We start from the raw sequence: 57,671 nt of genomic DNA, 5'->3' as shown, positions 1-57,671 counted from the left end.
GCAGCCAGCCGGCTTTCTCGCCGACGCATCGGCTGTCTTCGAGCGACGACAGAAAATCATGCGAGACGAAAGGGTTGGACGGCGTCTTTGCGATGTCGCCGGAAGTTTCGCCGGTCTCCGCGAGACTGTTCCAGAGGACGGGATCTACGCTCGCGATCCGGTCGACGACCCGGATCGCGAAGGAGGCCTCACCGGCGGGCTCACGCGCTGACTTCTTCCACATGGCCGCGAAGGTAAGCCACGGCGAGGCGAGCGCAAGCGCTCATTGCTGCGGTGCGAAGCCTTCAAACGTAATTTGATCGGCCTCGCGCCGGCTGATCGCTTCGTCCTCCGGCGACCTTGCGGTCCAGGTGATGACGGGGGCCTTGCAGGTCCCGCGCACCCAGCTGACGAAGGCGTTCGGCAGGTGATGGACGTTGTAGGACACGAAGTCGCAACCGCGCTCGAACACCTGCCGATGCGCGGCGAGGGTGTCCGCCTCGGTGCCTTCCGCCGTCAGGCCGATCGGACGGCCCTCCAGCCGGGCTGCCACCAGCTGGTCGATCAGCCAGCCGTCGAAGGACATCAGCGCCAGCTCGCCGGCATAGGCGGAGACGAGCGGGCGGAGCCGCTCGACATAGGCGCCGTCGCGGTTGGCGCCATCGCCCTTCAGCTCCATGACGATCGGAACACGGCCGCCGACGACGTCGAAAAACGCGGCAACGGTCGGGATGGGTTCGTCCGTGCCGACGAGACGAAGGCCGGCGATCTCCGCGTCGGACAGATCGGCGAAGGCCGCGTCGCGCCCGGTCATCCGGCCGAGCACCGCATCGTGGAAGATGTGCGGCGTGCCCTCGGCCGACAGCTGCACGTCGCATTCGATCGCGAAGCCTTCGGCGATCGCTGCCTTCGCAGCGGCGAGCGAGTTCTCCGGCACCGCCCGGTTGCCGTCATGCAGGCCGCGATGGGCGATCGGCCGCTTCACCAGCCAGCCGTACTTGCCGAAAGAGGCAGTCGTCATGTCAGCGGATCTCGAACAGGGCTTCGACCTCGACGGCGGCGTCCATCGGCAGCGCCGGAACGCCGACGGCCGAGCGGGCGTGCCGGCCGGCGTCGCCGAGGATCTCGACCAGGAAGTCCGAGGCGCCGTTCGCCACCTTGTGCTGCTCGGTGAAGCTCGCATCGCTCGCGACGAACACGGTCAGCTTGAGCAGCCGGCCGATGCGGGAGAGATCGCCGCCGAGGGCGGTCTTCGCCTGCGCAAGCACGTTGATGGCGCAGAAGCGCGCGGCCTTCTGCCCGTCCTCCAGCGAGACTCCGGCGCCGAGCTTGCCGGACACCGCGAGCTTGCCGCCGTCGAGCGGCAGCTGGCCGGAGGTCTGCAGCAGGTTGCCGAAGGTGATGGTGGGCACGTAGTTCGCGGCCGGGGCGGCGGCCTGGGGCAGGGTGACGCCGGCGGCGGCGAGGCGGGCTTCGATGGTATCGGCCATGATGTTGTCTTCCTGCTGGACGAGGGTTAGGAGCGACGGCTTACACGCGCCGTCTTGTCGCGAACCGGCGGGAACCGGCTGGGACTTCGCCGCGAGCGGTAGCCGATCCGCCGGCTGAGGGAAAGATCGTCCGTCGATGCAGGCCACCTCCGTCGTGCTCTTCGCTGTCGCGCTCCTCCTTCCGGCAGGGGCCGCGCTCGCCGTTCCGCTCGCCCCGCACCGGGCGTCCTACGACCTGAAGCTCCTCGGCGACGCGGACAGCCTGATCAACGCCGACGGGCGCATCGGCATCGAGCTGCGCCAGGACAAGTGCGCGGCCTACGACCTCGACTACCGCTTCGTCGCGCGCTTCCAGCAGGAGCAGGAGCTGGTCGTCACCGACCAGCAGACGCATACGCGCGAGAGCCTCGACGGACGGAATTTCTCGTTCCAGACGAAGACCTTCGTCGATTCCAGCCCGGACGGCACGGTCAAGGGCACGGCGAGGACGACCGACAGCGGCACGACCGTCTCGTTCAGCCAGCCGAGCGCGCACACCGTCGATCTGCCGACGTCGCTGTTCCCGATGGGGCATACCAGCGCCATCATCGAGCGCGCCAAGGCGGGCGAGCGGATCGTCGAGTACCCGGTCTTCGACGGGGATGCCGATGCCGAAAAGCACCTGACGAGCACGTCGGTCATCGCGCCGGTGACGCCCGGCGACCGTGCCGGCGAACCCGCACCGGCGGACGGTGCGCCGCCGCCGCAGGAGGGCAGCGCGTCCCCGGGCGGTTCCACGGCGAAGAAGGCGGCATCGCCGGCGGATCAGCTGAAGGGACTGAAGTCGTGGCGGATCAGCGAGTCCTACTACAATTCCGACAGCGATGCGGACGGCCTGCCGATCTTCCAGACGAGCTACACGCTCTATGAGAACGGCGTCTCGGACGACCTCGTCCTGACGTTCAACGGCTATACGCTGGCCGGCGGGCTGAAGAGCCTCGACCTTTTCGCGCAGCCGGACTGCCCACCGTCCGGCCGCTGATCGCCGCCGAAGGGCAGGGCGCGGCGGGGCTGGCGAAGCCGGTTTGCGGCACCTATCTGAAGGCGAGGATGCGGCCCCGGTTGCCAAACCGGCCGGTTTCATGTACGGCCGCGTCCATTCCACACACGGATATCGGGTTCTCCGGTCGAACGGATTCGATCGGCGCAATCCTCCGGTGGCGGTCATCCGGCCGCTTCGATCCGTGGAGGCATAACCGGTAAGGACGATAGACATGGCACTGCCCGAATACTCCATGCGCCAGCTGCTCGAAGCCGGCGTCCACTTCGGCCACCAGACGCATCGCTGGAACCCGAAGATGGCGCCCTATATCTTCGGCGCCCGCAACAACATCCACATCCTCGACCTCGCGCAGACGGTTCCGCTGCTGCACCAGGCGCTGCTCGCCGTGTCCGACACGGTCGCGCGCGGCGGCCGCGTGCTGTTCGTCGGCACCAAGCGCCAGGCGTCCGACATCGTCGCCGACGCGGCGCAGCGGTCGGCCCAGTACTACGTCAATTCCCGCTGGCTCGGCGGCATGCTGACCAACTGGAAGACGATTTCGAACTCGATCCAGCGGCTGCGCAAGCTCGACGAGCTGCTCGCCGGCGGCGAGGCCCAGGCCTTCACCAAGAAGGAGCGGCTGACCCTGCAGCGCGAGCGCGACAAGCTCGACCGCGCGCTCGGCGGCATCCGCGACATGGGCGGCGTGCCCGACATGATCTTCGTGATCGACACCAACAAGGAAGCGATCGCGATCGAGGAAGCCAAGCGGCTGCACATCCCGATCGTGGCGGTGGTCGATTCCAACTGCGATCCCGCGCCGGTCGACTATCCGATCCCGGGCAACGACGACGCCGCGCGCGCCATCGCGCTCTATTGCGATCTCGTCGCACGCGCTGCGGTCGACGGTATCGCGCGCCAGCAGGGCGACATGGGCATCGACATCGGCGCGATGGAAGAGGCTCCGGTCGAGGAACTGCCGGCCGAGGACGAGACGGCCGCTGCTGCGCCGGCCGAAGCTCCGGCCGAGGCCGAGGCTCAGACGTCCGCCGCCTGATCCGGCGTTCGCGGCGCCGAGCGGATATCCGCGCGGCGCCGTCGTCCACAGGACGGTCCGAACGCCGTTATGACGGGGTCACAATTCTGGCGCACCCGTTCACAGAGAGCCGGTGCGCCCAATCATTTGCAAAGAGGAAAAGATGGCTATCTCCGCTGCAATGGTCAAAGAACTGCGCGAGAAGACCGGCGCAGGCATGATGGACTGCAAGACGGCTCTCGCCGAGGCGAACGGCGACATGGAACAGGCCATCGACTGGCTGCGCACCAAGGGCATCGCCAAGGCCGACAAGAAGTCGGGCCGCACCGCGGCCGAGGGCCTCGTCGGCGCCGCTTCGGGTGAGGGCAAGGCCGTCGTGGTCGAGGTCAATTCCGAGACCGACTTCGTCGCCCGCAACGAGGCTTTCCAGACGCTGGTCAAGAACGTCGCCGAAGTCGCGCTGTCGACCGACGGTTCCGTCGACGCTGTCGCCGCAGCGGCCTATCCCGGCACGGGCAAGACCGTCGCCGACACGATCAAGGACGCCGTCGCCACCATCGGCGAGAACATGACGCTGCGCCGCTCGGCCATGCTGTCGGTCGAGAACGGTGTCGTCGCCACCTACATCCACAATCAGGTGACCGACGGCCTCGGCAAGCTCGGCGTCCTCGTCGCGATGGAATCGACCGGCGACAAGGCCGCACTGACGGCGTTCGGCCGCCAGGTGGCGATGCATGTCGCGGCGACCAATCCGCTGGCGCTGACCGCCGAGGAGATCGATCCGGCGACGGTCGAGCGCGAGAAGGCCATCTTCTCCGAGCAGGCGCGCGGCTCCGGCAAGCCGGACAACATCGTGGAGAAGATGGTCGAGGGACGGCTGCGCAAGTTCTACGAGGAGGTCGTCCTCCTGAAGCAGTCCTTCGTGATCAATCCCGACCTGACGGTCGAGAAGGCGCTCGAAGCGGCTCAGAAGGATTTCGGCGCGCCGGCGAAGATCACCGCCTTCGTGCGGTTCGCTCTTGGCGAGGGTGTCGAGCGCGAAGCCTCCGATTTCGCAGCCGAGGTCGCGGCGGCCGCCGGCAAGAAGTAAATCTTTCTAAGATCAAGGCGCAGGCAAGGGCGTTCGCTTCACAAGCGGGCGCCCTTATTGTATCGCATCCTGCGCACGGCTTCCGCTCCGGTGGCCGTCGAACCGCGGTGATGCCGCCTCGCGCGCGACGCCGCGCCAGGCATGTTCGAAGACTTCACGGCTCTGCCGGGCATCCCGTCCCGCTGCAGCGCCGCTCCGGTGCGGCCGGACGAAGGCAAGGTGTTTGATGACGTCCGAAATCCGCTATCGCCGCGTTCTTCTGAAGGTGTCCGGCGAGGCCCTGATGGGCAAGCAGGGTTTCGGCATCGACGTCGCCGTGGCCGACCGGATCGCCTCCGACATCGCCGAAGCCCGAGCGCTGGGCGTCGAGATCTCGGTGGTGATCGGCGGCGGCAACATCTTCCGCGGCGTCGCCGTGGCCTCGAAGGGCGGCGACCGGGTGACCGGCGACCACATGGGCATGCTCGGCACCGTCATCAACGCTCTGGCGTTGCGCACCTCTCTGACCAAGCTCGGCGTCGATACGGTGGTCCAGTCGGCGATCGCCATGCCGGAGATCTGCGAGAGCTTCTCCCAGCGCACCGCCCTGGCGCATCAGGCCGCCGGCCGCGTCGTTATCTTCGCCGGGGGCACCGGCAATCCATTCTTCACCACCGACACCGCCGGCGCGCTGCGGGCCGCGGAGATGGGCGCCACGGCGCTGTTCAAGGGCACCCAGGTCGACGGCATCTATTCGGCGGACCCCAAGCTTCACCCGGATGCCGAGCGCTACGACCGGCTGACGCATGACGAAGTCCTGCGGAAGGGGCTGGCCGTGATGGATGTCGCCGCGGTGGCGCTGGCGCGCGAGAATCAAATTCCGATCGTCGTCTTCTCCATCCATGATAAGGGCGAATTCGCCCGGATACTGTCCGGCAGCGGCTGGGCGACGACGGTCACCGACTGAGCAGCGCCCGGAGCCGTGAACAGCGAAGAGCGCCCCCCGCAAAACCTGGAACTCGAAGAGCGGCCCGGCCGCACATTCAGACGTCAAGAAAAGCAAAGAGGAACGTTCGAGATGGCCGAACTCGACATGCAGGAACTGAAGCGCCGGATGGACGGTGCCGTCTCGAGCCTGAAGAGCGATCTCGCGGGCCTGCGCACCGGCCGCGCCTCGCCGAACCTTCTCGATCCGATCACCGTCGAGGCCTACGGCTCGCAGATGCCGCTCAACCAGGTCGCCAATGTCACGGTTCCGGAGCCGCGGATGGTGGCGGTCACGGTCTGGGACAAGCAGATGGTGGGCAAGGTCGAGCGGGCGATCCGCGAGAGCAGCCTTGGCCTCAACCCGATCACCGACGGCACGACGCTGCGCATTCCGCTGCCGGAACTGAACGAGCAGCGCCGCAAGGAACTGGTCAAGGTCGCGCATCAATATGCCGAGAGCGCGAAGGTCGCCGCCCGGCATGTGCGCCGCGACGGCATGGACGAACTGAAGAAGATGGAGAAGGACGGCGAGATCGGTCAGGACGACAGCCGCCAGATGTCCGACCGCGTCCAGAAGATGACCGACGAGACGATCAGCGAGATCGACAAGCTGCTTGCCGTCAAGGAAGGCGAAATCATGCAGGTATAGCGTCGTCCCGTTCACGGCGTCGTCGGGCGCGGCCACTCCAGGAAAAGGCGGATCGAAAGTGCGGCACCCTCAACATGTCGCCATCATCATGGATGGCAACGGACGCTGGGCCCGTGCCCGTGGGCTTCCGCGCTCGATGGGACACCGGCGCGGGGTGGAGGCGGTGCGCCAGACCGTGCGGGCGGCGGGCGATCTCGGGATCGAATATCTGACCCTGTTCGCCTTTTCCTCGGAGAACTGGCGCCGCCCCAAGGACGAGGTCGAGGAACTGCTCGGGCTCCTCAAGCATTTCATCCGCCGGGATCTCGCCGACCTCCACAAGGAAGGTGTCCGGGTCCGCGTCATCGGCGGCCGCGACGACCTGAGCCACGACATCCGCTCGCTGCTGGAGGAGGCGGAGAACCTCACCCGTGACAATCGGCGCCAGACGCTGGTCATCGCCTTCAACTATGGCGGCCGTGACGAGGTCGCCCGCGCGATGCGCCGGATCGCGGAGAAGTTCGCGGCCGGCGAAGTGCCGCTCGAGATGCTGACCGCCGATCTTCTGGACGAGCATCTCGACACGGCCGGCATTCCCGATCCGGACCTGATCATCCGGACGAGCGGCGAATTGCGGCTGTCGAACTTCCTCCTGTGGCAGGCCGCCTATTCCGAGTTCATCTTTCTGCCGTGCCTTTGGCCGGACTTCGACCGGAAGGCCTTCCAGGACGCGATCGCCGAATATGCGAGCCGGGACCGCCGCTTCGGAGGACTGTCGCGCGAAATCGCCTCGTGAGGCGCGAGCCGATGGGATCGGGAATCGGACGGTTCTTTCGGACCGGCAGCTGGACCGACCTGAGGTCCCGGCTGATCTCCGCCGTCGTCCTCGGCCTCGTCGCCATCGGCCTGACCTTCGCCGGCGGTTGGCCCTTCCGGCTCCTGTGCTGCGCCGCCGGCCTGATCGTCTTCGACGAGTGGTCCCGCATCACCAGGGCCCGGCGCGTCCGGCCGATCTTTCCCTTCGCGCGGCGCTGCTTCTATCTCTCGCTGATCGCCTTCGTCTTCGGCTTCAATCTCGCGGCCGTGCTCATCGTCGCGGCGGGGGCGATCTTCATCGCGATCATCGACCGCTCGGAGCACAAGGCGGACTGGGTCCTCGGCGGCCTCGTCTATTCGGCCTTCGCGGCCATGACGCCGGGCTTCCTGCGCGGCGCCGACCTGTCGGGCCTTGTCACCATCGGCTTCATCATCGCGGTCGTCTGGTCGACCGACATCTTCGCCTATTTCACCGGCCGCGCCGTCGGCGGCCCGAAGCTGATGCCGCGGGTCTCGCCGAAGAAGACGCTCTCCGGCGCCCTCGGCGGCCTCGCCGCCGGCGTCCTCGTCGGCTCGCTCTTCGCCTGGTGGGCGAGCGGCAGCGTCGGCATCTTCATCGTCCTTCTCGCCGCCGTCCTGTCGGTGCTCGGCCAGGCCGGCGATCTTTACGAGTCCTGGATCAAGCGGCGCTTCGGCGTGAAGGACTCCGGCCGCATCATTCCCGGCCACGGCGGGCTGATGGACCGGATCGACGCGCTCATCGTGGCGATCGGCGCGGCCTGGATCATCGGGGTGGTCCTGTCGGGCTTCGCCTATCCCGCTCACGGAATCTTTCCTCTCTAGGCGGATCGCCAGGGGAGGCGGACGCGGTCATCATTGCGTCGCGGTTGGCGGCTGCTATGAATACAGGCTGCGGTGCGTGAGCGGTCGCCCGACCGCCACGCCGGATCGAGCACGAGGATACGCGAATGGACCTGACGGCGAATCTCGCCGGGATCTGGAACAACGGCCTGATCTACGTCGTGCCGTTCCTGTTCGTCCTCACGATCATCGTGTTCTTCCACGAACTCGGGCATTTCCTCGTCGGCCGCTGGTGCGGCATCAAGGCGCTGGCCTTTTCCGTCGGCTTCGGTCCGGAGCTTCTCGGCTTCACCGATCGCCACGGCACGCGCTGGAAGCTGGCGGCGATCCCGCTCGGCGGCTACGTCAAGTTCCTCGGCGACGAGAACGCCGCCTCGATGCCCGATCGCTCCGCCCTCGCGACGATGGACGAAGCGGAGCGGGAAGGGGCCTTTCCGGCCAAGAGCGTCGGGCGGCGCGCGGCGACGGTCGCGGCCGGACCGATCGCCAACTTCATCCTGGCGATCGTCATCTTCGCGGCGGTCGCCTATGTCGACGGCCGGGTCGTCGGCGATCCCGTCGTCGCGAAGGTCGAGGCGAATTCGCCGGCTGCGGCCGCGGGCTTTGAGCCGGGCGACCGCGTCGTCTCCGTCGACGGCGAGAAGATCGCGTATTTCTCCGACCTGCAGAAGGCGGTGTCCGGCAATGACGGCACGCCGATCCACGTCGTTGTCGCCCGCAAGGGCGGCACCGAGGAGCTGACGGTCACGCCGCGGATCGAGACGCGGACGGACGGCTTCGGCAACAGCTTCACCATGCCGATCATCGGCCTCGTCGCCGACAGCGAGGCGGCTGCCTTCCATGTCGAGCATCTGACGCCCGTCCAGGCGATCCAGTACGGCGCGTCGCAGACCTGGTTCGTCACCACGCGCACCGTCGAGTTCATGGGGCAGGTGATCACCGGCCGCCAGAGCGCGGGGCAGATCGGCGGGCCGATCCGCATCGCCCAGGTCTCCGGCCAGGTATCGACCATCGGTATGGGCGCGCTGATGAATCTCGTCGCCCTCCTGTCCGTCTCGATCGGCCTTCTGAACCTTTTGCCGGTGCCGATGCTCGACGGCGGCCATCTCCTCTATTATGCCTTCGAGGCCGTTCGCGGCAGGCCGCTGAGCGAGCGGGTCCAGGAGATCGGTTTCCGAATTGGTCTCGCGCTCGTCATGCTGCTTATGATATTCGCATTTTGGAATGACATATCCGGCCTCGTCTGAGGGCCGGCCGAGTCGGGGGACTTGGGGGTTGCAAATCATTAACCATCGCGATGCCGTTCGTGGCCGCGCTGCAACGGCGTTTCCGATTCCTAAAGGGACTCGGGCGAGTTTGCTTGAACGCACTCGCAAAGCCGGTACAACGCTGCCAGGCGGCTTTTTCCCCGGCGCTTCGAGACAAGAACGAGAAGGTGGTTGAGCCTATGAAGGCTGGAACGAACATCGTGCGCACGGCAGCCGCCATCGCGCTGTCCTCGACCGTTCTCGCTGCGACGACCCTTGGCGTTCAGTTGGCGACCGCCGGCGTCGCCATGGCGGCGGTGGTGAACCGGATCGAGGTCGTCGGCAACAAGCGCGTCGAGGCCGACACGATCCGCAGCTTCTCGCAGGTGAAGCCCGGCCAGAACGTCAGCGAATCCGAGCAGGACGCGATCGTCCGGCGGCTGTTCTCCACCGGCCTGTTCTCCGATGTGAGCGTCAATCAGTCGGGCGGCACGCTGGTCATCAAGGTGGCCGAGAACGAGATCGTCAACCAGGTCCTGTTCCAGGGCAATTCCAAGATCAAGGACGTGCAGCTCGCGTCGCTGGTCCAGACGCAGCCGCGCGCCGCCTACTCCAAGGCGACCGCGCAGGCGGACGTCGAGGCGATCAAGAAGGCCTACACCAAGATCGGCCGCAGCGACGCGGTCGTGAACGTCCAGACCCAGGAGATCGGCCAGGGTCGCGTCAACGTCATCTTCAATATCCAGGAGGGCGATCGCACCAAGATCGCCTCGATCAGCTTCGTCGGCAACAACGCCTTCAGCGACAGTCGGCTGAAGGGCGTGATCTCGCTGAAGGAGAGCGGCCTCCTCAGCTTCATCCAGCGCGACGACGTCTACGATCCGGACAAGCTGCACACCGACGAGGAAGCGCTGCGTCGCTTCTACTACAATCACGGCTATGCGGACTTCCGCATCCTGTCGGCGGTTGCCGAGCTCGACGCCTCGCAGAACTCCTACTTCATCACGATCACGGTCGATGAGGGCGAGCGCTACACCTACGGGCCGGTGAAGATCGACTCGACCATTCCCGGTGTCGATACGCAATCGCTCTACAGCGAGTTGAAGACCCAGGAAGGCGACACCTACAGCGCCAAGAAGATCGAGGACTCGCTCGTCAACCTGACTAATCACCTGGCGTCGAACGGCTATGCCTTCGCGCAGGTGACGCCGCGCGGCGACCGCGACTTCACCAACCGGACGATCGCAGTGAACTACGTGATCGACCAGGGGCCGCGCGCTTATATCGAGCGTATCGAGATCCGCGGCAATTCGAAGACGCGCGACTACGTCATCCGCCGCGAATTCGACGTCTCCGAGGGCGACGCCTTCAATCAGGTGCTGATCCAGCGCGCCAAGCAGCGTCTCGAAGACCTGAAGTACTTCGACAAGGTGAACATCACGACTGCGCCCGGGTCCGAGCCGGACAAGGTCATCGTGATCGTCGACGTCTCGGAGAAGCCGACCGGCGAACTGTCCCTCGGCGGCGGCTACACGACCAGCGGCGACAGCTCGGGTCCGGTGGCAGAGGTCGGCATCCAGGAGCGCAACTTCCTCGGGCGCGGTCAGTTCATCAAGGTGTCGGCGGGCTTCGGCACCAACACCCAGAACTACAACCTCTCCTTCACCGAGCCCTACTTCCTGGGACGGCGTCTCGCCGCGGGCTTCGACGTCTACTACAACAAGTCGACCTCGGGCGATTACGACTCCAAGATGGTCGGTGGCGACCTGCGCATCGCGGCGCCGATCACCGACAGCCTGACGGCACAGCTGGCCTACAACATCAAGTCGGAGACGTTCGGCTCCAACAACGGCACCGAATACGACTCCCAGGGAAATCAGCTTGCCTACAACGGGGCGAACTACAAGAGCACCTGCAGCAACCCAAATCCGCTCCAGGATCCGAACGGCTATTCCGCGCCGCCATACACGGATTCACCGATCATCAACCAGGCGATCTGTGACAGTCCGTATCTGACGTCGTCGGTGTCATACTCGCTGACCTACAACACGCTCGACAATACGAACGATCCGCGCGACGGCTTCTTCGTGCAGGCCGGACAGGAGTTTGCCGGTCTCGGCGGGGACGCGAAGTTCGTCAAGTCGACCGCCAAGGCAAGTTACTTCAAGCTTTTGAGCGAGGAGTACGACGTCATCGGCCAGCTGAGCGGGGGTGCCGGTAATGTCTCGGGCTTCGGCGGCGGCGGTCTGCGGGTCTTCGACAACTTCTTCAAGGGCCAGGACATCGTTCGCGGCTTCGACTACAAGGGCATCGGCCCGCGCCAGAACGGCGTCGCGCTGGGCGGTGAGAACTATGCCAACGCCTCGGCGGAGGCGACCTTCCCGCTGCCGCTGATCTCGCGGGATCTCGGCTTCCGCGGCGCGGTCTTCGCCGATGCCGGTTCGCTCTGGGGCAGCGAGTATGACGGCTTCACGAACGTCGTCGGCACGGACGCGAAGCTGCGTGCATCGGCTGGCGTTGGCCTGATATGGGCGTCGCCCTTCGGGCCGATCCGCGTCAACTATGCGCAGCCGCTGATGAAGCAGAGCTACGACAAGCTGCAGCAGTTCTCCTTCGGGTTCTCGTCCCGGTTCTGATGTGAAGGAGCGCGGCGGTCGGAGCCGGCCGCCGCGCGAAACTGATGCATGATACCCCGTTCTTCCCAAAGGGCTCCGGCCTGACGCTGACCGAACTGGCCGAGATGACGTCCGCGGCGCTCGGCGAGGGCGTCGACGGCTCGCGGCGCGTGACGGGGATTTCCACTCTCGGCGAGGCCGACGCGTCGGACCTCTCCTTCTTCGACAATCCGCGCTACGCCGGGGATCTGGCCGAGACCGCCGCGGCCTGTGTGCTGGTTGCGCCGAAGCACCTGCAGTTCGTGCCTGAGGGAATCCCCCGGATGGTCGTAAAGGACCCGCATGCGGCCTTCGCGGCCGCGGGGCGGGCGCTGTTTCCGGCCGCGCTGTCTCCCGGCCCGTCCACCGCCGAGCGGGCGATTTCCGCGAAGGCCGACATCGATCCCTCCGCCCGGCTGGAAGAGGGCGTGATCGTGGAAGCGTTCGCGGTCATCGGACCGAAGGCGCAGATCGGGCGGGGAACGATCGTCGCTGCCGGGTCTGTGATCGGCGCGGACTGCCGGATCGGCCGCGACTGCCGCATCGGGGCGGGGGTCACGATCTCGCACGCGCTGGTCGGCAACCGGGTGATCCTCCATCCCGGCGTCCGGATCGGCCAGGACGGCTTCGGCTATGCGCCGGGTGCCGCGGGCCTGGAAAAGGTCGTCCAGATCGGGCGCGTCGTCATCCAGGACGATGTCGAGGTGGGCGCGAACACGACGATCGACCGCGGCGCGATGCGCGACACGGTGGTCGGTGAAGCGACGAAGATCGACAACCAGGTGCAGATCGCGCACAACGTGAGGATCGGTCGGCATTGCGTGATCGTGTCGCAGGTCGGCATCTCGGGATCCGTCGAAATCGGCGACCAGGTGATGATCGGCGGGCAGACCGGCGTGAACGGGCATGTTTCGATCGGCGACAGGGCGCAGATCGCGGCCGTCTCGACCGTTGCAGGGGACGTTCCGGCAGGGGCGCGTTGGGGCGGAACGCCGGCCAAGCCGGTGCGGGAGTGGTTCCGCGAGATGACGCTGTTGACGGAGTTGGCAAAGAAGCGGCGTGCGCCGGGGAAGAACGATGAGTGATGAAACCACGGTGCTCGACAGCGCCGACATCCAGAAGATCCTGACGCTTCTGCCGCACCGATATCCGTTCCTGATGGTCGACAAGATCGTCGGGATCGAGAGCGATCGCCGTGCCGTCGGCATCAAGAACGTCACCGTCAACGAGCCGCACTTCCTCGGGCATTTTCCCGGCGCGCCGGTGATGCCGGGCGTGCTGATCATCGAGGGCATGGCGCAGACCGCCGGCGCGATCTGCACGCTGGCGACGGGTGGCGAGACGCCGCAGCTGGTCTATTTCATGACCATCGACAACGCCAAGTTCCGCAAGCCGGTCGTCCCCGGCGACCAGCTGGAATACCACGTGACCCAGACGAAGAAGCGCGGCAACATCTGGAGGTTCGACTGCGTGGCCAAGGTCGGCGAGGCCAAGGTCGCCGAGGCGACGGTCAGCGCGATGCTGGTGCCGCCCGAACAGTCCTGACATGGCAGATACCATCATCCATCCCTCGGCCGTGGTCGAGGCGGGCGCATCGATCGGCGAAGGCTGCGAAATCGGGCCGTTCTGCCATATCGGGCCGCAGGTCGTGCTCGGCGCGAACAGCCGGCTACGCTCGCACGTTGTGCTCTGGGGCAATACGATCATCGGCGATGGCGCGCAGATCTGGCCCTTCGCCTCTCTGGGCCATGCGCCGCAGCACCTGAAATATCGCGGCGAGGACACCCGGCTCGTCATCGGGCGCAACTGCCTCGTGCGCGAGCATGTCACGATGAATGCCGGCACGGTCCAGGGCCGGTCCGAGACGACGGTCGGCGACGACTGCGCCTTCTTCACCGGCTCGCATGTCGCGCACGACTGCGTGGTGGGGCGCAACGTGACGCTGATCAACAACGTCATGCTGGCGGGGCACTGCACGGTCGGCGAATACGCGACGATCGCCGGCGGCTCAGGCATCCACCAGTTCACCCGGGTCGGCCACCACGCCTATGTCGGCGGTCTCGCGGCCGTCGAGGGAGACGTCATTCCCTTCGGAATGGTGCTCGGCAACCGGGCCTATCTCTCCGGCCTCAACGTCATCGGCATGAAGCGCGCCGGCTTCAATCGCGATGCGATCCGCAACGTGCGCCGCGCCTATCGCATGCTGTTCTCCGACGATCTGACGTTCAAGGAGAACATCGACGAGGTGCAGACGGAATTCCCCGACGATCCGCTCGTCCAGGATCTGCTCGCCTTCATCCGCGCCGGCGGCGACCGGGCACTCTGCTTCCCGCGCCACGCGCCGCCGGCCTGAGGGGCGAACGGTGGAGCCGGAAGCCCACGGCCAGCCGATCGGCATCGTCTCGGGCGGCGGCTCCCTGCCGCGGATCGTCGCCGAGGGCGCGCGCGCCAAGGGCTGGCGGCCGGTCATGGTGCTGCTCGCCGATGCGCGCCCGGCGGACTGGACAGGCTTTGACGGGCGCTCCTTCCCCTGGGGCCGGGCGGGCGACGCCATCGACCATCTGAAGCGGAGCGGCGTGCGCCATGTCGTCTTCGCCGGCACGGTGTCGCAGCGACCCGACTTCCGGGCGCTGATCCCGAGCTTTCGGACGCTGATCCGCCTGCCGGATGCGCTGCGGATCGTGCGCGGTGGCGATGACCGCCTGTTGCGCACGCTCGGCCGCTATCTCGAACGGCAGGGATTCCAGATGCTGGCGGTGCAGGACATCGTGCCGGCGCTGATCGCGCCGGAGGGCGTGCTCGGCGGTGTTTCGCCGGACCCGATGCAGGCACGGGCGCTGCGCGTCGCCGACGAGGCGGCCCGCATGCTCGGCAGCCTGGACATCGGCCAGGCGGTGGTCGCCTCGCCGGAGCGGGTGGTCGCCGTCGAGGCTGTCGAGGGGACCCGGGAGATGCTGCAGCGGGTCGCCGACCTCCGCGCCCGCAAGCGCCTGCATCGATCCGAGCGTTGCGTGCTGGTGAAGACGGTCAAGCCACAGCAGGATCTTCGCTTCGATCTGCCCTCAATCGGCGCGGCCACCATCGCCGAGGCCGCGGCCGCGGGCATCGGCGCGATCGGCCTCACCGCCGGCAGGAGCCTGATCCTCGGGATCGACGAGGTCGTCGCAGCGGCAGACGCCGCGGCGATCGCGCTGGTCGGGCTGCCTGACCGGGCAGTCACAGGCCCCGCCGAAGACGGAGCGTCCGGCCGATGAAGATCGCCTTCATCGTCGGGGAACCCTCTGGCGACCGCATCGGCGCCGACCTCATTGCCGCGCTGAAACGACGGGTCGCAGGTCTCGAGCCGGTCGGCCTCGGCGGAGAGGCGATGGCGGCCGAAGGTCTGGAGAGCCTGTTCGACATCGACGAACTGTCGATCATCGGCATCGGCGGCATTCTGCAGCGGGCGCCGCAGCTCTATCTCAGGCTGCGCCAAGCGAGCCGGTTCGTCATCCGGGAGCGCCCCGACGCGCTGGTGATCATCGACAGCCCGACCTTCTCGCACCGGGTGGCGAAAGAGGTGAGGGCGCGTCTGCCGAACGTGCCGATCGCCAACTATATCCCGCCGACCGTCTGGGCCTGGCGCGAGGCCCGGGCGGCGGCGATGCGCCCCTATATCGACCACGCGATCTGCGCCCTGCCATTCGAGCCGGAGACGCTGCAGCGGCTCGGCGGGCCGCCGGCGACCTATGTCGGTCATCCGCTGATGACGGTGCCGGGCATGGCGGCGATCCTCGCGCGGGACGGGGACCTCGCCGAGCGCAAGCCCGCGACCGCGCCGACGCTGCTGATCCTGCCGGGATCGCGCAGCGGCGAGATCGTCCGGCTGCTCGACGACTTCGGCGAAACGCTGCAGCGCCTCGACCGGCGCGTGCCGGGCCTCAGGGCGATCCTGCCGACGCTGCCGCGCCACCGCGCGCGCATCGAGGCGGCCGTCGCCGGCTGGCGGGCGAAGCCGGAGATCGTCACTGGCGAGGCGGAGAAATGGGCGGCATTCGCCAAAGCCGACGCGGCGCTCGCGGCGTCCGGAACCGTGTCTCTGGAACTGGCGCTCGCCGGCGTTCCGATGGCGCTCGCCTACCGTCTCGACCCGGTCGCCTACCGCTTCCGCAACCTCGTCACCGCTTGGACGGCGGCCCTGCCGAACTTTATCGTCGGGCATCCGCTCGTGCCGGAGCACTTCCATGAATTCGTCCGGCCGGAACATCTGGCGCGGCGGCTGCAGCGGCTGTTGACGGACACGCCGGAGCGCCGGTCGCAGATGGCCGGATTCGCCGAGATCCGCCGGCTGATGGCGGTCGACCGACCGCCCGGCGAAGCGGCGGCAGACGTGGTGCTCGGCCTCGTCGGCTCCCGCCGCTGACGCCTTGCGGCGATCGCGCGGGTCCTGGAATCGAAACGGGCGCCGAAGCGCCCGTTCCTGGAGTTGCTGCCCTTGAAGCCCGCGGTCAGCCGCGGGCGTCGACCGGGACGTAGTCGCGCATCGGCGCGCCGGTGTAGAGCTGGCGCGGACGGCCGATCCGCTGATGCGGGTCCTCGATCATCTCCTTCCACTGCGCGATCCAGCCGACGGTGCGCGCAACGGCGAACAGCACGGTGAACATCGCAGTCGGGAAGCCGAGCGCCTTCAGCGTGATGCCGGAGTAGAAGTCGACGTTCGGATAGAGCTTCTTCTCGATGAAGTACTCGTCGTTGAGCGCGATGTGCTCGAGCTCCATCGCGACTTCGAGCAGCGGATCGTCCTTGATGCCGAGCTCGTCGAGCACCTCGTGGCAGGTCTGCTGCATGATCTTGGCGCGCGGATCGTAGTTCTTGTAGACTCGGTGGCCGAAGCCCATCAGGCGGAACGGATCGTTCCGGTCCTTGGCGCGCGAGATGAACTCGGGGATGCGGTCTTTCGAGCCGATCTCGGAGAGCATGTTGAGCGCCGCCTCGTTGGCGCCGCCATGCGCCGGACCCCAGAGGCAGGCGATGCCGGCCGCGATGCAGGCGAACGGATTGGCGCCCGAGGAGCCGGCGAGCCTGACGGTCGAGGTCGAGGCGTTCTGCTCGTGGTCGGCGTGCAGGATGAAGATGCGGTCCATCGCCCGCGCCAGCACCGGGTTGATCCGGTAGGGCTCGCACGGCACGGCGAAGCACATGTGCAGGAAGTTTTCCGCGTAGGAGAGATCGTTGCGCGGATAAACGAAGGGCTGGCCGATGTGATATTTGTAGGCCATCGCCGCGATCGTCGGCATCTTCGCGATCATGCGCAGCGAGGCGATCATCCGCTGGTGCGGATCGGCGATATCGGTCGAGTCGTGATAGAAGGCCGAGAGCGCGCCGACCGAGCCGACCATGACCGCCATCGGATGGGCGTCGCGGCGGAAGCCGGTGTAGAAGCGGCTCATCTGCTCATGGACCATGGTGTGCCGCGTCACGCGGTAGACGAAGTCCTCCTTCTCGCGCGCGGTCGGAAGCTCGCCGTAGAGCAGCAGATAGCAGGTTTCGAGATAGTCGCCGCGCTCGGCGAGCTGGTCGATCGGGTAGCCGCGATGCAGCAGCACGCCCTCATCGCCGTCGATATAGGTGATCTTGGATTCGCAGGACGCCGTCGACGAGAAGCCGGGATCGTAGGTGAAGACGCCGCTCTGCTTGTAGAGGCCGGTGACGTCGACGACGTCCGGTCCGATGGTGCCGCTGCGAAGCGGGAGATCGGCATCCGTCGATCCCAGTGTGAATTTCGCCGACTGGTCTGTCATGCGGTTTCCTTTCGATCATTGCCGCCGGAAAAGCATGACTTTTCGCAGCGCACACGTTTCGACCACCCTCTGCCTACTCCAAAGGCTAGGGCTCGACAAGTTTCGCCTCGGACCGCGCGTTTCAGCGTGTTTGCGGTGCGGAAACGCCGTCCGTCAGGCCGCCTGATCGCGCAGGCGCGCCAGCGACTCCGCGCGCCCCAGCACCGCCAGAACGTCGAAGACGCCGGGCGAGGTTGTGCGGCCGGTCAGCGCGGCGCGCAGCGGCTGCGCCACCTTGCCGAGCTTCAGCCCGGCCTCTTCTGCATAGGCACGCACCAAATCTTCCAGCGCCCCGGCCGACCAGTCATGCGCCGACTCGAAACGGGGCAGGAGGGCCGCGACGACCGCCCGGCCGCCACCCGCCAGGATCTCCTCGGCCTTCTCCTCGATCGGCAGCGGCCGGTCGGCGAACAGGTAGCGACAGCTCTCCGTCAGCTCGACGAGGGTCTTGGCGCGCTCCTTCAGCCCCGGCATCGCGGCGGTGAGCAGCTCGCGCACCGTCTCGCCCGGCCGGCTCTTGAGGATGTCGCCGTTCGGCAGGACGTCGCGTTCGGCCATCAGCATGTCGACCAGCACGGCGTCCTCGATGCTGCGGAGCCAATGGCCGTTCACCGCCTCGAGCTTGGCGAAATCGAAGCGCGCCGCACCCTTGTTGACGTCGGTGATGTCGAACCAGGCGATCATGTCCTCGGTCGAGATGATCTCGTCGTCGCCATGGCTCCAGCCGAGCCGAACGAGGTAGTTGCGCAGCGCGACCGGCAGATAGCCCATGGCGCGGTAGGCCTCGACGCCGAGGGCACCGTGCCGCTTCGACAGCTTGGCGCCGTCGGGTCCGTGGATCAGCGGAATATGCGCCATGACCGGCACGTCCCAGCCCATCGCCTGATAGATCAGCGTCTGCCGCCCGGCGTTGGTGAGATGATCATCGCCGCGGATGATGTGGGTGACGCCCATGTCGTGGTCGTCGACGACGACGGCGAGCATGTAGGTCGGCGTGCCGTCCGAACGCAGCAGGACGAGGTCGTCGAGATCCTTGTTGGGAAAGCGCACCGTTCCCTGCACCTGGTCCTCGACCACGGTCTCGCCTTCCAGCGGGGCGCGCAGGCGGATCACCGGCTTGACGCCCTCCGGCGCCTCGGCGGGGTCGCGGTCGCGCCAACGCCCGTCATAGCGCGGCGGCCGCTTCTCGGCCCGGGCCTTCTCGCGCATCTCCTCCAGCTCCGCCTGGCTGGCATAGCAGCGATAGGCCTGGCCGCGGGCGAGCATCTCCTCGACCACCGCGCGATGGCGCGGCGCGCGCTCGAACTGCGAGACCGGCGGTTCGTCGGCCGTCAGGCCGAGCCAATCGAGGCCCTCGATGATCGCATCGACGGCCGCCTGGGTCGAACGCTCGCGATCGGTGTCCTCGATCCGAAGGAGCATCTTGCCGCCCTTGGCGCGGGCGAAGAGCCAGTTGAAAAGCGCCGTCCGCGCGCCGCCGATATGCAGGAAGCCGGTCGGCGAGGGGGCAAAGCGGGTCACGACGTCTGCCGCCATGGGTGCTCCGATCGTCTAGAAGATGAGGCTGGGCGGCAGGCTTGGCAGCGCCGCCATCGCTTTTGCGTGGGCGCTGTGTAGCATAGGCGAGCGGAGAGACAAGCAACGGAGCCGCCGCCGGATGGCCTGGAGCGAGGATCCGGAGAGCGAGACCGCGCGAACGGCGAGAGGCCGCCCTGGCGTCGACGGCATGCTGCGCCTGCGTCCGCGCGACCTTCTCGCCGACCCCGGGCTCCTCGTCGATGTGCTCCGGCTCTGGCTCGAACGGCAGGCGGACGCCGAAGCCGCTGCCCGGACCGGCTTCCACCTGATGCCGGTCGGCCTGATCGCGGGAGCGCTCGCCGCGATCGCCGGCGGCTGGCGCCCCATCCCGGTCGTTGCGGCCGTCTCGGCGGCTCTGCTCCTCCTGGCGGCATGGCGGATCGCCGAACGGCCATGGCGCAGAAATGCCCTTCTCGCGGCCGGCTTCGTCTTCCTGGGCGCCGCGCTGGCGCTCGTCGAGGAGGCCTGGACGACCACCACGATCATCTCCGGCACGGCGACGACGCGCATCGCCGGCGTGGTGGCGGAGCGTTCGCGCGACGATCGCGGACGGTATCGCTACGTCGTCGACATCGCGGCGACGGCGCGCCCGACGCTGTCGCGGCCGCCGGAACGGGCGCGGATCCTCGTTGCGAGCCGCCACGAGCCGATCGCGCCGGGCGAGGCGTTCTACGCCCTGGTGCGGCTCGGGCCGCCATCCGGCCCGGCCTATCCCGGCGGCTACGACTTCGCCTATTCGCCCTTCTTCGACGGGCTCGGCGCCTATGGCTTCAGCCTCGGCGCGCCGAGCAGCCGGCCATCCGAGGGGAGTCCGGCGATAGGCCCCGGGGGCGGGCCGGGCGCGGTGGCGATCTGGCTGGCGCGCCTGCGGGAGGCGATGACCGAGCGGATTCGCGCCGTCATTCCCGGCCCCGAAGGCGCCGTCGCCGCGGCGCTCATCACCGGCGAGCGCGACGGCATCCCCGACGATGTCGCCGACTGGTTCCGCAGCACCGGCATCGCCCATGTGCTGGCGATCTCGGGCCTGCATCTCGCCATCGTGACGGGCGCAGCCATGGCGCTGGTCCGGTCGCTGATCGCGCTGCTGCCGGGCGCCGCGTTGCGCATCCCGGCCAAGAAGGTCGCCGCCGCGATCGCGCTGGCGGTGGCCGCGCTCTATCTCGGCATTTCCGGCGCGAATGTCGCCACGCAGCGTGCCTTCGTGATGCTGGCGATCATGCTTGTGGCGGTCATCGTCGATCGACCGGCGCTGACGATCCGGAACGTCTCGATCGCCGCGACGATCGTCATCGTGCTGGCGCCGCATGTGGTGACGACCGCGAGCTTCCAGCTCAGCTTCGCGGCCACCGCAGCCCTCGTCGCGGCCTATGGCGCCTTTGCGAGGCGGCGCCAGCGGCAGCTGGAGGAGAGGCGGGCACGCAAGGCGCGATCGCCGCTTCGCCTCGGCGTCGGCGCGCTCGGCGGGATCGTTGCGACGTCGCTGATCGCGGGCGCCGCCACGGCGCCCTTCGCCGCCTATCATTTCCAGCAGGCAGCCGCCTTCGGCGTCATCACCAACCTTCTGACGATGCCGCTCTTCAGCTTCGCCATCATGCCGCTCGCGCTCGCGAGCTGCCTCCTGATGCCGTTCGGGCTCGACGCCTGGCCGCTCGAGCTGATGGGCGCGGCGATTGGCCTCGTCCTGAGGATCACGCACCGGCTGTACGGCCTGCTCCCGGATCAGTCGATCGGCCTCGTCAGCGGGGCAGGGCTCCTGCTTCTCGCGGCGGCGATCCTGGCGGCGGCCTTCCTCGCCAGCCAATTCCGCTGGGTGGCGGTTCCGCTCGCGGTGATCGGCCTTATCCTCGCGCCCGACCGGACGCCGCGGCCCGACCTTCTCGTCTTCGAGAGCGGCAGGGAAGTCGCCGCCCTGTCGCCCGACGGCGCGGTCGCCTTTCTGCGAAAGCGAACCAACGCCTTCGTCGCCGATCAATGGGAGCGTGCCTATCGAAGCGGTGCGTCTCCGTCGGCCGGCGACAACCCGGCGCTTCGCCCCCGGATCGACGCAAAATGCCGCGAAAAGGTCTGCAGCTTCGGCACGGCGAGCGGCCTGCGGATCGTCTGGACCGACGACTACAGGAAGACCGGTTATGCCTGCGACCACGCGGATGTCGCGATCGTCGCGCGCGCCATCCGCCTGACCGCCTGCCGATCCGGCGCGATGCTCGTCACGCTGCGGACCCTGCGCGAGACCGGCTCGCTCGCGATCCGCCGCGACCCCCAGACGGGGCGGCCCGTGTTCAGAAGGTCGATCGGCGTCCCCGCGGCCCCGTGGAACCGCCACCGAGCCGCGCCCTGGCCAGAATCCTGGCACCGCCCGAAGGGCCGCAACGCCGAGGCAGGGGCGCGGGAGGAAGAGCAACAGCCGCTGGCCGACCAGCCGGCAGAGCCATCCGACCCCGCCGCCGACAACGCGGAGGACGCGGTGCCTCCGTCGTTCGGCGAGGACAGCGGCGGGCGGCGGGAGTGACATCCGGCGACCTCCTCCCGCCGCCGCCGATCAGTAGCGGCGGATGAGGCCGACCAGTCGGCCCTGGACCTTGACGCGATCGGCGCCGAAGATGCGGGTCTCGTAGGCCGGATTGGCGGCCTCCAGCGCGATCCGGTCGCCGCGGCGCCGGAACCGCTTCAGCGTCGCCTCCTCGTCGTCGACCAGCGCCACCACGATCTCGCCGGGAGAGGCGGTGTCGGAGCGGCGGATGACGACCGTGTCCCCGTCCAGGATGCCGGCCTCGATCATCGAATCGCCCTTGACGTCGAGCGCATAGTGTTCGCCCGTGCCGATCATGTCCGGCGGGACGGCGATCGAATGGGTGTTGTGCTGGATCGCCGAGATCGGCACGCCGGCGGCAATCCGGCCCATGACCGGCACCGTGACCGCGGCATCCGCGGCGGCCTGCGGCGCGGCTGGCGCCTTCGGCGCGGCCGCGGTCCCCCGGCTGCCGTCGATGACGCTGGGCGTGAAGCCGGTGCGTCCGCCGGAGACGGCGACGGGGCGGCCCGCATTGCGCATCGATTCCGGCAGCTTCAGCACTTCGAGCGCTCGCGCCCGATTGGGCAGGCGCCGAATGAAACCGCGCTCCTCCAGCGCCGTGATCAGCCGGTGGATGCCGGACTTCGACCGCAGATCGAGCGCATCCTTCATCTCGTCGAAGGAGGGGGGCACCCCCGTCTCTTTCAGCCGCTCGTGGATGAACAGCAAAAGGTCGTGCTGCTTGCGCGTCAGCATGGGCGGATCCTCAAAACAAAACCTGAACAAAGCTATCTGTTCTAGTTGTGTTCTGCAAGCCCCTTCCTCGCTGCAACGGCCGGGCGGGGCGTTCGCCGTCTCCCATCGTTTTTGCAAGGAGCCTCAGGTAAGCCGGCACCGGATCGAGCGTATCCCGCACGGCACCGACGGTTCAGGCATGGCCGGCGGGAGGCAGCTGCCGCGCGTGGCCGGCGCCGGAGCGGCGATTGCGCACGCGGATCGCAGTCGCTATAGCACGGGTCACGCGCATCCGCGCTTGGGGCGTCGCCAAGCGGTAAGGCAGCGGCTTTTGGTGCCGCCACTCGCAGGTTCGAATCCTGCCGCCCCAGCCAGATCATTCTAAATATCTGCATTCGTTGCCGGCCGGCGGCGGCTTGACCGTAACGTGATGCCTCGATACTGGTCCGGTTATCGGACCAGTGGTCCTTTTGGTCGGGCGGTATCGCGGTGGAATCGGGTCTTCTGTCGGGAATGGCGGATCTGCCGAATGGGCTGGCGCGCGAGACTGCGAGCGACAGGCTTTGCGGCAAGCTGGCCGAATTCATTGCATCGGGCGTGCTGCATCCGGGCGATCAGCTGCCGGGCGAGCGCGAGCTCGCGGCGCTCTTCGGCGTCAGCCGCGAGACCGTACGGATGGGGGTGCGCACGCTGGCCGCCCACGGCCTCGCCGAGATCAGCCACGGCTCGCGCACCCGCATCGTCAGCGCCGATGTCGGCCTCCTGGTCTCCAGCGGCGTGCGCACGAGCGCGGTCAACCGCTACGACGTCGACGACGTCCACCAGGCGCGCATGGTCGTCGAACTCGCGGTGGTCGCCGATGCCGCCGAGAACATCGACGCGGCGACCCTCGACGTTCTCGCCGAGCTTCTGCGCCGCCAGGATGCGGTGAAGGGCGATGCCGTGCAGTTCCTGATCTGCGACCGCGATTTCCACGGCACCATCTACCGGGCGGCGCGCAACCCGATCCTCGTCGATACGACCATGGCGCTCTACGGCTACATGATGGGGCATCGCCGGCGGGTGATGTCGCAGCCGGAGGCGGTCGACCAGAGCTATCGGGACCATCGCGACATCGTCGACGCCCTCTCCGCGCGTGATCGCGCGGGCGTCGTCGAGGCCTTCGCCCGGCATCTGGCGCGAATCCATGCATCGACCAAGCAGTCTCTGGCTGCAGGTGAGGGGGCCACTTGACGCAGGGCAGGACCCAGGTCGGCCATGGAGGGAGCGGTGCGACTGTTCGAAAGGGAGGCGATGGAGATGCATGCGATGGTCCCTGAGGCGGTCCGAATGACGTGGCGCGGGCTCGCCCATCGTCCTGCGGCGGAGGGTCGGCCGCGCGATGATGTCTGGCGCGCGAGCGTGCCGGGTTTGCGGGCGGAGACACCCGCCCGTTCGGTCCTGCGGACCGTTCTCGAGACCGGAAGCCTGGAGGGGCGCTGACCATGCTGCTCGGCTGCATTGCGGACGACTTCACCGGGGCGAGCGATCTCGCCAACACCCTTGCCAAGGGCGGCATGCGCACCGTCCAGTTCTCCGGCGTGCCGGAATCGGGCGAGGGGCCGGACTGCGAAGCCGCGGTCGTCGCGCTGAAGACGCGCTCGATCGCTGCGGACGAGGCGGTCGCCGCCTCGCTCGCCGCGGCGGACTGGCTGGCGGGGCAGGGCTGCCGGCAGTTCCTGTTCAAATACTGCTCGACCTTCGATTCCACACCGAAGGGCAATATCGGGCCCGTCGCGGCGGCGCTGATCGACAGGCTCGGCGCCGACGCCGCCATCGTCTGCCCGGTCTTTCCGGCCACCGGCCGCACGCTCTACATGGGCCACCTCTTCGTCGGCGATCGCCTGCTCAGCGAATCCGGGATGGAGCACCATCCCCTCAACCCGATGACGGACGCCGACATCCGGCGCTGGCTGCAGCGCCAGACGCCGCTGCCGGTCGGCCATGTCGGCTACGGCGCCGTGCGGGGCGGAGCGGGAGAGATTGCGGCACGCTTCCGGGCGGAGGCGGAGGCCGGCAAGCGGCTGATCGTCGTCGACGCCGTCACCGATGCCGACCTCCTTGCGATCGGCGAGGCGGCGGCGGACCACCGCCTGGTCACCGGTGGATCGGGCATCGCCCTCGGCCTGCCGGAGAACTTCCGCCGGCGCGGCCTGCTGCGCGATGCCGGCTCGGACTACACCCCGGTCAAGGGGCCGGCCATCGCCCTCTGCGGCTCGTGCTCGAGAGCGTCCAACGAGCAGGTCGCGGCCTATCTGAAGTCCCATCCGGGCTTCGTCGTCTCGGCCGAGGCGGTCCTGTCGGGCGAGACGACCGTTCGCTCGGCGCTGGATTTCCTCGGCGCCCATGCCGAGGCGGAGCCGATCTTTTACTCGACCGCCGAGCCCGCCGCCGTGAAGGCGGTGCAGGAGCGCTTCGGTCGCGAGCGGGTCGCCTCGGCCATCGAGGGCTTCTTTTCGGAGCTGTGCGCGGGGGCCGTCGCGGCCGGCGTGCGGCGCATCGCGGTCGGCGGCGGCGAGACGTCCGGGGCCGTCGTGACGGCGCTGAAGCTCGCGGCGCTGCAGGTCGGGCCCGAGATCGCGCCCGGCGTGCCGGCGCTCGCGGCCGACGACCCGGTGCCGCTGCGTCTGGCGCTGAAGAGCGGCAATTTCGGCGACGCGCAGTTCTTCGAGAAGGCACTCGCGGTCCTTGGAGCCGCGCGATGACGGAGAAGGAGCTTCGCCATGCGATCGTGCGCTGGGCGCGCTCGCTGTTCGAGCGCGGCTTCACCGTCGGCTCGTCGGGCAACATCTCCGTCCGGCTGGAGGACGGCGGCTTCCTCATGACGCCGACCAACTCCTGCATGGGCTTCCTCGATCCGGACCGGCTGTCGCGCCTCGACGCCGGCGGCGCCCATGTCGACGGCGATCCGCCGACCAAGGAGCGGCCGCTGCACTTCGCCTTCTACGAGGCGCGGCCGAGCGCGCGGGCGGTCGTGCACCTGCACTCGACGCATGCGACGGCGCTGTCCTGCCTCGCCGACGTCGATCCGGAAGACGCGGTGCCGCCGATCACGCCATACGTGGTCATGCGCGTCGGGCGCGTCCCGGTCCTGCCCTATGCCAGGCCCGGATCGAGTGCGCTTGCCCCGATGATCCGTGAGCGGGCCGCGCGCCACCCGGCCGTCCTCCTCGCCAATCACGGGCCGGTGGTCGCGGGGCCGTCGCTGGAGGCGGCCGTCTTCGCCATCGAGGAGCTGGAGGAAACGGCGAGGCTCCTGATCATGACGCGAAACCTGGAGGTCCGCCGGCTGACGCCGGAGGAGGTCGCCGACCTCGACGCCTCCTTCAGCCTGAAGGGATAGTCATGCCGCGCTTTTCCGCCAATCTCGGCTTTCTCTGGCCGGACCGTCCGCTGCTCGAGCGCATCGACGCGGCGGGCAAGGCCGGCTTCAAGGCGGTCGAGCTGCACTGGCCCTACGACGTTGCCCCGGAAGCCGTCCGCGCGGCTTGCGCGGCAAGCGGTGTGACGCTGCTCGGCATCAACACGGCGGTCGGCGATGCGCAGAAGGGGGAGTCCGGCCTCGGCGCGCTGCCCGGGCGCGAGGCGGAGTTCCAGGCTTCGGTGGACCAGGCGCTCGACTATTGCCGCCGCTCCGGCGCCATCTCCGTCCACGCCATGGCCGGCGTCGTGCCGGAGGGCCAGCGGGCGAAGGCGCGCGAGACGATGCGGTCGAACCTGATGCTCGCCGCGGAGAAGGCGGCGTCAGAGGGCGTGACGCTGCTGCTGGAGCCGCTCAACCCGCGCGACAAGCCGGGCTATTTCTACTCGACGCTGGCGGAGGCGGTCGGGCTGATCGAGGAGATCGGCTCCGACACGATCAAGCTGATGTTCGACGTCTACCATGTCGGCGTCACCGAAGGGGACGTGATGACGAAGCTGGAGCGCTTCCTGCCGCTCATCGGCCACGTCCAGATCGCCGCCGTGCCGAGCCGCGCCGAGCCGGACGAGGGCGAGATTGCCTATCCCCGGATCTTCGCCCATCTCGATCGCATCGGCTACGACGGCTGGGTCGGCTGCGAATACAAGCCGCGCGACGGCACCGACGCCGGGCTGGTCTGGGCGGAGCGCCTCGGCGTCACGCTCTGAACGGCGCGTTCGGGCGAGGGGGGTCGGCTGGCGGCCTGACAGCCGAGCGGCGTCCGGAAGCTGTCCGCCGCGGCGAGCGCCGCGGCGGTGGTGCCGCGGCAGGGCGCCGCGATAGCGGTTACGCAGGGTCGCCCGGCAGGCGGATTCCGGCGTTGCGGGCGTAGACCTTCGCGACGGCCGCGTCGTCCTCGGCACCGAGGCCGGAGCCCGAGGCGGCGAGGAACTGCTGCAGCGCGGCGGCGGTGAGCGGCGCGCCGAAGCCGGACTTGCGAGCGATGTCCAGGACGATCCCGAGATCCTTCGGCCAGATGTTCACGCTCGAGCGCGGCGTGTAGTCCCCCTCGACCACATGCGGCGCCCGGTTCTCGAACATCCATGACGTGCCGGCGCATTTCGGGATGACGTCCAGCACCTGTTCCGGCGCGATCCCCTGGTTGATGGCGAAGGTCATCGCCTCGGCCATGGCGGCGATGTGCACGCCCGCGAGGAGCTGGTTGACCGCCTTCATCGCGCTTCCGCTGCCGGGCGCGTCGCCGAGGTTGAACACCGTCTCGGCGCAGGCTTCGAGCACTGGCGCGGCAAGGGCGAAGGCATCCGGCGACCCCGACGCCATGACCGAGAGCTTCCCCTCGGCCGACTTGCGGGCACCGCCGGAAATCGGCGCATCGAGATAGTGCAGCCCCTTTGCCAGGCACCGCTCCGCGAGCGAGCGCGCGAAGTCCGGGGCCATCGTGGCGCAGGAGACGACCGCCGCACCGGGGCGCAGGCGGTCCGCCCAGCCGCCCGGCCCGAACAGCACGGCCTCGGTCTGCACGTCGTTGAGGACCACCAGCACGAGGATGTCGATCTCCTCCGCCCGCTCGCCCGCGTCGCCGGGCGCACCGCCCGCCGCGACGAAGTCGCGCGCCGCCCGTTCGTCCAGATCGATGCCGAAGACGGTATGGCCCGCCCTCAGAAGCGAGCCCGCCATGCCCTTGCCCATCGAGCCGAGCCCGACGACAGCGATCGTTCGCCGTTGCGCCACCAGAACACCCTCCTCCCCAAGACCGGATCCCGCAGCGGTCCTCGCCGCTGCCCCCGACGGAATGATTATAGAGGCCAGCAAATGCTGTTCGCCAGTCCAGCCTCCAGCCTCCAGCCTCTATCCGGGCTTTCAGTCTCGAAAGAGCTTGGAGGTTTCACGGCTTCATCGGAAACGCGTTCGCGTCGACGGCTCTTCAGTTTCGCAGATCGTCCAGGACTTGCCCGAGCGGGATCGATGACAGGTGTCGAGAGCGAAAGGCGCAGAAAGCCTTTGATCCCGGTCGCCGTGCGGGGGCATCACAGAGTGCCGGATGACGTGACAGATCAAGATTGCGCTGGACCGACGGTGAAGCAGCGCAATGATCTCCTGGAATTTCATTCCTGAGGCTTCTTCCGGCTCCGCACGCCAATCTTCCGGTTAAAGATCTCAACTTTCTGACGCGATTGCTCCTTTACGATGCTTAGGGCCCTCTTGGAGACTTACCGCCATCATCAAGCCAGTCGGCCGCTCTCGGTACCGTCCGGCCGGCATCTCCGGGAGGGCGAAAGCGATGAAGATCGGCGTCAACACGTGGGTTTGGACATCTCCATTCACGACGAACGACTTCGGACTGGTCCCGAAGATCAAGGCGATGGGCTTCGACGTGCTGGAAGTCGCGCTGGACGATCCCGCGCTCGTCGATGCTGTTCTCCTGCGCAAGATTGTCGAGGACAACGGGCTCGCGGTGACCGTCTGCGGCGCCTTCGGGCCGTCGCGGGACATCAGCCATGACAACCCGGCGGTGCGCCAGACGGGCGTCGATTACATCCGGGACGGCATACGGTTCGCTGAGGCGGTCGGTGCTGAGATTTTCTCGGGGCCGGCCTACTCCGCCGTCGGCAAGACCCGTCTCGTCGACGCGGGTCAGAAGCAGCGCGAATGGGCCTGGTGCGTCGAGAACCTGCAAAAACTCGGCAAGGTGGCGTCGGATGCCGGTGTCACCGTCGGCGTCGAGCCGCTGAACCGCTTCGAGACCGACATGATCAACCTGACGGAGCAGGCGGCGGCACTGGTGCGGGACGTCGGCAGCCCGGCCTTCCGCGTCCACATCGACACATTCCACGCCAATATCGAGGAGAAGAGCATTCCGGATGCGATCCGCAAGCTCGGGAAGGGGATGCTCGGTCATTTCCATGCCTGCGAGAACGATCGCGGTGCGCCTGGAACCGGCCACCAGGACTGGATCGGGATCCGCAAAGCGGTGCGGGCTTCGGGGCCCTCGCTGACCGGGAGGCTTCAGCGGTTCGACGACTGGCCGCGCCGATGGTGCTCGCTGAGATCGTCGCTGTCGACGGGTCTGTTGCCACCGTCAGCGGCTGGAGAGTCCGGCTTCCGACGGCGCTCGCGACCTTCGTCTTCGGGCCGCCTCTCAGCGTACCGCCGGCTGAGGCTACCCGGCGTTCCCGATCGCGTCGAGCAGCCGGTTGGCAAGCTGCAGCGCCTCGCGGGCGTCGGCGCTGTCCTGCCTGAGGAGGAGCCGGTCTCCCGACCATTCGAGCCCCGGCGGCGGCTGCTTGCGTTTCATCGATGTCCCCCGCGCCGGACGGAAGGTCGCCGCGATCGCCTGCGGCCCCCCGTCGAGCTCCGCAATGTCGGCCCTTTGGCAGCGGATGCGGATCTCGGCCACGGCGAGGAGGTCCGACATCGCGTCCGGCAGCGGCCCGAAGCGGTCCGCGACTTCGTCTTCCAGCGCGGCCAGCGCCTGCGCGTCCTCGGCCGCCGTGAAGCGGGCATAGAGGTCGATGCGCACCTCGTCCTCGGGGATGTACTCCGGCGGGATGCGCCCGCCGATGCCGAGCCTGATCGTCGGGCGCCATTCGTCCTCGAGGGCTGCGCCCTCCGCCGCCTTCACCGCCCGGTCCAGGAGGTGGCGGTACAGGCTGATGCCGATGAGGCGGATGTGCCCCGCCTGGTCCTCGCCGAGAAGGTCGCCCGCGCCGCGCAGGTCGAGATCGCGCCCGCTGATGCCGAAGCCGGCGCCGAGCCGGTCCAGCGCCGCGATTGCGGCGAGCCGCTGCTCCGCCTCTTCGCCGACCGTCTGCTCCGGCTCGGTGAGGAACAGGGCCGTGCCGCGCCGCGTCCCGCGCCCGACCCGCCCGCGCAGCTGGTGCAGCTGGGCGAGGCCGAACCGGTCGGCATGCCAGACGATCATCGTGTTGGCGTTCGGAACGTCGAGGCCGCTCTCGATGATGTTCGTCGCCAGGAGCACATCGCCGCCGCCATCGGCGAAGTCCAGCATGACGGCGTCGATGTCGGCGGCCTTCATCTCGCCATGCGCGACCGCGAGCTTCAGTTCCGGCGCCAGGGCACGAAGCCGCTCGGCCATCGGCGCGATGTCCTCGATGCGCGGGCAGACGACGAAGCTCTGGCCGCCGCGGCGCTTCTCCCGGCGCAGCGCATCGCGGACCTCGGCTTCGGCGAAGGCCGAAACGGTGCGGACCGGCTGCCGGGCGACCGGCGGCGTCTCGATGACGCTCAGATCCTGCAGCCCGACGAGACTTGCCTGGAGCGTGCGCGGGATCGGCGTCGCCGTCAGCGTCAGGACGTGCGCTGCCTTCGAGAGGCTCTTCAGCCGGCTCTTCACGCGCGCGCCGAAATGCTGTTCCTCGTCGAGGATGACGAGGCCGAGATCGGCGAACTCTACCGCCTTCGCGGCGACCGCATGCGTGCCGACGACGATCCGGATGTCGCCCGAGGCCAGGCCTTCCTTCACGGCTCTGGCCTCGGCCGGCTTCACCATGCGCGACAGTTCGGCGATGGAGATGCCGGTTCCCGCGAAGCGGCGGGCGAGGGTGCGCAGATGCTGGCGCACGAGCACCGTCGTCGGCGCGACGAAGGCGACCTGCTTGCCGGCAAAGACCGCCGCCGCCGCCGCGCGCAGCGCCACCTCGGTCTTGCCATAGCCGACATCGGCGCAGACCAGCCGGTCCATGCGCCGGCCGGAGGACAGATCCGCCAGCACGGCATCGATCGCATCCGCCTGGTCGGGCGTCAGGACATGGGCGAAGCGGGACGCGAAGCGCTCGAAGGGAGCCGTTTGCGGAACGAGCTTCGGCGCGGTCCGGGCGCGGCGGTCCCGCATGTCCGCAGCCAGCCTCTCCGCCGTCTTCCGGATCGCCTTGTCGAGCTTGATGCGACGCTTGGCCCAGCTGTCGCCCTTCAGCCGGTCGAGCGACACGGCATCCGGCTCGCCGCCGTAGCTCCACAGCGCCTCGATCTCCTCCACCGGAACCATCAGCGTCGAATCGCCGTCGTAGCGCAGCCGCAGCGCATCGCCGACGCCGCCGTCCGGCAAGGTGATCTCCTCGATTCCCTCGAGAAGGCCGAGCCCATGGTCGCGGTGGACCACCGGCTCGCCGATCCGGAAGGACGGGCCGGCCGGCGCTTGCATCGACGCGGCGGTCCGATCCGCGACGTGGGCGCGGCTGCCGAGGAGATCGGCTGCCGCGATTACGGCCATGTCGCCGGATGCCGTCACGAACCCGCGGTCGAGCGGCATGGCGAGGCTGAGGAGAGCGCCCGGCTCGGTCGCTGCCGTTTCATGCCAGTCGGCGACCGGCTGCGCTGCGCGTCCGAGCAGCCGCTCGGCGCGCCGGCGGAAGCTGTCGAGGCTCTGCCGAGGGGCGGCGAGCACGACGCGTCCGCCCGCCTTCAGCCGCTCCGCGACGAAGCCCTTGAAGGCCTGGGCCGCGTTCGGTCCGGCGCAGAAGTGCGGGACGCTCCGATCGCTCGCGGCCGACGATGCGCCGACCTCGGCGATCACGCGGGTGGACAGGATCTCGTCCCACTCCTCCTGGCCGAGGAAGACGTGATCCGGCGCTGCCGGCGCGCGCCGGTCGGGCCCGCCCCGTCGCACGGCCATCTCGCTGTCATAGCCGTCGCGCACGCCGTCGAGGAAGGCGCTGCCCCGCGCGTCCGTCCCGGCCCCGCAGACGAGGCGCGCGTCGGGGGCGTAATCGAACACGCTCGCAAGATCCGGATAGAACAGCGTCAGCCAGTGCTCCCGCCCGGGCGGCAGGTCGGGCACCGCCGAGGCTTCGTCCGCGCCCTCGCCGGCTTGGTCCGACCGGACGATCTCGGACGCCGGATCGACGTCCAGGCATTCGGTCTCGACGAGCGAGCGCTGCGTTGCCGGGTCAAAGGAATGGATGGCGCTGATCCGCCCGTCCGCGTGCTCGATCCGGCAGGGAAAGTCGGCGGCGGCCGGGAAGATCTCGACGACGCGGCCGCGCAGCGCGGCTTCGCCGGGCTCGTCGACGCGCTCGTCGAGGACGTAGCCCATCCGGGCGAGGGCGGCTTCGGTCGCTTCGCGGTCGAGGCTGTCGCCGACCCGGAACGACAGATGCGCCTTTGGCCAGATGCGCGGCGGCGGGACCCGCCGGAGCAGGGCATCGGGTGTCGCAATGACGAGAGCCGGCCGCGACCGGCGGTCGGTCAGCCAGCGGAGCGTCGCCATCCGCTGTCCCATGACGCCGCGGGAGGGGGCGGCGCTGTCGTAGGGCGGGCAGTCCCATGCCGGCAGCAAGCCGATCGGAAGGTGCGGCGCGAGCGCGCAAAGCAGCCCATAAAGGGCGCGGGCCCGGCCGGCATCGCGGGCGAGGTAGAAGAGCGGCGCCGGCGCGGCCGGGTCGATCAACTCCAACAGGTCGGCTGCTACGGCTCCCACGGGCTCCAGGACGGAGAGCAGCGGGCCTTCGGCCGTGAGGCGCGCAGGGAGCGCATCGTTCATGTCATGGCTCGTTCTGGGGTCGGGCGGGGTTGCAGGCGGGCAGCGTGCGCATGCGGGCGGGGCCCGCGGTGATCCGTAGAGCATGTGCGGCCTCCGGCTCAGCAGGAGGCGGTCTCTCCGGGAGCAAAGCGATCAGGAATCGGGATGGACGTTCCCGTGCTGCCTTCGCCGGCTGCCGTCGCCATGAGCTCTCCTGGTCTTTGCCGGGCCTGCTGCCGGAGCTGCCTGAACACGCGTCGTGAAACAGTGGGCAGAAAGCATTGGCGGCGGGCTCCCGTTCCGGCCGCCGGCTCGCCGGAATCGTCAGCCTGCTAACGATCGCGCCAGATCAGTGAAGATGCGGCTGCACCTGCGCCCGCAGGCCCGGTCGAAGAACCCGGCCCGCAGCATCTGCCCAAGGGGTGGGCGCCATTCCGGCACCGACCGAATGCCACTGCTGCGGATCGGCTAGGCTGGCGAAGCTCGGCGAGGACGTGATGGAGATGCTGGAGTTGATCCCGCGGCAGTGGTGTCCGGGACGCCCGTCGGCAGATTGACGGACGCCTGGAAGCCGGAAGCGGCGCCCGGGCGCGGCGACTTGAGGATGACGGAGCTTCCGATCCGGTCCGCGATCGCGGCGACGATGGCGAGGCCGAGCCCGCTGCCATCGGTGCCGGACGTCGCCCTCTCGAACCGCCCCGTCAGGCGGTCGAGGGTCTGACGCGGCAGGACGGGGCCGTCGTTCGCCACGATCAATTGCCCTTCTCCGGTGAGGCCGACGTCGACCGGAGCATTCTCCGCCCCGTGACGGAGGGCGTTCTCCACGAGGTTCCGGCAGAGGATCGCGAATGCGTCCGGGTCGAGATCGGACATGACGGCCGTGTCCGGCAGCGTCAGCGTGATCCGGCCCGGCGCGGCCGCGCGGCCGATATCCTCGACGACGAGGCGCGCGACGGGCCTGAGGTCGGCGCTTCGGTCCATCCGCAGCCGCCCGCCTTCGGCGCGGGCGAGCTGCATGAGGCGTTCCGAGAGCCGCGTCAGTCGCTTGAGCGTTGTCTCGATCTCTGCGGCGCGCGCATCGGTCGCCGGATCCCGCGTCTCCGAGCGAAGCCGCTGCGCCTGTGCGATCGCACCCGCAAGCGGCGTTCTGAGTTCATGGGCGGCGTTCGCCGCGAAGCTCCGCTCGGCTTCGAACGCGTCGCGCAGTCTGGCCAAAAGGTTGTTCAGGGTCGCCGCCAGCGGGCCGATCTCCGTCGGCAGGTCGCCGGCGGGAACCGCCGACAGGTCGGCGGCGCCGCGCGCCTCGAGCCGCGTGCGGAACCGGCGCAGCGGCTCGAGACTGAAGCGGACGGCGAGGATGATCGCCGCGAGCGCAAGCGGGAGCACGATCAGCAGCGGCAGGCCGAGACCCATCTGGATCTCCCGCGCGACCGCTGCGCGATGTGCCAGCGGCTCGGCCACGGTGATGCGGATCGATCCCTGGAGCGCCGCGTCGCTGTAGAGGCGGTGCATCGCGGTCTGTTGGAAGCCCGGCCCGTCCCAGGGCGGGAACACGGCGGGATCGGCCGCATGGGATTGCAGGAGGATGCGCCCCTCGGCATCCCGGACGAGATAGGTGAAGTACTCGTCGTGCGCCCGGATCGAGGCGAGCCGCTGCGTCACGCCCTCGTCTTCGCGCCCGACGATGTCGCTCACCGCCAGCGGCAGGATCCGTTCCGCGGTCTCGCGGAGCGCGCTGTCGAAAACTTCGTCCATCTCGCTCCGCACGATCACCGCGGTGACCGCGGCGGCCAGAAGCCAGAGGATCGTCAGCACGAGGCCGAGCGACAGACCGAGCCGCGCCCGAAGGCTGCGCGGCAGCCTCACGGCCGGCCCAGCCTGTAGCCCAGGCCGCGCTCGGTCTCGATAACCGCGCTCCCGAGCTTCTTGCGCAGACGGCTGACATGGACCTCGATCGTGTTGCTCTCGACCTCCGCGTCGAAGGCGTAGAGCTTTTCCTCGAGCTGCGCCTTCGACAGAAGCTGCCCGGGGCGGGCGAGCAGGGCCTCGAACAGCGCCCACTCGCGGGCCGTCAGCTGAACGGCCTTGCCGTCGCGACGGACGCTGCGCGCGGCGAGGTCGATCTCCAGCGGCCCATGGACGACGATCGGGTTCGGGTTGCCGCTGTAGCGCCGGGCGACGGATCCGATCCGGGCGGACAGTTCGGCAAGGTCGAAGGGCTTCACGAGATAGTCGTCGGCTCCGGCGTTCAGCCCCTCGATCCGGTCCGACACCTGGTCGAGCGCCGTCAGGATGATGACCGGCGTCACGTCGCCCCGCGCGCGCAGACCCCTGAGGAATCCGATCCCGCGACCGTCCGGCAGCATGAGGTCGAGCAGGATCAGGTCGTAGGACGCGACGCTCAGCGCATCGCCGGCTGCGTCGAGCCGCGTGACCCAGTCCACCGACTGGCCGTCGGCGGCGATCTGGTCGCGCACCGCGGCGCCCAGAACCGTGTCGTCCTCGATCAGCAGGATGCGCATGTCGCCCTGTCCGTTCCCGATGGTTCGAGATGGCCCCTCCGGCTGACACGAAGCTGAAGCACCGGGGCAGGCCCTTCAGGCTGCCGTCAGACTCGCCGCGCATGAAATTCGCCGGGATGGCCGCAGCGAGGAGTTTGGCTCATGAAGAAGACGTTGACTATCCTCGGATTCTTGACGGTCTTCCCGGCCAATGTGGTGCTGGCGGACGACGGCTGCTTCGTTCCCATGGCCGACTGGCAGCCGCGCGACGCCGTGGTCCGGCTGGCCGAGCGGAACGGCTGGACCGTGCGCCGGATCAAGATCGACGACGGATGCTACGAGATCGACGGTCGCGATGCCGAGGGACGCCGGATCGAGGCGAGAGTTCATCCGGCGACGCTGCAAGTGATCGCGGTCGAACACGGGCACGACGACGGTCGCCAGCGCCGCAATCGCGAAGGAGGTGGCGATGACTGACGCAGCAACTCGCGACGCATTGGAAATGAACACCCGGACCAACGGCAAGGTCCGGGTCTGGGACCCTCTGATCCGCATCTTCCACTGGAGCCTTGTCGCAGCGTTCGCGACCGCCTGGCTGACCGCGGAGGAGTTGCAGCCCGTGCACGAGATCGCGGGCTATGCCGTCGCCGGGCTGGTGGCGTTCCGGCTGGTCTGGGGGCTCGTCGGCAGCCGCTACGCCCGCTTCGGCCAATTCCTCAAGGGGTCTCGCGAAACGCTCGCCTATCTCGGCGACGCCGGCCGCGGCAGGGAGCGGCGCTACCTTGGCCACAACCCGGCCGGCGCCGCGATGATCGTGGCGCTGCTGGTGACGCTCTCGGGCAGCGCCCTCACTGGCTGGCTGATGGCGGAGCCGGACCGGGTGGCAATGCTGCCGGCCGCGCCTGTCATCGTGACGTCGGCCCTGGCCGACGACGGCGACAGCAGCGAATACGGCGAGCGCGGCGAGGCCGCAGGCCCGCTGAAGGAGGTCCACGAGACGCTGGCGAACCTGATGCTCCTGCTCGCGGCGCTGCATCTGGGCGGTGTGGTCCTGGCGTCCTTCCGGCACCACGAGAACCTCGCCCGCGCGATGGTCACCGGCGACAAGCGTGCGCCCGGACCGGGCGACGTCGACTGACAGCCGAGATGTCGGGGGCGACAGCCCCTTCACCCAACCTGATGGCCTCGCCGTAGCCGGCGGGGCCTTCTTCATCCTGACGGCAAGCTGAAGCGGAAATCGCCGGCGCGTCAGGAAGCCCTCAGGTCGGCTCTCCAGATTGTCCCCGCAGACAGAAGGAGACCCTGCCATGACGAAAAACACCCTGACGCTACTCGTTGCCTCCACGGCGCTGACCGTTGCCATCGGCGTTCCCGCCTGGAGCGCGGTGAAGACCGCGGCCGACGGACATTCCCGGCCTTTCCCTGCGCGCTCGGAGGAGGGCGCGCGAGCGACGCCGCTCGTTCTGGCGAGCGACGATGACCACGGCGACCGCCGCTTGCGGGACGGCGCGCGGAGCGGGCGCAACGGCGAGGACGACGAGGAGGAGGACGATGACGACGACGGGCGCGGCAGCGCGCGCAATCCGGCGCCCGCGGGCACCGTCGCACCGCCGCAGAACGGCCTGTTCGGTAACGGCGCGCCTCCGCGGACGCAGGTGAAATGACCCGCTCCCCAGCCCTCGAACAAGGAGGCATCCGATGAAATCGCTGCTCGCAACGTTCGCTCTCACCACGGCGCTGACCCTTCCCGGTCTCGCAATGGCGCGGCCGGTGACGCTCACCACGACCCTCAACAACTATGGCGGCGACGGAGCCTACCTCGCGCTCCACGTCACCGACGCGTCGGGCGCCTATGTCGGCAGCCTCTGGATGGCCGGCGGCAAGTCGAAGTACTATCGGCATCTGAGCGACTGGTACCGCGCCACCGGCGGCGATACGGCGCAGGTCAACGGGATCACCGGCGCCAGCGTCGGAGCGGGCCGCACGCTCGAGATCACGCTCGACCTCGCCGACGCACTGTTCGATGCGGGCTACACGCTCCACATCGACGCGGCCGTCGAGAACATGCGGGAAAGTCCGAACGAGGTGGCAGTGCCCCTCACGGCCGATGGTGCCGGCACGCCGGTGCGCGGCCGACGCTACATCGCCAGCTTCGCCTACGCCATGTGAGGCGTGAGGGAATGATCCGTGCACTCCATCGCTGGCCCGGTCTGCTGGTACTCGCGCTCATCACCATCCTCGCCCTGAGCGGTGCGGGGCTGTCGATCTTTCCTGCGGCCGAGCGGATAGGCGCGCCGCAGGCGGAGTCGGGCCTCACCGTGGCCATCCTGGCCTCCCGTGTCCAGGCGGCCCATCCGGGCGTGGAGCAGATCCGCCGCGCGCCCTCCGGGCGGATCACCGCCTACTGGTTCGACCGGGGAATGCCGGGTGCGGCCGTCATCGACCCGGCGACGGGCGAGGGCGTGGCCTCGGCCGATCCCGATCCGGTCGAACGGTGGCTGACGAACCTCCACCGCTCGCTGTTCCTCGGGGACGGCGGGCGGATCGTCACGGCCGGCGGCGCGGGGGTGATGCTGGTCCTCGCGCTTTCGGGCGCGGCGCTGGTGGCCCGGCGGGCGGGCGGCTGGCGGCACTGGTTCGCCCGCCTGCGCGGGCCGCTCGCCGGCCGACTGCACGTCGAGATCGCCCGCGTCGCGGTGATCGGCTTCCTCCTCTCCTCCACCACCGCCCTGTGGATGACGGCCTCCACCTTCGCTCTTCTCCCCGACGGCAGCGCCATGCCCGCCTTCCCGGCCGATGTGAGCGGCGAGACGGGGTTCGCGCTCGATCGGATGCCGGTTCTGCGGCAGACGCCGGTCGCCGAACTGCGTGCGCTGAGCTTTCCTCCTCCCGGGGATGGGACCGACGTCTTCACGATGAAGACCGATCGGGGAACCGGCTATCTCGACCAGGGCGACGGCCGGCTCCTCGCATGGGCCGACCTCACGGGCTGGGAGCGCGTCTCGGAAACCATCTCCATGCTGCACACCGGCCGGGGCGCGGCGACGCTCGGCCTGATGCTCGGGCTCATGGCGCTCGGCGTGCCCGTGATGGGCGCGACGGGCGTGCTGGTCTGGCTCGCCGGGCGGCGCGGGCGGCCCCGCATCCGCGGCAATCAGCCGGCAGGACGTGCGGAGACGATCGTCCTCGTCGGCAGCGAGGGCGGCAGCACCTGGGGCTTCGCGGCGACGCTGAACACAGCGTTGACCGGAGCCGGGCAGAGCGTCCACGTTGGCCCGATGTCGGCGTTCGCGCCAGAACGCTACACCCGGGCCGAGCGGATCATCCTGCTCGCCGCGACCTATGGCGACGGCGCGGCTCCCGCCTCGGCCAAGGGCTTCCTCGACCGGCTGCAGGCTGCCGATGGCGCGTCCCACGTCCCTCTCGCGGTTCTCGGCTTTGGCGACCGCAGCTTTCCCTCATACTGCGCCTTCGCCAAGGCAGTCGCCGCAGCCGCCAAGGCGAAAGGCTGGCCAGAGCTCGTCCCCTTCGAGACAGTCGACCGCCAATCGCCGCAGGACTTCGCCCGCTGGGGTCGCGCGCTCGGAAAGGCGCTCGGCATCGGGCTCGTACTGTCGCACCAGCCCGTTCTGCCGAAAGCCGAGACGCTGACCCTCGTCTCGCGGCGGGACTTTGGTGGGCAGGTCCAGGCTCCGACCGCGATCCTCCGCTTCGCCCTGCCGCGTGTAACGCTCTTGCAGCGGCTGACCGGGTGCGGCTTTGCCCGGTTCACGGCCGGCGACCTCATCGGCATCCTGCCGGAGGGCAGCACGGTTCCGCGGCATTATTCGCTGGCCTCGGGCCGCCGCGACGGCTTTCTCGAGATCGTCGTGAAGAAGCATCCCGGCGGTCTTTGTTCGGGTCAGCTGACGGCGCTGGAGCCGGGCGCCACGGTGACCGCCTTCCTGCGCCGCAACCCCCGCTTTCGACCGGGGCGGGGCCGGGCGCCGCTGATCCTGATCGGCGCCGGGACGGGCATCGGGCCGCTCGCTGGCATCGTGCGCGGCAATCGGCGGCGCAGGCCCGTCCACCTCTTCTTCGGCATGCGGGATCCCGACAGCGACTTCTTCTACGGCGAGGAGATGCCCGCGTGGCAGGAAGAGGGTCGTCTGACGCGGCTGGTCACGGCCGTCTCGCGCGGAAGGCGCTCCCGCTATGTGCAGGACGCGCTGCGCGGCGAGGCTGCGCAGGTCGCGCAGCTTGTTCGCGGCGGGGCGCGCGTGATGGTCTGCGGCGGCCGCGACATGGCGGCGGGCGTCGCCGACGCGCTGGCCGAGATCCTTGCGCCGACGGGGCTCACGCCCAAAGCGCTGAAAGCGGAGGGGCGATATGTCGAAGACGTCTACTGAGCCCGAGGGGAGCGCCCGAACGGGCTCCCGCAAGGAGTAGGCGTGCTGGACGGCATGCAACCCTCGTCTCCGCGCCTCAGCCGCTGATCCGGGTTCCCTTCCGGCCGGCGACGATCTCGGCGGCGTCTTCCAGCCGGCCGATCGCGGCTGCGTGACCGGTCGTTCCGGCGAAGGAAGCGGCCGCGGCAATCTTCGGTCGCATCGACCCCGGCGGGAAGCTCTCCAGGGCGGTCGCCGCTGCCGACAGCTCGTCGATCCGCCGCGCCTTCTCCGTGCCGAAATCCGCATAGACCGCGTCGACGTCGGTCAGGAGCAGGAGCATGTCGGCGCAAAGCTGGCGCGCCAGCAGCTCGCTCGCGAAGTCCTTGTCGATCACCGCCTCGACGCCGGATAGGCTGCCGTCCTTCCTGGTGACGACGGGAATCCCGCCGCCGCCGCCGCAGATGACGATGATGCCGCGCTCGACCAGCAGGGAGACGACGCGCGCTTCCAGGATTTCCAGCGGCTTCGGCGAGGCCACGACCCGGCGCCAGCCGTCGCCGTCCGGCGCGACCTGCCAGCCGCGCTCTCCGGCAAGCCGCTTCGCCGTCGCCGCGTCGTAGACCGGGCCGATCGGCTTGGTCGGGCGCGCGAAGGCCGGGTCGTCGGCCGCGACCTTCACCTGCGTCAGCAGCGTTGCGATGTCGCGGCCCGGCAGGAGGCCTGCGAGTTCCTGCTCGATGAGATAGCCGATCATTCCCTCGCTCTCGGCGCCGAGGATGTCGAGCGGGTAGGCGCCGTCGGCGGGGCCAGCCGCCGCCTGCAGCGCCAGCAGCCCGACCTGCGGTCCGTTGCCGTGGGTGACGACCAGCGAATGCCCCTCGCGCACGAGAGCTGCGAGGGCCTGCGCGGCGTGGCGCACATTGATGCGCTGGTTCTCGGCCGTCAGCGGCTGGTGCCGGCGAAGGAGCGCGTTGCCGCCGAGGGCGACGACGATCCGCATCGCTCAGCCGCCGATGGTGGCGACGAGGATCGCCTTGATCGTGTGCATTCGGTTCTCCGCCTGGTCGAAGACGATCGACGCTTCGGACTCGAACACGTCCTCGGCGACCTCCATGCAGTCGATCCCGTAGCGCTCGGCGATGTCCTTGCCGACCTGGGTCTCGGTGTTGTGGAAGGCCGGCAGGCAGTGCATGAACTTGGCATAGGGATTGCCGGTCGCGCGCATCGCCTCCTGCGTCACGCGGTAGGGCGTGAGCAGCCTGATGCGCTCGTCCCAGACGGTGTCCGCCTCGCCCATCGACACCCAGACGTCGGTGTAGAGGAAGTCGGCGCCCTTCACGCCCTCCTCGACGTCGTCGGTGAGGAGCAGGCTGCCGCCGGTCTTCGCGCCGAGCGCCTTCAGGTGCTCGACGAAGGCCGCGTCCGGCCAGAGCTCTTTCGGCGCGGCGATGCGCATGTCCATGCCGACCTTGGCGGCGCCGAGGGCCAGCGAACGCGCGACATTGTTGTGGCCGTCGCCGAGGAAGGTCACCGTCATGTCCGACAGGTGCTTGTGCGTGAACTCGCGCATGGTCATGAAGTCGGCGAGCGTCTGGGTCGGATGCGACTCGTCGGTCAGCCCGTTATAGACCGGGACGCCGGCATATTGGGCGAGCTCGACGACCATCGCGTGGCCGGCGCCGCGGAACTCGATCGCGTCGTAGACGCGGCCGAGCACGCGGGCGGTATCCTTGACCGACTCCTTGTGCCCGATGTGGCTGCCGGAGGGGCCGAGATAGGTCACGTGGGCGCCCTGGTCATAGGCCGCGACCTCGAAGCCGGTGCGGGTGCGTGTCGAATCCTTTTCGAAGATCAGGGCGATGTTCTTGCGCGCCAGCCGCGGCTGTTCGGTGCCGCTGGTCTTTGCTGCCTTCAGCTCGGCGGCGAGGCGCAGGAGGTGGCGGATCTCGGCGGGCGAGAGGTCGTCGAGCGTCAGCACGCTGCGCCCATGCAGGTTGGTCGGCATGATCTTGAACTCCGGATGATCAGATGGAATCGCGCACGAGCGGGCAGGTCATGCAGTGGCCGCCGCCGCGTCCGCGGCTGAGCTCGGCGCCCTCGATGGTGATGACCTCGACGCCGGCGCGGCGCAGCAGCGTATTGGTGTAGACGTTGCGGTCGTAGCCGACGACGACGCCGGGCTCGACGGCAATGACGTTGTTGCCGTCGTCCCACTGCTCGCGCTCGGCCTCGTAGGCGTCACCACCGGTCGCCACGACCCGCAGCCGGGCAAGGCCCATCGCCTGCGCGACGACGTCGACGAAGGGCGCGCTCTCCTCGACGACGTCGACGCTGCCTTCGGCGTCCCCCGGCCGCAGCGAGAAGCTGCGCAGCCGGTTCACGATCGGCGGGAACATCGTGACGAGGTCGCGGTCGCAGAAGGTGAATACGGTGTCGAGATGCATGAAGCTGCGGTCGCGCGGCATCAGCGCCGCGATGACGCGGTTCGCCATGCCGGTGGCGAAGAGGCGCTTCGCCAGCGCGCTCACCGCCTGCGGCGTGGTGCGCTCGCCCATGCCGATCAGGACGACGCCTCCGCCGACCGGCATGACGTCGCCGCCTTCCAGCGTCGCATGCGCCGGTTCGGAGAGGAAGGGGAAGCCGGCATCGCGAAAGCGTGGATGGAATCGATAGACCGCCTCGACGTTCAGGGCCTCCGGGCGCCGTGCCGGCCAGTACATCGAGTTCACGGTGACGCCGCCATAGATCCAGCACGAACTGTCGCGGGTGAAGAGCTGGTTCGGCAGCGGCGGCAGCACGAAGTCCTGCGGCGCGAGCGCGAGACCGCTGAGGCCGGCGGGAGCGAAGGGCAACTCGGCCCGGGCGATGCCGCCGATCAGCGCGGCGGCGAGACTGTCCGACTCCATGCCGTCCAGCCAGGAGCGCAGTTCGTCGAGGAGGTCCCAGCCGACGAGGTCGGGGTCGAGCCGCCGGTCGAGGAGCCAGGCCCGCGCTTCCGGCAGCGCCATGGTCTCGGCCAGCAGTTTGCCGAGATCGCGCACCACCACGCCGCGCTCGTCCAGCGTGTCGGCGAGGATGTCGTGCTCCTGGCGGGCCTTCCTGACCCACAGCACGTCGTCGAACAGGAGCGAGCGGCAGTTGGCCGGTGTCAGGCGGCGAAGGCTGAGGTCCGGGCGGTGGATCAGCACCTCGCGGAGCCGCCCCACTTCGGAATGCACGCCGAGCGTCATCATCATCTTGGTTTCCTGGATTTTTGTGATTTCACAGAGGGCTGACGGCGCCGGTCCACATCTCGTAGGCGGCGAAGAGGCCGACCGCGACGAGGGCCAGAGCGATGACGGCCTCGGCGGCCGTGAAGGCGCGTTCCTTGCGCTCGCTGCGGGCGTAGACGTAGAGCGGCACGCCGACGGCATAGAGAAGCGCGCACATGAAGAGGTAGGCGGGGCCGGCTGCATAGACGAGCCACAGGCCGTAGACGGTCGCGAGCAGCCCGATCAGCATCGGCCCGGTGCGCGATTGCCCGCCCTCATAGCTCTCGCCGGTGATGGCGAGCTTCGCCGCATAGGCACCGGAGAAGATGTAGGGCACCAGGATCGCCGCCGACGCGATCGAGAACAGCGCCTGATAGGTGCTCTCGGCGAACAGGGTGATGATCAGGAAGAGCTGGACGAGGGCGTTGGTGATGAACAGCGAGGTGGAGGGGACGCCGCGCTCGCTCTCCCGGGCGAAGAAGGCCGGCATGGTGCCGTCACGGGCGGCGACATGCGGGATCTCGGCGGCCAGCAGCGTCCAGCTGAGGAAGGCGCCGAGCACCGAGACGACCAGCGCGATGTTGATGAGGACGGCGCCCCACGGCCCGACGACATGTTCCAGAACGCCCGCCATCGACGGGTTCTTCAGGCCGGCGAGTTCCGGCTGCGTCATGATCCCGAGCGAGAGCAGCGACACCAGGGCGTAGAGCGCCAGACAGGTGAAGAAGCCGATGCCGGTGGCGAGCGCGATCTCGCTGCGCCGCTCGGCGCGTGCCGACACGACGCTGGCGCCCTCGATGCCGATAAATACCCAGAGGGTAACGAGCATGGTGCTCTTCACCTGGCCGGTGATCGAGCCGAGGCTGGCGTTCCCAAGCCCGGAGAAGTCGAGCGAGAAGACGTGCAGCTTGAAGGCGACGATTGCGACGCCGATGAACAGCACGATCGGCGCGATCTTGGCGATGGTGACGATGGTGTTGACGCCCGCCGCCTCTTTCAGCCCCCCGAGGATCAGGCCGTGGACGAGCCAGAGCAGGACCGAGGCCCCCAGCACCGCCTGCCAGGTATTGCCCGCCCCGAAGAAGGGGAAGAAGTAGGAGAGGGCGCTGAACACCACGACCGCATAGGAGACGTTGCCGAGCCAGGCGCTGATCCAGTAGCCCCAGGCGCTGTTGAAGCCGATGAAGGGGCCGAACCCGGCCTTGGCATAGGCATAGGGGCCGGCGTCCAGCTCGGGCTTGCGGGTGGCCAGCGACTGGTAGACGAAAACCAGCGCCAGCATGCCGACGGCGGTGATGCCCCAGCCGATCAGGATGGCGAGCGGCCCGGCACCGGCCGCCATGTTCTGCGGCAGGCTGAAGACGCCGGAGCCGACCATCGATCCGATGACGAGGGCGGTGAGCGCGCCGAGGCGCAGCTTGCGTGTCTTGGTCTGCGATGCGGGCGGCGCCGACACGCCGATATCCGTCGTAACCATACTGATCTCCCCGAGCCCTGACGTGATGGGACGCAAGAGAGACCGCATTCCCCTTCGCCACATTGATCGGCATCAAGCCGAACGATTTCGCAGAGCCCGGACAGACGACGGCGGAACTTCACGGCGGTGAGGCCGCGGCCCGGCGCGCGGGGCCGGGCTGCAGCCTGTGGCAGCGCCGGGGCAGGCGCGGCGCCTGCGAGGATCGCCGGCGGGACGCCGGAACATGACGAAATCCTCATGATCGGCTTTGACGGCGATCAAAGCAATCGCCCTGCGCTCTGGCAGCTTCCAGCCGCCGAAGGAGCAGGACCATTGGTCTGCCCAAACGCCGATCAGATTGGAAAGGAGCAGCGTGATGGTCGCTGTCATGTCCGCACCCAAGCGTGCTCCGTCCGGCGATGCGGAGCGGCCGGACGGGGCGGTGCCCCAGACCGATATCCGGACCGGTCTCACTGCAGCCGAAGCCGCCGACCGCCTGGCGCACTACGGTCCGAACGCGCTGAACGAGAAGAGCGTCAGCACGATCGAACGGCTGGCCCGCTACTTCTGGGGGCCGATCCCGTGGATGATCGAAGCTGCGGCGGTCCTCTCCGCAGCCCTTTCGAACTGGGCGGACTTCGCCATCATCGTGACCATGCTTCTGGTCAATGCGGGTGTCGACTTCTGGCAGGAAAGCAAGGCGGGGAGCGCCATCGACGCGTTGAAGCAGCGCCTTGCGCTGACGGCGCGGGTCCTGCGCGACGCCCGGTGGCAGACGCTCCCGGCGCGAGACCTCGTGCCGGGCGACGTGGTGCGGCTGCGGATCGGCAATGTGACGCCTGCCGACATGACGCTGGCCGAGGGCGACTATCTGAGCGCCGACGAATCCGCGCTGACCGGCGAGTCTCTGCCGGTGGAGAAGAAGCTCGGCGAGACCGCCTATTCCGGCTCGGTCATCAAGCAGGGCGAGATGACCGGCATTGTCAGCGCCACTGGCATGAAGACCTATTTCGGCAAGACCGCCGAACTCGTGCAGTCGGCGGACAACCGCTCGCACTTTCAGCGGGCGGTGCTGAATATCGGCAACTTCCTGATCCTGACGACGATCGCGCTGGTCGCCTTGATCATCCTGGTGTCGCTTTTCCGCCAGGCGCCGTTCTGGCAGACGCTGCAGTTCTGCCTGATCCTGACGGTCGCGGCTATCCCGGTGGCGCTGCCGACGGTTCTTTCCGTGACCATGGCGGTCGGCGCCGAAAAGCTGGCGGCGATGAAGGCCATCGTCTCCCGCCTCGTCTCGATCGAGGAACTGGCGGGCGTCGACGTCCTCTGCGCCGACAAGACGGGAACTTTGACGAAGAACGAACTAACGCTCGCCGACGTTCGCCCGGAAGCCGGCGTCAGTCCGGACGAGGTCCTGCTGGCGGCGCGGCTGGCGAGCAATGCGGACGATCCGGACGCGATCGACAAGGCCGTTCTGGCGGCCCCGGTCGGGAAGGCTCGTCAGTCCGACTACACGGTCGGATCGTTCACGCCGTTCGATCCGGTCTCGAAGCGCACGCAGGCCGCAGCCACGCTGGACGGGCAGACCGTTCTGTTCAGCAAGGGCGCGCCACAGGTCATCCTGGATCTGGCGAAGCCCGACGATACGGACCGCCGACGGATCGAAGCGGATGTCGTCGGCCTTGCCGCGCAGGGTTTTCGTGCGCTCGGCGTGGCTCGGCAGGACTCGGGCGAGGGCCCCGGCGGCAAGGACGTCTGGCGCTTCCTCGGCCTGATCCCGATCTTCGACCCGCCGCGCGACGACGCGGCCGCCACCATTGCCACGGCGGAGCGGATGGGCCTGTCGGTCAAGATGATCACGGGCGACCACGAGGCCATCGCGCGGCAGATCGCCGGCCGGCTCGGCCTCGGCGCGAACGTCGTGTCGGCCGACCGCGTCTTCGACGGCGGCTCGGACGGCGATGTCGCGGCCAAGATCGAGCGAGCCGACGGCGTCGCCCGCGTCCTCCCGGAGCACAAGTTCAAGATCGTCCAGGCGTTGCAGGCCCGCAACCATATCGTCGCGATGACCGGCGACGGGGTGAACGACGCGCCGGCATTGAAGCAGGCGGATGCGGGCATCGCCGTCAGCGGGGCGACGGATGCGGCCCGCGCCGCGGCCGACGTCGTGCTGACCGGCCAGGGGCTCGCGGTCGTCGCTTCGGCCATTGAGGAGGCGCGGCGGATCTTCGAGCGGATGACGAGCTATGCGACGTTCCGCATCGCCGAGACCATTCGCGTGCTGATGTTCATGACGCTGTCGATCCTGATCTTCGACTTCTATCCGGTCACCGCGATCATGATCGTCCTTCTGGCGGTCCTCAACGACTTCCCGATCATGATGATCGCCTACGACAACGCGGAGGTCGCGGAGAAGCCGGTCCGCTGGGAGATGCCCCGCGTTCTGACCATCGCCGCCTGTCTCGGGCTGATGGGCGTCGTCGAGACCTTCCTGCTGTTCTGGTATGTCGACACCGTCATGCATCTGCCGCGCGGCGTGATCCAGACGATCATCTTCTTGAAGCTCCTGGTGGCCGGGCACCTGACGATCTACGTCACGCGCAACAAGCGCTGGTTCTGGAACAGGCCGTGGCCCTCGGCCCGCCTGTTCCTGACCTGCGAGGCGACGCAGATCCTCGGCACGCTCATCGCGGTCTATGGCCTGTTCGTCACGCCGATCGGCTGGACCTATGCAGCGGGCGTCTGGATCTATGCGCTGGCCTGGCTGCCGGTCGAAAGCCTGCTCGCACTGGCGGTGCGGCGTCTGCTCGACCATGCAGCGAATCATCAGACGAAGCCTGCCGAGCAAACGGAAAGACACGTCTCCGCCCACTGACGGGCGGGGCGTTCCACCTGGCGATGGCAGGTGAGGCGGGAGCCCGAGGGCTCCGCCCGCGAGTGGCTGCACGACGGCGCGCCGGTCCCGGGACGGCGCCGATTTCCCGCAGCGTTCTTCCGATGACACTCAGGACCGCTCGTCGTCGACGAGCGGATCCGGCTGCGCGAAGGCCGCGAGCGCGGCGCGGTCGGTGAACTCGACGCGCATGCCCCGTACGGCGGCGCCATGCGCCTTCAGCGCCGCAAAAGCGCGCGACAGGTTCTCCGGCGTCATGCCCAGCCGCGCGGCGAGCTGCCGCTTTTCCACGTCGATCTCGACATGGCCCTGGCCGTTCTGCTCGCGCTCCAGCCGCAGCAGCCAGTTGGCCAGCCGCTCTGCGCCGGTTCTCAGCTTCTGGCTCTTCAGGTCCTTGACGACGCTGCGATAGGCTGTCGCCAGTTCCGCGACGACCGCCGCCATGAAAGCCGGGTCCGCGTCCATCGCGCGGCGCACGCTCGCCGACGGGATCATCAGGATCCGGGATGCCTCCACGGTCCGAGCCGACTGCAGATAGACCTGATCCTTCAGCACCGCCGCAAGGATGAAGGCGCTCACCGGCCGCTCAAAGCTGATGGTCGTCTCGCGCCCCCCGGAGGCGGCGAACATCTCGACGCCGCCCTCGATGACGACGTGCAGGAAGTCGGCGCTCTCGTTCTCCCGGATCAGCACCACGCCCGGCGGAAAGCGCTGCAGGAAGCTCGCCTGCAACAGCGTCTCGAACGTCGTGTCGCGCATGTCACGAAACAGCGCGAGCGCCCGCACCTCGCTGACGTCTTCAGGCCGCATGGAATCCCCTTGTTCGCGATCCGCGATGCATGTTGCAGAACGCTTGACGTTTATCAATCGCACAGAAAAACAAAGTCAAACACACGAGGTAAATTTACTTCATTATTGGTTGGTCCAGGTCAATCTTCTGTCGTGAAGGTCATAAATCTTGGAAGTTTTGACTTCGATCAAGGGAGAGCTTCGTGCCCACGGCCAGGGTCCGCCCGTCATCAGAAGCTGACGAGGAAGGGCGCGGCGATGGGGGAAAGGACACAGCAGGCAAAGGGGGTCACCTCCGGCGATCAGGCGCGGGCACTCGGCCTCAGCACCTTGTCCTTCACCACATGCTTCGCCGTCTGGACGATCTTCTCGATCCTCGGCGTCAGGATCAAGCAGGAGCTCGGCCTCACCGAGACCGAATTCGGCCTGCTCGTCGCAACGCCCGTCCTCACCGGCTCGATCAGCCGCATCTTCCTCGGTATCTGGACCGAACAGTTCGGCGGCCGGCTGGTCTTCACCCTGCAGATGCTGACGACGGCGCTCGCCTGCTTCCTGCTCTCCTTCGTCCACACCTATGAGATGTTCCTCGTGGCGGCGCTCGGCGTCGGGCTGGCGGGCGGCTCGTTCATCGTCGGCGTCGCCTATGTCTCGCGCTGGTACGGGAAGGACCGGCAGGGCACGGCGCTCGGCATCTTCGGGGCGGGCAATGCCGGCGCGGCGGTGACCAATTTCGGCGCGCCGTTCCTGGTCCTGGCCTTCGGCTGGCAGGAGACGGCGCAGATCTACGCCGTGATCCTGGCGATCGTCGCCGTCGCCTTCTTCCTCTTCTCCAAGGACGATCCCGCCCATGCCGCCCGCCGCCAGAGCGGCGAGAAGCCGGTCTCGGCCCTGGCGCAGTTGGAACCCCTGAAGAACCTCCAGGTCTGGCGCTTCGCCACCTACTACTTCTTCGTCTTCGGCGGCTTCGTCGCGCTCGCGAGCTGGCTGCCGCGCTACTATGTCGGCGCCTATCACCTGCCGCTGGCCACCGCCGGCATGCTCGCCGCCGCCTATGCGCTGCCGGGCTCGGTGTTCCGGGCGCTCGGCGGCTGGCTGTCGGACCGCTGGGGCGCCCGCCGCGTGATGTATCTCACCTTCGCCGTCGCGCTCCTCTGCCTGTTCGTCCTCAGCTATCCGGAGACGCAGTACGTCGTCGCCGGCATCCATGGGCCCATCGCCTTCTCCTTCGGGATCGGCCTGCCGCTCTTCGTCGCCGTCACCATCCTCCTCGGCTTCGTCATGAGCCTCGGCAAGGCCGCCGTCTACAAGCACATCCCGGTCTACTATCCCGGCCATGTGGGCTCGGTCGGCGGCCTCGTCGGCATGATCGGCGGCCTCGGCGGCTTTGTGCTGCCGATCGGCTTCGGTGCCCTCAACGACCTCACCGGCGTCTGGACGAGCTGCTTCATGCTGCTCTTCGCGATCGTCTTCGTCTCGATGATCTGGATGCATGTCGCGATCCGCCGGATGGAGGCGCGCAGGTATCCGCAGCTCGCCGGGGAGACGTCTCTCAGCGACGTGCCGGACGCGCCGCATCCCGCTCCTGTGCCCGGCACCGGCGCCGGCAAGGTGCCGACCGGCCGGATCGCTCCTGCGGAATAGGACGAGCGGCCCAAGCCTTTCCGCCGGATCTTCACCGTCCGGCGCCCCTTTTCCACCCATCACAGCACAGCAAGGACGATACCGATGTCTTCGCACGTTCTCACCGACTGGCGTCCGGAGGACCCCAGCTTCTGGCAGGAGAAGGGCAGCCATGTCGCCGCCCGCAATTTGTGGATCTCGATCCCGGCGCTGCTCCTGTCCTTCGCGATCTGGCAGGTCTGGTCGGTCGTCGTCGCCAAGCTGCCGCTCGTCGGCTTCCAGTTCTCGACCGGCGAGCTCTTCTGGCTCGCGGCCCTGCCGGGGCTCTCCGGCGCGACGCTGCGGATCTTCTACTCCTTCATGGTGCCGATCTTCGGCGGCCGCCTCTGGACGACGCTGACGACGGCCTCGCTGCTGATCCCGGCGGTCGGCATCGGCTATGCCGTGCAGGACCCGACGACGCCGTACTGGGTGATGGCGGCCCTGGCGCTGCTGTGCGGCCTCGGCGGCGGCAACTTCGCCTCCTCGATGGCGAACATCTCGTTCTTCTATCCGAAGCGCCAGAAGGGCAACGCGCTGGCGCTCAACGCCGGGCTCGGCAATCTCGGCGTCTCGGTCGTGCAGTTCGTCGTGCCGCTGGTCATCACCGCCGGCGTCTTCACCGCCGTCGTCGGCGATCCGCAGGCGGTCAAAGCCGGCGCCGCGCCGCTCTGGCTGCAGAATGCCGGCTTCATCTGGGTACCGTTCCTCCTCGTCGCGACCATCGCCGCCTGGCTCGGCATGGACGACATCGCCTCGGCCAAGGCCTCCTTCGCCGAACAGTCCGTGATCTTCAGGCGCAAGCACAACTGGGCCATGTGCTGGCTCTATACCGGCACCTTCGGCTCCTTCATCGGCTATTCCGCCGGCTTCCCGCTGCTCATGAAGACGCAGTTCCCGGCCGTCGACGCGCTCGCCTTCGCCTTTCTCGGGCCCCTCGTCGGCGCGCTGTCGCGCTCGCTCACCGGCTGGGTCTCCGACCGCTGGGGCGGCGGCCGCGTCACCTTCTGGACCTTCGTGGCGATGATCGCGGCGGTCGGCGGCGTCCTCTACTTCCTGTCGGTGAAGGACCACCCGGGCGCCTTCTGGGGCTTCTTCGCGATGTTCATGGTGCTGTTCTTCGCCACCGGCGTCGGCAACGCCTCCACCTTCCAGATGATCCCGGCGATCATGCGCAAGGACATGGACCGGCTGATGCCGCAGGCCGACGCCGCCGCCAAGCAGCGCCAGGCGGAGAAGGAATCGGCCGCGATCATCGGCTTCACCTCGGCGATCGCCGCCTACGGCGCCTTCTTCATCCCCAAGAGCTACGGCACCTCCATCGCCTTCACCGGCGGCCCGGAGGCGGCGCTGTGGTGCTTCATGGCCTTCTACGCGACCTGCGTCGCGCTGACCTGGGCTCTCTACACACGCAAGGGCGGGCATCTCCACGACATCGAGCACGGCAAGGCCGCGCCCGACGCCCCGCTCGCGCCCGCAGAATAAGGAGGGACACGAGATGTCTCATTTCCTCGACCGGCTGACCTTCTTCCGCAAGGAACAGGAGAGCTTCTCCGACGGCCACGGCATCGTCACCAACGAGGACCGTTCCTGGGAGGACGGCTACCGCAAGCGCTGGAGCCACGACAAGATCGTCCGCTCCACCCACGGAGTGAACTGCACCGGCTCGTGCTCCTGGAAGATCTACGTCAAGGGCGGGATCGTCACCTGGGAGACGCAGCAGACCGACTATCCGCGCACGCGGCCGGACCTTCCGAACCACGAGCCGCGCGGCTGCGCCCGCGGCGCCTCCTACAGCTGGTACCTCTATTCCGGCGCTCGGGTGAAATATCCGATGGTGCGCGGCCGGCTCCTGAAGCTCTGGCGCGAGGCGCGCCGGACGCTGCCGCCGGCCGCAGCCTGGGCCTCGATCGTCGAGGACCAGGAGAAGCGCCACTCCTACATCTCGATCCGTGGCCATGGCGGGCTCGTCCGCTCGACCTGGGACGAGGTGAACGAGATCGTCGCGGCCGCCAACGCCTATACCGCGAAGAAGCACGGCCCAGACCGGATCATCGGCTTCTCACCGATCCCGGCGATGTCGATGGTCTCCTACGCGGCCGGCTCGCGCTATCTTTCGCTGCTCGGCGGTACCTGCATGTCGTTCTACGACTGGTATTGCGACCTTCCGCCGGCCTCGCCCCAGACCTGGGGCGAGCAGACTGACGTGCCGGAATCGGCCGACTGGTACAATGCCGGCTTCCTGCTCGTCTGGGGCTCCAACGTGCCGCAGACCCGCACGCCGGACGCGCACTTCTACACCGAGGTCCGCTACAAGGGCACCAAGAGCGCCGTCGTCAGCCCGGACTATGCCGAGGCGACGAAATTCGCCGACATCTGGCTGAACCCGAAGCAGGGCACCGACGCGGCGCTGGCGCTGGCCATGGGCCACGTCATCCTGCGGGAGTACCATCTCGACCGGCAGGTCGGCTATTTCGACGACTATCTCAGGCGCTACTCCGACATGCCGTTCCTGGTGCGGCTCGTTGAGAAGAACGGCCGCACCGTGGCCGAGCGGATGCTGCGCGCCTCCGAGATCGCCGGCGGCCTCGGCGAGGCGAACAATCCGGAGTGGAAGACCGTCGCCATCGACGAGGCGACGGGCGAACTCGTCGCGCCGCGCGGCTCCATCGGCTACCGCTGGGGCGAGGATGCCAAGTGGAACCTCGAGGAGAAGGACGGCTCCGGCCGCGACATCCGCCTGAAGCTGACGCTGGCGGGCGAGGGGGCGGAGATCGCCGCGGTCGACTTCCCCTATTTCGGCGGCCGCGCGACCGAGCACTTCGTCGCCACCCAGCACGGCGAGGTTCTGACCCGCAACCTGCCGGTCCGTACCGTCCGGACCGCCGACGGAGAGACGATCCGCGTCGCCACCGTCTACGACCTGATGATGGCGAACTACGGCCTCGACCGCGGCTTCGGCGGCGAGAACGTCGCGACGAGCTATGACGACGACGTGCCGTTCACGCCGGCCTGGGCCGAGCGCATCACGGGCGTCAAGCGCGATGCCATCGTCACCGTGGCGCGGGAATTCGCTACCAATGCCGAGAAGACCAACGGCCGCTCCATGGTCATCCTCGGCGCCGGGCTGAACCACTGGTACCACATGGACATGAGCTACCGGGGGATCATCAATCTCCTGGTGTTCTGCGGCGCCATCGGCCAGTCGGGCGGGGGCTGGTCGCACTATGTCGGCCAGGAAAAGCTGCGCCCGCAGACCGGCTGGCTGCCGCTCGCCTTCGGGCTCGACTGGTCGCGCCCGCCGCGGCAGATGAATTCGACCTCGTTCTTCTACGCCCACACCGACCAGTGGCGCTACGAGACGCTGACGGCGGCCGAGATCGTCTCGCCGACGGCGCCGGAGGGCGACTGGAACGACAGCTTCATCGACTACAATGTGCGCGCCGAGCGCATGGGCTGGCTGCCGTCGGCCCCGCAGCTGAAGCAGAACCCGCTGACCATCGCGAAGAAGGCCAAGGAGGCCGGGCTGGAGCCGAAGGACTACGTCGCCCAGGCGCTGAAGTCCGGCGAAATGGAACTCTCCTGCCACGACCCGGACGATCCGGCGAACTGGCCGCGAAACATGTTCGTCTGGCGCTCCAATATCCTCGGCTCGTCGGGCAAGGGGCACGAATACTTCCTGCGTCACCTGCTCGGCACCACGAACGGCGTGCTGCAGCAGGACCTCGGCGACGCCGGGGCAGGGCAGTCGAAGGAGGTCGTCTGGCACGACAAGGCGCCGGAAGGAAAGCTCGACCTCCTGGTCACGCTCGACTTCCGCATGTCGACCACCTGCGTCTACTCCGACATCGTGCTCCCGACGGCCACCTGGTACGAGAAGAACGACCTCAACACCTCCGACATGCATCCCTTCATCCATCCGCTGTCGGCAGCGGTCGATCCTGCCTGGGAAGCGCGGTCGGACTGGGAGATCTACAAGGGCCTCGCCAGGACCTTCTCCGAGGTGGCGCCGGAAGTGCTGGGCGCCGAAACCGACGTCGTGCTCACGCCGATCCTGCACGACACGGCGGGTGAGATCGGCCAGGCCTTCGACGTCAAGGACTGGGCGCGCGGCGAGATCGATCCGATCCCCGGACGCACCATGCCGTCGGTCGCGGTCGTCGAGCGCGACTATCCGAACCTCTATGCGCGCTTCACGTCGCTGGGTCCGCTCCTCGACAAGGCCGGCAATGGCGGCAAGGGCATCTCCTGGAACACCGAGCACGAGGTGGCAGGCCTGGCGGCGCTGAACGGCGTTCAGCCGAGCGGGTCTGCGAAGGGCCGGCCGAAGATCGAGACGGACATCGACGCGGCGGAGGTGATCCTGTCGCTGGCGCCGGAGACCAATGGCGAGGTCGCGGTGAAGGCCTGGGAGGCGCTGTCGAAGGTGACCGGCCGCGAGCACGCCCATCTTGCCCTGCCGAAGGAAGACGAGAAGATCCGCTACCGGGACATCCAGGCCCAGCCGCGCAAGATCATCTCCTCGCCGACCTGGTCGGGCATCGAGAGCGAGACGGTCTGCTACAACGCCGGCTACACCAACGTCCACGAGCTGATTCCGTGGCGCACCCTGACCGGGCGCCAGCAGCTCTACCAGGACCATCTCTGGATGCGGGCGTTCGGCGAGGAACTCGTCACCTGGAAGCCGCCGGTCGACCTGAAGACCGTGCACACGGTCCGGGACGCGCGGCCGAACGGCCACAAGGAGATCACCCTCAACTTCATCACCCCGCACCAGAAGTGGGGCATCCACTCCACCTATTCCGACAACCTCCTGATGCTGACGCTGAACCGCGGCGGGCCGGTGGTCTGGATCTCTGAGAAGGACGCCCGCGAGGCCGGCATCGTCGACAACGACTGGGTTGAGGTCTTCAACGCCAACGGCGCGCTGACCGCCCGGGCGGTCGTCTCGCAGCGCATCAAGCAGGGCATGATGATGATGTATCACGCCCAGGAGAAGATCGTGAACGTGCCGGGGTCGGAACTCACCGGCAACCGGGGCGGCATCCACAACTCGGTCACCCGCACCGTCCTCAAACCCACCCACATGATCGGCGGCTACGCTCAGCTTTCCTACGGCTTCAACTACTACGGAACCGTGGGCGCGAACCGCGACGAGTTCATCGTCGTGCGCAAGATGGCGAACGTCGACTGGCTCGAAGACCCGCTGAACAGCGAAGCTCCCCTGGAGGCCGCAGAATGAAGATCCGCGCTCAGATCGCAATGGTGCTGAACCTCGACAAGTGTATCGGGTGTCACACCTGTTCGGTCACCTGCAAGAACGTCTGGACCAATCGCGAAGGCGTCGAATACGCCTGGTTCAACAATGTCGAGACCAAGCCTGGTGTCGGCTATCCCCGGCAGTGGGAGAACCAGGACAAGTGGAACGGCGGCTGGAGCCGCAAGGCGAACGGCAGGATCGAGCCGAGGATGGGCGCCAAGTGGCGCATCCTCGCCAACATCTTCGCCAATCCCGACCTGCCGGAGATCGACGACTATTACGAGCCGTTCACCTTCGACTACCAGCATCTGCACACGGCGAAGGAATCCAAGGCCTTCCCCACCGCGCGTCCGCGCTCGGCCGTCAGCGGCCAGCGGATGGAGAAGATCGAATGGGGGCCGAACTGGGAGGAGATCCTCGGCGGCGAGTTCGAGAAGCGTTCCGCCGACAAGAACTTCGAGGGCGTCCAGAAGGAGATCTACGGCGAGTTCGAGAACACCTTCATGATGTACCTGCCGCGGCTGTGCGAGCACTGCCTCAACCCGGCCTGCGCGGCGGTCTGTCCCTCCGGCGCGATCTACAAGCGCGAGGAGGACGGCATCGTCCTCATCGACCAGGACAAGTGCCGCGGCTGGCGCATGTGCGTCTCCGGCTGCCCGTACAAGAAGATCTACTACAACTGGTCCTCGGGCAAGTCGGAGAAGTGCATCTTCTGCTATCCGCGCATCGAGGCCGGCCAGCCGACCGTGTGCTCGGAGACCTGCGTCGGCCGCATCCGCTATCTCGGCGTCATCCTCTATGACGCCGACGGCATCGAGGCCGCGGCGAGCGCCCCGGACGAGAAGAGCCTCTACGAGGAGCAGCTGAAGCTCTTCCTCGACCCGAACGATCCGGCGGTCATCGCCCAAGCCCGGGCCGACGGCGTGCCGGACGCTTGGCTGGAGGCGGCGAAGCGCTCGCCGGTCTACAAGATGGCGATCGACTGGAAGATCGCCTTCCCGCTGCATCCCGAATACCGCACGCTGCCGATGGTCTGGTACGTGCCGCCGCTCTCGCCGATCCAGTCGGCCGCCGCCGCCGGCAAGATGGGCGTCGACGGCGAGATGCCGGACGTGCGTTCGCTGCGCATCCCGCTGCAATACCTCGCCAACCTCCTGACCGCCGGGGACGAGGAGCCGGTGGCGCTGGCGCTGGAGCGCATGCTCGCCATGCGCGGCTACATGCGGGCGAAGACGATCGACGGACGCCTCGACGAGGCGCTGGCGGGCCGCGTCGGTCTCACCGGCGAAACGATCGAGGAGATGTACCGCTATCTCGCGATCGCCAACTACGAGGACCGCTTCGTCATTCCGACGGCGCACCGCGAGTGGAACGAGGACAATTACGACCTTCGCGGCTCCTGCGGCTTCTCCTTCGGCAACGGCTGCTCCGGCGGCGCCACCGAGACCAACCTCTTCGGCACCAGGAAGCCGAAGAAGGCCTCCAACCCGATGGAGATCGCATGATGGCCGGCAACAACCCCGCCCGGACGTTCAAGGCGCTGTCGGCGCTCCTTTCCTATCCGTCGCTCGAATTGCAGGGGGCGGCGGGCGAGATCTACGCCGTCATCCGCTCGGAGGAACTGGTCGATCCGGCCATGCGCTACGGCCTCGAGCGGCTGCTGAACGAACTCGAAGACGGCGACCTCTTCGACCTGCAGGCCGCCTATGTCGATCTCTTCGACAAGACGCGGCGCCTGTCGCTGCATCTCTTCGAGCACATTCACGGTGAGAGCCGTGACCGCGGGCAGGCGATGGTCGACCTGATCGGCCATTACGAGGCCGGCGGCCTGATGATGACGGCCAGCGAGCTGCCGGACTACCTGCCGCTGTTCCTGGAGTTCCTGTCGACGCGGCCGCTGCCCGAGGCGCGGGCGCTGCTCGGCGAGACGGCGCACATCCTGGCGCTGCTGGAGGAGCGGCTGGCCGGGCGCGACAGCGCCTATGCCGCAATCTTCGCCGCGCTCCGCCAGCTGGCCGGGGAGGGCCATGCCGCCCCGCAAAGCCCGGAGCCGGAAGAGACGCTCGACGACCTCGCCGCGCTCGACGCGGCCTGGGAGGAGACCGCCGTCGGCTTCGGCCCCGGCGAGGCCCTCGACGGCTGCTCGTCCGACCGGCTGAAGACCCGCCTGCGCGCCGCCAGGCGCGACGTCACCCACAGCGCGGCCTGAGGAGAAGACCATGTCCGCGATCAACGACGCCCTTTTCGGCTGGTATCCCTATTTCGCCCTGACGGTGTTCCTGCTCGGCAGTCTCGTCCGCTTCGACCGCGAGCAGTACACCTGGAAGTCCAGCTCCTCGCAGCTTCTAAGAAAGAAGCAGCTGCGCTGGGGCTCCAACCTCTTCCACGTCGGCATCCTGACGATCTTCGTCGGCCATTTCTTCGGCCTCCTGACGCCGGTCTGGCTGCTCGACGCCATGCACATCTCGCACGGCTTCAAGCAGGTGCTGGCCATGGTCGTCGGCGGTCTCGCCGGCATCGCCTGCTTCATCGGCATCTCGCTGCTCGCGCACCGCCGGCTGTTCGACCCGCGCGTCCGCGCGACGTCGAGCTTCGCCGACACCGCGATCCTGCTGATCCTCTGGCTGCAGCTGACGCTCGGCCTGTCGACGATCTTCGTCTCGGCCCAGCACCTCGACGGCCACGAAATGGTGAAGTTCATGTACTGGGCGCAGGGCATCCTGACACTGCAGCCCTCGGCGGCGCACTTCGTCGCCGACGTGAGCCCGATCTTCAAGGCGCATCTGGTGCTCGGCATGACGATCTTCCTCGTCTTCCCGTTCACCCGCCTCGTGCACGTCTGGAGCGCGCCGGTCTGGTATCTCGGCCGCCCCGGCTATCAGGTCGTGCGCAGCCGGCGGCCGCATCTGAAGGGCAGCGCCGGCTTCCGTCCGGGCCGCTTCCCGGCGCCGGCCGCGAGGCCGCGCTCTCTCGACCCGATCCAGCAGCCCGCGGAGTAGAACCCATGGCCACTTTCGTCATCGATCATGCCGCCAAGGCGGCGGGCCATGCCCATCCGCACGAACACCGCCCGGCGAAGGTTTCGACGGAGCCCTCCGGGGAGCGGGTGGTAATCAGGCCGG

At 68.3% G+C, this 57,671-nt stretch carries 43 protein-coding genes, 1 tRNA gene and 6 pseudogenes (2 of these 50 only partly in view); 35 read left to right on the top strand and 15 right to left on the bottom strand.

The genetic code is table 11. The features are described 5' to 3' along the window. The 3 genes in view from AB5S17_RS14870 to AB5S17_RS14860 are tightly spaced (at most 39 nt apart) and all read right to left on the bottom strand, a layout consistent with a single transcriptional unit that may run on beyond the window. Positions 1 to 223 carry the start of a GNAT family N-acetyltransferase gene (locus tag AB5S17_RS14870; RefSeq protein WP_369240687.1) on the bottom strand. It extends 995 nt beyond the left edge of the window, so only the first 223 of its 1,218 coding nucleotides appear in the window; the start codon lies at positions 221 to 223; its stop codon lies beyond the left edge, outside the window. A gap of 39 nt (positions 224 to 262) precedes the next feature. Further along, the gene (locus AB5S17_RS14865; protein ID WP_369240685.1) at positions 263 to 1,000 is read right to left on the bottom strand and encodes a glycerophosphodiester phosphodiesterase family protein; all 738 of its coding nucleotides are present in this window, start codon (positions 998 to 1,000) and stop codon (positions 263 to 265) included. Position 1,001: 1 nt separating this feature from the next. Continuing rightward, positions 1,002 to 1,469 carry a RidA family protein gene (locus AB5S17_RS14860; RefSeq protein ID WP_369240683.1) on the bottom strand — a complete coding sequence of 156 codons (468 nt, stop codon included), beginning with the start codon at positions 1,467 to 1,469 and terminating at the stop codon, positions 1,002 to 1,004. 136 nt (positions 1,470 to 1,605) lie between these two features. Here AB5S17_RS14860 and AB5S17_RS14855 point away from each other — a divergent pair, with 136 nt between their 5' ends. The 14 genes and pseudogenes from AB5S17_RS14855 to lpxB all read left to right on the top strand — a co-directional run bounded on the left by AB5S17_RS14855 (position 1,606) and on the right by lpxB (position 16,190). Further along, a complete protein-coding gene (locus AB5S17_RS14855) occupies positions 1,606 to 2,490 on the top strand; it encodes a DUF1849 family protein (protein WP_369240681.1) in 885 nt (294 codons plus the stop codon). A 232-nt stretch (positions 2,491 to 2,722) separates the two neighbouring features. After that, positions 2,723 to 3,547, top strand: coding sequence for a 30S ribosomal protein S2 (gene rpsB / locus AB5S17_RS14850; RefSeq protein ID WP_369240679.1), 825 nt, complete (start codon positions 2,723 to 2,725; stop codon positions 3,545 to 3,547). A 142-nt stretch (positions 3,548 to 3,689) separates the two neighbouring features. Then, the gene (tsf, locus tag AB5S17_RS14845; protein WP_369240677.1) at positions 3,690 to 4,616 is read left to right on the top strand and encodes a translation elongation factor Ts; all 927 of its coding nucleotides are present in this window, start codon (positions 3,690 to 3,692) and stop codon (positions 4,614 to 4,616) included. 226 nt (positions 4,617 to 4,842) lie between these two features. Beyond that, positions 4,843 to 5,562, top strand: coding sequence for a UMP kinase (gene pyrH, locus AB5S17_RS14840; RefSeq protein ID WP_369240675.1), 720 nt, complete (start codon positions 4,843 to 4,845; stop codon positions 5,560 to 5,562). Between the two features lie 111 nt (positions 5,563 to 5,673). Further along, positions 5,674 to 6,231 (top strand): ribosome recycling factor, encoded by a 558-nt coding sequence (gene frr, locus AB5S17_RS14835; protein WP_369240673.1) that lies wholly within the window; start codon positions 5,674 to 5,676, stop codon positions 6,229 to 6,231. 55 nt (positions 6,232 to 6,286) lie between these two features. Beyond that, positions 6,287 to 7,006 (top strand): annotated as a pseudogene (locus AB5S17_RS14830) (isoprenyl transferase); the annotation flags it as partial. Between the two features lie 11 nt (positions 7,007 to 7,017). Continuing rightward, positions 7,018 to 7,869 carry a phosphatidate cytidylyltransferase gene (locus AB5S17_RS14825; RefSeq protein WP_369240671.1) on the top strand — a complete coding sequence of 284 codons (852 nt, stop codon included), beginning with the start codon at positions 7,018 to 7,020 and terminating at the stop codon, positions 7,867 to 7,869. 125 nt (positions 7,870 to 7,994) lie between these two features. Further along, positions 7,995 to 9,134: an RIP metalloprotease RseP gene (gene rseP / locus AB5S17_RS14820; protein WP_369240669.1), complete on the top strand. Its 1,140-nt coding sequence runs from the start codon at positions 7,995 to 7,997 to the stop codon at positions 9,132 to 9,134. A 200-nt stretch (positions 9,135 to 9,334) separates the two neighbouring features. Next, the gene (bamA, locus tag AB5S17_RS14815; protein ID WP_369240667.1) at positions 9,335 to 11,770 is read left to right on the top strand and encodes an outer membrane protein assembly factor BamA; all 2,436 of its coding nucleotides are present in this window, start codon (positions 9,335 to 9,337) and stop codon (positions 11,768 to 11,770) included. Positions 11,771 to 11,814: 44 nt separating this feature from the next. Further along, entirely contained in the window at positions 11,815 to 12,873 is a 1,059-nt protein-coding gene (gene lpxD / locus AB5S17_RS14810) for a UDP-3-O-(3-hydroxymyristoyl)glucosamine N-acyltransferase (RefSeq protein ID WP_369240665.1), read from the top strand. Beyond that, a complete protein-coding gene (gene fabZ, locus AB5S17_RS14805) occupies positions 12,866 to 13,333 on the top strand; it encodes a 3-hydroxyacyl-ACP dehydratase FabZ (RefSeq protein ID WP_369240663.1) in 468 nt (155 codons plus the stop codon). Before lpxD ends, fabZ begins: the two co-directional genes overlap by 8 nt. Position 13,334: 1 nt before the next feature. Beyond that, positions 13,335 to 14,141: an acyl-ACP--UDP-N-acetylglucosamine O-acyltransferase gene (lpxA, locus tag AB5S17_RS14800; RefSeq protein WP_369240661.1), complete on the top strand. Its 807-nt coding sequence runs from the start codon at positions 13,335 to 13,337 to the stop codon at positions 14,139 to 14,141. Between the two features lie 10 nt (positions 14,142 to 14,151). Further along, a complete protein-coding gene (locus tag AB5S17_RS14795) occupies positions 14,152 to 15,042 on the top strand; it encodes an LpxI family protein (protein WP_369240659.1) in 891 nt (296 codons plus the stop codon). Further along, positions 15,039 to 16,190, top strand: a complete 1,152-nt coding sequence (lpxB, locus tag AB5S17_RS14790; protein ID WP_369240657.1) for a lipid-A-disaccharide synthase — start codon at positions 15,039 to 15,041, stop codon at positions 16,188 to 16,190. Before AB5S17_RS14795 ends, lpxB begins: the two co-directional genes overlap by 4 nt. An 85-nt stretch (positions 16,191 to 16,275) precedes the next feature. Here lpxB and gltA read toward each other — a convergent pair whose 3' ends face one another. Both gltA and gltX read right to left on the bottom strand, forming a co-directional pair. Further along, complete coding sequence (gene gltA / locus AB5S17_RS14785) at positions 16,276 to 17,568, bottom strand: citrate synthase (RefSeq protein WP_369240655.1); 1,293 nt, start codon at positions 17,566 to 17,568, stop codon at positions 16,276 to 16,278. Positions 17,569 to 17,721: 153 nt separating this feature from the next. Then, entirely contained in the window at positions 17,722 to 19,143 is a 1,422-nt protein-coding gene (gene gltX, locus AB5S17_RS14780; RefSeq protein ID WP_369240653.1) for a glutamate--tRNA ligase, read from the bottom strand. A 121-nt stretch (positions 19,144 to 19,264) separates the two neighbouring features. On the opposite strand from gltX, the gene AB5S17_RS14775 reads away from it, so the two are divergent. Then, the gene (locus AB5S17_RS14775) at positions 19,265 to 21,694 is read left to right on the top strand and encodes a ComEC/Rec2 family competence protein (RefSeq protein ID WP_369240651.1); all 2,430 of its coding nucleotides are present in this window, start codon (positions 19,265 to 19,267) and stop codon (positions 21,692 to 21,694) included. Between the two features lie 30 nt (positions 21,695 to 21,724). On the opposite strand, the gene lexA is transcribed toward AB5S17_RS14775, so the two are convergent. After that, the gene (gene lexA / locus AB5S17_RS14770) at positions 21,725 to 22,453 is read right to left on the bottom strand and encodes a transcriptional repressor LexA (protein ID WP_369240649.1); all 729 of its coding nucleotides are present in this window, start codon (positions 22,451 to 22,453) and stop codon (positions 21,725 to 21,727) included. Positions 22,454 to 22,731: 278 nt separating this feature from the next. Here lexA and AB5S17_RS14765 point away from each other — a divergent pair. The 5 genes from AB5S17_RS14765 (at position 22,732) to AB5S17_RS14745 (ending at position 26,599) form a co-directional block, all read left to right on the top strand. After that, positions 22,732 to 22,806 (top strand) — tRNA-Gln (locus tag AB5S17_RS14765). A gap of 115 nt (positions 22,807 to 22,921) precedes the next feature. Further along, positions 22,922 to 23,665, top strand: a complete 744-nt coding sequence (locus tag AB5S17_RS14760) for a FadR/GntR family transcriptional regulator (protein ID WP_369240647.1) — start codon at positions 22,922 to 22,924, stop codon at positions 23,663 to 23,665. Between the two features lie 251 nt (positions 23,666 to 23,916). Beyond that, the gene (gene otnK, locus AB5S17_RS14755; protein ID WP_369240645.1) at positions 23,917 to 25,176 is read left to right on the top strand and encodes a 3-oxo-tetronate kinase; all 1,260 of its coding nucleotides are present in this window, start codon (positions 23,917 to 23,919) and stop codon (positions 25,174 to 25,176) included. Beyond that, positions 25,173 to 25,814 (top strand): 3-oxo-tetronate 4-phosphate decarboxylase, encoded by a 642-nt coding sequence (gene otnC / locus AB5S17_RS14750; RefSeq protein WP_369240643.1) that lies wholly within the window; start codon positions 25,173 to 25,175, stop codon positions 25,812 to 25,814. The genes otnK and otnC overlap by 4 nt, the downstream gene beginning before the upstream one ends. 2 nt (positions 25,815 to 25,816) lie before the next feature. After that, complete coding sequence (locus AB5S17_RS14745) at positions 25,817 to 26,599, top strand: hydroxypyruvate isomerase family protein (protein WP_369240641.1); 783 nt, start codon at positions 25,817 to 25,819, stop codon at positions 26,597 to 26,599. Positions 26,600 to 26,717: 118 nt separating this feature from the next. Here the strand turns inward: AB5S17_RS14745 and ltnD are convergent, their stop codons facing one another. Continuing rightward, on the bottom strand, positions 26,718 to 27,623 hold the full coding sequence (gene ltnD, locus AB5S17_RS14740) for an L-threonate dehydrogenase (RefSeq protein WP_369240639.1): 906 nt from the start codon (positions 27,621 to 27,623) through the stop codon (positions 26,718 to 26,720). Between the two features lie 550 nt (positions 27,624 to 28,173). Here ltnD and AB5S17_RS14735 point away from each other — a divergent pair. Further along, positions 28,174 to 28,818 (top strand): annotated as a pseudogene (locus AB5S17_RS14735) (sugar phosphate isomerase/epimerase family protein); the annotation flags it as partial. Positions 28,819 to 29,052: 234 nt separating this feature from the next. Here the strand turns inward: AB5S17_RS14735 and AB5S17_RS14730 are convergent. Next, entirely contained in the window at positions 29,053 to 32,391 is a 3,339-nt protein-coding gene (locus AB5S17_RS14730; protein ID WP_369240637.1) for a DEAD/DEAH box helicase, read from the bottom strand. A 410-nt stretch (positions 32,392 to 32,801) separates the two neighbouring features. Here AB5S17_RS14730 and AB5S17_RS14725 point away from each other — a divergent pair. Continuing rightward, a pseudogene (locus AB5S17_RS14725) lies at positions 32,802 to 32,900 on the top strand (IS66 family transposase zinc-finger binding domain-containing protein); the annotation flags it as partial. 34 nt (positions 32,901 to 32,934) lie between these two features. Here the strand turns inward: AB5S17_RS14725 and AB5S17_RS14720 are convergent. Together AB5S17_RS14720 and AB5S17_RS14715 are read right to left on the bottom strand one after the other, a co-directional pair. Further along, positions 32,935 to 34,236: pseudogene (locus AB5S17_RS14720) on the bottom strand (ATP-binding protein); the annotation flags it as partial. Further along, a complete protein-coding gene (locus AB5S17_RS14715; RefSeq protein ID WP_369240635.1) occupies positions 34,233 to 34,892 on the bottom strand; it encodes a response regulator transcription factor in 660 nt (219 codons plus the stop codon). The pseudogene AB5S17_RS14720 and the gene AB5S17_RS14715, both read right to left, overlap by 4 nt. Before the next feature lie 141 nt (positions 34,893 to 35,033). Between AB5S17_RS14715 and AB5S17_RS14710 the strand changes: the two genes are divergently transcribed. From AB5S17_RS14710 to AB5S17_RS14690, 5 genes are all read left to right on the top strand, one after another. Continuing rightward, positions 35,034 to 35,348: a PepSY domain-containing protein gene (locus tag AB5S17_RS14710; protein WP_369240633.1), complete on the top strand. Its 315-nt coding sequence runs from the start codon at positions 35,034 to 35,036 to the stop codon at positions 35,346 to 35,348. Next, the gene (locus tag AB5S17_RS14705; protein ID WP_369240631.1) at positions 35,341 to 36,009 is read left to right on the top strand and encodes a cytochrome b/b6 domain-containing protein; all 669 of its coding nucleotides are present in this window, start codon (positions 35,341 to 35,343) and stop codon (positions 36,007 to 36,009) included. The genes AB5S17_RS14710 and AB5S17_RS14705 overlap by 8 nt, the downstream gene beginning before the upstream one ends. Positions 36,010 to 36,178: 169 nt before the next feature. Continuing rightward, on the top strand, positions 36,179 to 36,535 hold the full coding sequence (locus tag AB5S17_RS14700) for a hypothetical protein (RefSeq protein WP_369240629.1): 357 nt from the start codon (positions 36,179 to 36,181) through the stop codon (positions 36,533 to 36,535). Between the two features lie 34 nt (positions 36,536 to 36,569). Next, positions 36,570 to 37,040 (top strand): DUF2271 domain-containing protein, encoded by a 471-nt coding sequence (locus AB5S17_RS14695; RefSeq protein ID WP_369240627.1) that lies wholly within the window; start codon positions 36,570 to 36,572, stop codon positions 37,038 to 37,040. A gap of 11 nt (positions 37,041 to 37,051) precedes the next feature. Continuing rightward, positions 37,052 to 39,259: a PepSY domain-containing protein gene (locus AB5S17_RS14690; protein WP_369240625.1), complete on the top strand. Its 2,208-nt coding sequence runs from the start codon at positions 37,052 to 37,054 to the stop codon at positions 39,257 to 39,259. A gap of 76 nt (positions 39,260 to 39,335) precedes the next feature. Here AB5S17_RS14690 and arcC read toward each other — a convergent pair whose 3' ends face one another. From arcC to arcD, 4 genes are read right to left on the bottom strand one after another with little or no spacing between them, the layout of a single operon-like run. Beyond that, positions 39,336 to 40,241, bottom strand: coding sequence for a carbamate kinase (gene arcC / locus AB5S17_RS14685; RefSeq protein WP_369240623.1), 906 nt, complete (start codon positions 40,239 to 40,241; stop codon positions 39,336 to 39,338). Positions 40,242 to 40,244: 3 nt separating this feature from the next. Next, positions 40,245 to 41,246 carry an ornithine carbamoyltransferase gene (gene argF, locus AB5S17_RS14680; protein WP_369240621.1) on the bottom strand — a complete coding sequence of 334 codons (1,002 nt, stop codon included), beginning with the start codon at positions 41,244 to 41,246 and terminating at the stop codon, positions 40,245 to 40,247. A 19-nt stretch (positions 41,247 to 41,265) separates the two neighbouring features. Then, positions 41,266 to 42,474 carry an arginine deiminase gene (locus AB5S17_RS14675; RefSeq protein WP_369240851.1) on the bottom strand — a complete coding sequence of 403 codons (1,209 nt, stop codon included), beginning with the start codon at positions 42,472 to 42,474 and terminating at the stop codon, positions 41,266 to 41,268. A 28-nt stretch (positions 42,475 to 42,502) separates the two neighbouring features. Next, on the bottom strand, positions 42,503 to 43,969 hold the full coding sequence (gene arcD, locus AB5S17_RS14670) for an arginine-ornithine antiporter (protein ID WP_369240619.1): 1,467 nt from the start codon (positions 43,967 to 43,969) through the stop codon (positions 42,503 to 42,505). Between the two features lie 355 nt (positions 43,970 to 44,324). Here arcD and AB5S17_RS14665 point away from each other — a divergent pair, with 355 nt between their 5' ends. After that, a complete protein-coding gene (locus AB5S17_RS14665; protein WP_369240617.1) occupies positions 44,325 to 46,823 on the top strand; it encodes a plasma-membrane proton-efflux P-type ATPase in 2,499 nt (832 codons plus the stop codon). A 129-nt stretch (positions 46,824 to 46,952) separates the two neighbouring features. Here AB5S17_RS14665 and AB5S17_RS14660 read toward each other — a convergent pair whose 3' ends face one another. Continuing rightward, complete coding sequence (locus tag AB5S17_RS14660; RefSeq protein WP_369240615.1) at positions 46,953 to 47,651, bottom strand: helix-turn-helix domain-containing protein; 699 nt, start codon at positions 47,649 to 47,651, stop codon at positions 46,953 to 46,955. Between the two features lie 237 nt (positions 47,652 to 47,888). Here AB5S17_RS14660 and AB5S17_RS14655 point away from each other — a divergent pair. The 7 genes and pseudogenes from AB5S17_RS14655 to AB5S17_RS14625 all read left to right on the top strand — a co-directional run. After that, positions 47,889 to 49,142 (top strand): annotated as a pseudogene (locus tag AB5S17_RS14655) (nitrate/nitrite transporter); the annotation flags it as partial. A gap of 225 nt (positions 49,143 to 49,367) precedes the next feature. After that, positions 49,368 to 50,774: pseudogene (locus tag AB5S17_RS14650) on the top strand (NarK family nitrate/nitrite MFS transporter); the annotation flags it as partial. 13 nt (positions 50,775 to 50,787) lie between these two features. Then, on the top strand, positions 50,788 to 54,531 hold the full coding sequence (locus tag AB5S17_RS14645; RefSeq protein ID WP_369240613.1) for a nitrate reductase subunit alpha: 3,744 nt from the start codon (positions 50,788 to 50,790) through the stop codon (positions 54,529 to 54,531). After that, positions 54,528 to 56,054 (top strand): nitrate reductase subunit beta, encoded by a 1,527-nt coding sequence (gene narH / locus AB5S17_RS14640; RefSeq protein WP_369240611.1) that lies wholly within the window; start codon positions 54,528 to 54,530, stop codon positions 56,052 to 56,054. Before AB5S17_RS14645 ends, narH begins: the two co-directional genes overlap by 4 nt. Next, on the top strand, positions 56,054 to 56,758 hold the full coding sequence (narJ, locus tag AB5S17_RS14635) for a nitrate reductase molybdenum cofactor assembly chaperone (protein WP_369240609.1): 705 nt from the start codon (positions 56,054 to 56,056) through the stop codon (positions 56,756 to 56,758). The genes narH and narJ overlap by 1 nt, the downstream gene beginning before the upstream one ends. A 10-nt stretch (positions 56,759 to 56,768) precedes the next feature. Continuing rightward, positions 56,769 to 57,548: a respiratory nitrate reductase subunit gamma gene (gene narI / locus AB5S17_RS14630; RefSeq protein WP_369240607.1), complete on the top strand. Its 780-nt coding sequence runs from the start codon at positions 56,769 to 56,771 to the stop codon at positions 57,546 to 57,548. A 5-nt stretch (positions 57,549 to 57,553) separates the two neighbouring features. Further along, positions 57,554 to 57,671 carry the beginning of a peptidylprolyl isomerase gene (locus AB5S17_RS14625; protein ID WP_369240605.1) on the top strand. Its footprint extends 782 nt past the window's final position, so 118 of the gene's 900 nt are visible here — the first part of the coding sequence; its start codon is at positions 57,554 to 57,556; its stop codon lies beyond the right edge, outside the window.

The sequence above is a fragment of the Jiella sp. M17.18 genome, from assembly GCF_041027365.1.
Taxonomy (GTDB): domain Bacteria; phylum Pseudomonadota; class Alphaproteobacteria; order Rhizobiales; family Rhizobiaceae; genus VKMB-3413.
This window is presented reverse-complemented; position numbering and strand designations above follow the sequence as displayed.

Bases quoted from the DNA above. Each gene is read 5' to 3' on its own strand.
- lpxB (WP_369240657.1), top strand. From the start codon at position 15,039: ATGAAGATCGCCTTCATCGTCGGGGAACCCTCTGGCGACCGCATCGGC.
- otnC (WP_369240643.1), top strand. From the start codon at position 25,173: ATGACGGAGAAGGAGCTTCGCCATGCGATCGTGCGCTGGGCGCGCTCG.
- rseP (WP_369240669.1), top strand. From the start codon at position 7,995: ATGGACCTGACGGCGAATCTCGCCGGGATCTGGAACAACGGCCTGATC.
- narH (WP_369240611.1), top strand. From the start codon at position 54,528: ATGAAGATCCGCGCTCAGATCGCAATGGTGCTGAACCTCGACAAGTGT.
- lpxD (WP_369240665.1), top strand. From the start codon at position 11,815: ATGCATGATACCCCGTTCTTCCCAAAGGGCTCCGGCCTGACGCTGACC.
- AB5S17_RS14645 (WP_369240613.1), top strand. From the start codon at position 50,788: ATGTCTCATTTCCTCGACCGGCTGACCTTCTTCCGCAAGGAACAGGAG.
- AB5S17_RS14775 (WP_369240651.1), top strand. From the start codon at position 19,265: ATGGCCTGGAGCGAGGATCCGGAGAGCGAGACCGCGCGAACGGCGAGA.
- AB5S17_RS14675 (WP_369240851.1), bottom strand. From the start codon at position 42,474: ATGATGACGCTCGGCGTGCATTCCGAAGTGGGGCGGCTCCGCGAGGTG.
- AB5S17_RS14690 (WP_369240625.1), top strand. From the start codon at position 37,052: ATGATCCGTGCACTCCATCGCTGGCCCGGTCTGCTGGTACTCGCGCTC.
- gltX (WP_369240653.1), bottom strand. From the start codon at position 19,143: ATGGCGGCAGACGTCGTGACCCGCTTTGCCCCCTCGCCGACCGGCTTC.
- fabZ (WP_369240663.1), top strand. From the start codon at position 12,866: ATGAGTGATGAAACCACGGTGCTCGACAGCGCCGACATCCAGAAGATC.
- AB5S17_RS14710 (WP_369240633.1), top strand. From the start codon at position 35,034: ATGAAGAAGACGTTGACTATCCTCGGATTCTTGACGGTCTTCCCGGCC.
- AB5S17_RS14860 (WP_369240683.1), bottom strand. From the start codon at position 1,469: ATGGCCGATACCATCGAAGCCCGCCTCGCCGCCGCCGGCGTCACCCTG.
- AB5S17_RS14705 (WP_369240631.1), top strand. From the start codon at position 35,341: ATGACTGACGCAGCAACTCGCGACGCATTGGAAATGAACACCCGGACC.
- AB5S17_RS14660 (WP_369240615.1), bottom strand. From the start codon at position 47,651: ATGCGGCCTGAAGACGTCAGCGAGGTGCGGGCGCTCGCGCTGTTTCGT.
- arcD (WP_369240619.1), bottom strand. From the start codon at position 43,969: ATGGTTACGACGGATATCGGCGTGTCGGCGCCGCCCGCATCGCAGACC.
- AB5S17_RS14665 (WP_369240617.1), top strand. From the start codon at position 44,325: ATGGTCGCTGTCATGTCCGCACCCAAGCGTGCTCCGTCCGGCGATGCG.
- bamA (WP_369240667.1), top strand. From the start codon at position 9,335: ATGAAGGCTGGAACGAACATCGTGCGCACGGCAGCCGCCATCGCGCTG.
- AB5S17_RS14745 (WP_369240641.1), top strand. From the start codon at position 25,817: ATGCCGCGCTTTTCCGCCAATCTCGGCTTTCTCTGGCCGGACCGTCCG.
- narI (WP_369240607.1), top strand. From the start codon at position 56,769: ATGTCCGCGATCAACGACGCCCTTTTCGGCTGGTATCCCTATTTCGCC.
- otnK (WP_369240645.1), top strand. From the start codon at position 23,917: ATGCTGCTCGGCTGCATTGCGGACGACTTCACCGGGGCGAGCGATCTC.
- gltA (WP_369240655.1), bottom strand. From the start codon at position 17,568: ATGACAGACCAGTCGGCGAAATTCACACTGGGATCGACGGATGCCGAT.
- AB5S17_RS14695 (WP_369240627.1), top strand. From the start codon at position 36,570: ATGAAATCGCTGCTCGCAACGTTCGCTCTCACCACGGCGCTGACCCTT.
- frr (WP_369240673.1), top strand. From the start codon at position 5,674: ATGGCCGAACTCGACATGCAGGAACTGAAGCGCCGGATGGACGGTGCC.
- AB5S17_RS14825 (WP_369240671.1), top strand. From the start codon at position 7,018: ATGGGATCGGGAATCGGACGGTTCTTTCGGACCGGCAGCTGGACCGAC.
- arcC (WP_369240623.1), bottom strand. From the start codon at position 40,241: ATGCGGATCGTCGTCGCCCTCGGCGGCAACGCGCTCCTTCGCCGGCAC.
- AB5S17_RS14700 (WP_369240629.1), top strand. From the start codon at position 36,179: ATGACGAAAAACACCCTGACGCTACTCGTTGCCTCCACGGCGCTGACC.
- AB5S17_RS14715 (WP_369240635.1), bottom strand. From the start codon at position 34,892: ATGCGCATCCTGCTGATCGAGGACGACACGGTTCTGGGCGCCGCGGTG.
- rpsB (WP_369240679.1), top strand. From the start codon at position 2,723: ATGGCACTGCCCGAATACTCCATGCGCCAGCTGCTCGAAGCCGGCGTC.
- tsf (WP_369240677.1), top strand. From the start codon at position 3,690: ATGGCTATCTCCGCTGCAATGGTCAAAGAACTGCGCGAGAAGACCGGC.
- lpxA (WP_369240661.1), top strand. From the start codon at position 13,335: ATGGCAGATACCATCATCCATCCCTCGGCCGTGGTCGAGGCGGGCGCA.
- AB5S17_RS14855 (WP_369240681.1), top strand. From the start codon at position 1,606: ATGCAGGCCACCTCCGTCGTGCTCTTCGCTGTCGCGCTCCTCCTTCCG.
- pyrH (WP_369240675.1), top strand. From the start codon at position 4,843: ATGACGTCCGAAATCCGCTATCGCCGCGTTCTTCTGAAGGTGTCCGGC.
- AB5S17_RS14730 (WP_369240637.1), bottom strand. From the start codon at position 32,391: ATGAACGATGCGCTCCCTGCGCGCCTCACGGCCGAAGGCCCGCTGCTC.
- AB5S17_RS14865 (WP_369240685.1), bottom strand. From the start codon at position 1,000: ATGACGACTGCCTCTTTCGGCAAGTACGGCTGGCTGGTGAAGCGGCCG.
- narJ (WP_369240609.1), top strand. From the start codon at position 56,054: ATGGCCGGCAACAACCCCGCCCGGACGTTCAAGGCGCTGTCGGCGCTC.
- lexA (WP_369240649.1), bottom strand. From the start codon at position 22,453: ATGCTGACGCGCAAGCAGCACGACCTTTTGCTGTTCATCCACGAGCGG.
- argF (WP_369240621.1), bottom strand. From the start codon at position 41,246: ATGCCGACCAACCTGCATGGGCGCAGCGTGCTGACGCTCGACGACCTC.